Genomic DNA, 57,671 nt, shown 5'->3' on the forward strand with positions numbered 1-57,671 from the left:
TCCTTTTCCAGGGGGAAAAAGAGCCGTCTACAGCCCCAAAATCCCAGTTTATCAGACCTTTTTCATCAGCGATCGCTAATATACGTGCTTGTATGAAGATATTCCAGTAATTAATGACTGCAAGAATGCTGTCAGACATTTACATGGGAGATATGCCCTCATTGGCTGGCAACCAAGAAATTGTGTGACAGCAGCTCACAACCTAAAAATATCTCAAGCAACTAAGGTTTACAATGAACTTCTCTGGGATGAAGATTGGGTAGATGAAGAAGACTGTTCAGGAGATTGACAGCTTTGATGATATCGTTGAAGTGATTTGGCTTTTGCTAGACAATGATTGCGTCTCGTAGAGAGGAAAAAAGAGCGATGCCTCCGGCGGGCGGGTACGCCATCGCACATCAAAAACAGTCTGCTTTCAAGCGATGCCTGCGGCGGACTATTCGCTGTCGCCCCCATCTGTTTAGTTTTGTAGTTAGGCGATCGCACCTACAAATGATTAACTGTGATGCATAAGTTGTTAGATTATTTCAGTTAAATATATATTCAATAACCAACACAGAATCACCTATGAAACTCCCTAACCCGCTCAATTGTGTAGTATTCTCATAATCCCGTAGCAAAATATAATTAATTACCAAGCAAAAATAATTATTTTATTGCTATACCTCCAAATACTCTAGCACTGATGATGAGGCGACTGCCGATTTTTGATACAGCAGTATTTACCAAGGAGCAATTGCAGTGGTCAAGCGCATTACTTAAGACTATGCACTCAACGATTTAAGAAGCCAGCAAACCCGACATCTCCAATACTCGCTGTGACCAAGTAGACGCAACAGATGCAATATCTGTAATTTCCATTGATTTGTCCCAAACATTGATCCAGTTTTGTAATAAGTCTTGGAGTTGATTTAATTCAACATTATTAATTTCACTTTTTTGTTGTATTAAAGACACGTACAACAAACTTTCTGACAACAATATTGGAACTAATTCACGAATTGCACTCTTTTGTGACCAAGAGTTAAGGCGTGCCAAACTTGCTGCCAATTCTCCTAATTGTTGCGCGTGGGATTGACGTAAAAAACTTGCTTCAATTGCACTCCAGTTAGGCATTACAATCCTCCTAGCAACTGCTTGGTAATTTGGCTAACTTGTTCTCGAATTTGGTTAGACTGTATTATCATACTACGGTTATTCTGGCTTGGGCGAATGTTGATGATTGACTCAAACACGATTTCCTGAGTGAAAACAGACCAATCCACACCCCAAATATCTCGTTGTCTGCTACCGTCTTTGAGTAACTCTTGTTCACATTCGTAATGGCGAACGCCACCACCTGCAAGAATTTTGCGTTCGATGTCTACTGCTATTTTAATGAATACATCCCAAGTTTTCACCATTTCGTCTATTTCTTCACGACTAGCAGGCTCACGGATTATTAAAATCAATTGAATTTAGTCCCAAGTAGCAATCAACAAGATCATTCCATATATTAGTGAATCACGCCAAACAATTGAACACTGATGAATAAATTCAGGAAAGTTCGCTTATATCCCCCGAATTTAGCAAAGCGCATTCGGGGGCTTTACGCATCACCCATCGTAAAGCTATTTGCTTCGATCAAGGATAAAAATGATAGAGGCTGACTCATATTAGCAGCAAAGCCCAGAATTCCTGGATCTCGATGAGAGTAAAGTAACTGGCCTTTGCTATCAAACAAAAAAGTTCCACCACGCTGAGTTAAGTAGGCTCCATTCGGTACATAAGTGTGCCAATTGCTCAGAACTTCCACCATGTTACGTAGCCGGAGAGTTGCTAATTCAAAGGGACGTTGAAAACCATTTGGGCCAGCTAATCGGAAAAACGAGCCTTTAAAAGTAGGTAGAGGAGTACCTTGAATAATTTCATCATCAAGAATTAGTTGAGGGGCTTGACGATCTCCCCTGTATCCCCGAAAAACTTCTCTTAGCGTTCCTGGACTTCCAAACCCTGCACACATTAACATTAGATTTAGCCAAGCTTGATGAGACACAGAAAGTCCAGGTAGAGTCAGATTCAGACCTGAATAAAGTTTAAGTTGGTGATGTAGTTCTGCATTGGGTTCAACAAATAAATTTTCGGGTGGAAATCCTGTATATTGACAGAATCTTGTTCCAGAGGTGCGTGAGCCAATTCCCACTGCACGAATAGCGAGTTTTTCAGTCGGCAATTTTTTAGCTTTGCGCTGTAACCACCATGCATATTCAATACTATCAAAATCCCCAAGTTGTGGCCAGACTAAAATCAGGATATGTGAGGCAGTCTCGCAATTTTCTAGTAGGGGTCGGGTTATGCCATCACTAACACACTGAAGTTCAGTCTGATTAAGGATATTGTAGGGATTCATTAAAAATGATTAACTGCTATTGAGCTATCCAATTTTAATTTACAAGAAGTAAGTTGATCAATATAAATTTGTGTATGAGAGCCAAATGTTAAAAGAACTTCACCTCCAACAAGTTGGTCCTGCTGCCCATTTTGATGTCGCATTTGCTGATAGGCTCAATATATTTACTGGTGATAATGGTTTAGGTAAAAGTTTTTTACTCGATATTGCTTGGTGGGTGATGACTACAAATTGGGCGGAGCAACCAGCGTACCCACAGCGAGTTAGAGGTGAAAATCCACAAATTACAGCCGTAGTTAGCAATAAAAAAAATATAAGAGAGTATCAGAGCCAGTTTGATTTTTCTGAACAGCAATGGCGTAATTTACAAATGCCTCCTTTATTAAAAGAGGTAGTTATTTATGTACGGGTTGATGGTAGTTTTTCTGTTTTTGACCCAGCTCGCCAACGCGATATTCCTTTTGACTTTAATCCAAATACACTTTGGAATGGATTAAAGTCAAAAGGTAAAGTTATTTGTAATGGTCTAATTCAAGATTGGGTTACATGGCAGAATCAACCCAATAAATATCCATTTGAACTCTTTTCTAATGTTATTAAAAAACTTGCACCTCACCCTTCCGAATGGATACAAGTGGGAGAACCAACGCGAGTTTCTATTGAAGACGTGCGCGATATTCCTACAGTTAATCTGCCTTATGGGAATGTTCCTGTTACTCAAATATCAGCCGGAATGAAGCGTATTTTGGGACTAGCTTATTTACTAGTGTGGACTTGGTACGAACATAAAAAAGCTTCATAACTGCGACAACAAAAGCCAGTAAATCAGATAGTTTTACTAATTGATGAAATTGAATCTCATTTGTATCCTCGTTGGCAGAGGGTGATTTTACCAGCTATTTTATCTGTGGTTACAGAATTACAACCCAGGATGAAGATACAAGCTTTAGTAACTACTCATTCTCCACTTATTCTTGCTTCCTTAGAGCCAAATTTTAATGAGCAAGAAGATAAACTATTTTTATTTAAATTACAAAATAGAGAGGTTAGCCTTGACGAAGTACCTTGGTCAAAACAAGGGGATATAGTTGGATGGTTAACCTCAGACATTTTTGGACTTAAACAAGCCCGTTCCAAAGAAGCAGAAATCGCAATTGAAGCAGCAGAGGCTTGGATGCGTGATGATGATATGAATGCGTTTCCAGAAAATCTGAGAATACCAACACAAATTCATCAGGAACTTCAAAGAGTTTTACCAGGACATGACCCATTTTGGCCCCGTTGGATAGTTACAACGGAGAAAATAAATTCTGGGTTATCAGGGGTATAACACAGATGATGCCATTTAATCCTCCTCCAGAACCACCTGATTTTGATAAAAAAGTGCGACAACCGGGAAATGCTTGGTTGGCAAAAAATCCAACCCCTAAAAAAGGAACCAGAGATTATTGGTCGCCTTTCAAAAGTTATTTAGCTGATGGATTTAATAATCTTTGTGGCTATAGCGTTATGTATGAACCAGTTGGTACAGTAGAACATTATCTCAGCCGGGAAAATTATCGCAATTTAGCTTACGAATGGAGCAATTTACGCTTTGCTTCTGCTTGGATTAATAGTAGTAAAGGTACGCTTGATGACCAGGTACTTGACCCTTTTGATTTGGGAGAAGATTGGTTTGAAATTTTGCTTCCTTCTCTACAATTAGTACTAACAGATAAAGTTCCTCCGCAACAACGTCAAAAGGCAGGTTCATTATTATCATCGCAGTAGTGGTGATGATGGTGTGCTGTTGAGACTTTCACAATCACCTGATTTTCTGTTGGTTATAATAAACTGCTGGTGATAGATAATTTTGATAGATTACACTTTGTTAGCGATAGTTTTATCGACGACTTATTTCGATTACAACAGTTAGCTCAACTAGAAAATTTTTCTTTACTATTAATATCTCGGATGCCGTTAGAATATTTTCACTTTCCAGGTTTTGCTAACTATTTTGAAAAATTGGAATTAAACGAAACTAATACTTGGACTCTTGGACAGTAGATATATGCCTTTTAGATATCGTTTTTTGGTGATATCCACTCTGGGTGGATGATTGTTTTAAGCAATCAAGCAAGTTCAACTCTTGCTATCACCATTGGGAATGAAACTACTGCCGATACTGAAAATTAACCAGGACGAATCTATTAAATAGTTTTGGAATTGTTAATAGAGTAAGCGGTAGGTTAGTGGTGTAGTTCTCAGCAAATCCCAATTCGTGCCGGGGCAAGAGTAATTAAAAACCTTGTAACCTGCATTTTGGAGGGATGAATTATGTTGAAGAAGTTTGCGTTTAATTGCTTGAGAAACATTAATGCTGCTTTTGGAATGGTGTCTTTGACTGCTATTGGTTTGGGCGCTATAGCAACTTTTTCTGGTTTGGGTTTATTGTACTTAGCTAGGGGCGGATTCCCAATTGTTGAGAAAGAACGCTCCGAACAAATTGCCTCTACCGGCATTGGTGCTATTGTATTGGGCTTTACCGGAATTATTTTTGCTTCCTTGGGTGGTGCTTTCTTAAGTATTGTTGAAGAATCGGAGGAAACTAATTCGAGTAGAGAAACTGCAAAAATAGCTGACACAAAACCGCTTGTATTAACAAAACCTGAGAGCTTTGAAAAATCTAATGGTGTACCTTTTATTTACACTTACACGGTGATTAATTTTGAGGGACATCCTGATTCAAAGGGCTTGGTTGTTTGTAGATTTGAGGAAGAACCGTATAGGAAATTGCTACTTTACGAGGAATTACGTTCTCACCACATTGACGACTTGGCAGTAATCTGTGATGAAATTGATCCAGATAAATTAATTGGACAAACTTTTTCCTCATATAAGCCTTTACCTTGTGAAGCTTTAGAGGAACATTTAGATATACACCGACGCTATGTTAATGCAGTTAATAGCGAAGAATTTAGTTCTTGCTATTTGCAAGTGTGTGCTGGGTGTAAGTTACTGCATGGTGCCAATAATATTGTTTGTAGCATTCATGCATACGGATGGTTTGAAGATGGTTGCTGTCCAGATAAGCAATGGGATGAACGTAAGGCGTTGTTTCCATTTGACGATGATGCTGTTATCGAAAACTTAAATAGAGAAATATCGTCCAATCAGGCGAATATTTACAAGTTTTACGGTAACCTTATTTTGTGGGATGAATACGCTAATCGTAGGTTTTCTTTTTCTTATTCCGGTATCTTGCTGAAACATTCTGATAGACTGCTTGAGCTTGGTACGGAAGCGAGACTTCTTTCCTACATCCAGTATTTCCGCACTCGAAATGTAGTGGTCTTTGACTACGTAGCATCAGGGCGAGTTTCGGACTTTACGAAGGAACTTAAGGGCATAGCCAAAATCGAGGTTGATGGTGATGAGATATCTATCTTTTTTGATATATATGCGCCTTGTCACCGCTTTCGCCGTGATGGTGTAGCGCTGCATCCTTACTCAACTTTTGTTCCTCAAGAACTCAAATATAACTACAACTTGGTTAGTTACGTCAACTACCTTAAGAGTAAAAAATCTGGAGTGCTGGGATGAATAAGGAAGTTTCTAAAAGCTGCGGGTGCAAGTCGGAAAAATCGCATTTTTGTAATTTCTGTATCTTGGATTGGTAATTTCTAAAATTCAACAACTGCAAATTTTGGAAAACTTGGTTCGTCTAATTGCTTAAAGGCAATTTACCCTCCTTCCTCCTACTGGTGGATGGGATACGTGTAAAAGCTTTCACTCAGTAGGGGGGTTTCCCCCCGCTACTGGGTGGCAAGCCGCTACAACGCCGCCCATCAGTAATTCATGGAGGAATCACATTATGTCTGCTTTTGCAATATCACCTTTTGTGCAATCTGTTAACGATGTTTTGTTTCCAATCGAGTTGTTTTTGATTATCTTCCCAATCTTGTATGTGATTTTTGTCCCTGGTCAATCAGCATCACTTCAAGTTAGTAATAGCGCTGGGGTGATTTCTGAAGAGTCGTCAGTTTTGGAAACTCAGGGGGATTTGACTGTGGTTGGTGCTGTTTCTGATGAGAAAGAATTTTCTGAACCAGAATCTTCGATTATTGAAACTGCGCCGCCAGTTGTTGAAGCTAGGTTTGCGGATGAAGCCAAACAACTTGTGTTAATAGACGTTACGGAAGAGAAGAAGAAGCTTTTGGATTTAGGTACGCGGAAGCTGCGACAGTTCTGCAAGGAACGCCAGATTCAAGGCTATTCTACCGTCTACAACCGTAAAAAACTCGATGGACTCGTTGACTTTCTGATCGCAGAACAAGTAACTTCTGCTCAAGTGGTCGAGTTTGTGGAAATGCTTGCTTAGAGTTTGATGAAAAGCCTCGGTAAAAACTGGGATTTCAAAACTACTTCCTTGAGATAGGATGGTGCTTGCTTGATAATTCTTTCTATTGAGATTGAGCTTCCAAGATGCGTCCTATACTTCTTGGCGATAATGTCGGTAATCCCCTCCGAGTAGCTTCCTCAGCTACCTGCGTATGGTAATGGTGCTTTGAACGACTGGGTTTTCGGTTCTTGCTCCATTCGCTGATTTCGACGATTTTGCTCGCCTCTGTACTTTTGCACTTCTTAGGTCTGCCTACGTTTACACCTAATACCTCGTTAGCTTTTGCGATCGCCGACTCCTGGGTTTCTGACAAGATGGTACAAGATGTCCATCTTTTTTTCCACTTTGCTATTGAGTTTTCGGTTACGCCAATCTCTTGGGCTAAGGCTACATATTTTTTGCCTTCGTTTAGTCCTAGCAGAATTTTCGCTCTTTTGCTAACTTCATCGCTGCTGGTCGCTGCTATGTGCTCTAGTGCTTGTTTTTCAATAGAATTTAATATCTGAAGACGAGGCATCTAAAAATTTACCCCTCTTTACTGTACAATTTTGCCAAATGGAATGAAGCCTGATATACTTTTTTTGTAGAGTCCATTTTTCCTAAAGATTCACTCAAGACCCTGGTGCAAACAGGGCTTTGAGGAAAAAACAAGCCCACCTGTTACTAGAACAGGACGGAACTTTGTTTTGTCAATTTAATTATCTAGGTCCATCATATCATGAGTTTACACAGTTTTACAAATCTTTCTTTAGATAGATGCTTTTTTTCTCAATACCAGTCCGTTAAATATCTCTTCAGTTGTATTAGTTGTCAATGGGTTGGGAATAATAGTTACTGCGCGAGAAAATTCTCTTTGAGAGGTTTTCTGGTAGGTAATCCTTTGCTATTTACAAGAATTAATTATTTTTTCAACTTGTCACTTTTTCCAAGGGATGAAAGTGCTATGAGTTTTGCTGATTAAGCTTTGTCTGCTTTCTACTTAGACTTTTCAAAATTGAACTTATCTTTTGAATGACAATTTGTGATCCGGAGTATCAATAATGTTTGAGGTGCAGAATCCGGCAATTGTATATATTTCTCCTGCGGAGTTGATTGTTCATCCGAAGCTGATAGAAATATATGGTGAGAATGAAGATCGTCCAGCTTTAGAAAAAAGTATCTCTGAAAGAGGGATTATTGAATCTTTGAAGGTATCTGCACGTACTGGTGTCAATGTAGTCTTGGCAGGTAAGTGTCGCTTGCAGATAGCTCGCCAGTTGGGAATTGACTCTGTGAAAGTGGAATTTGTTGAGTCTGGTTCGCCTGAAGAAGATTTGAAACTAGTGCTTGACTTTAATCTCCACCGGGAAGGCGGGAAGACTCATTACCAGAAATTTCACGAGGGGCAGTACTGGGAGAGCGTACTTCGTCCCCAAGCGAAAGAAAGACAAAGAGAGAGCGCTCGTCGTTTGAATGAATCGAAGTGTTCAAATTTGAATCATTCGATAAATGAGAGTAAGTCTCAATTAAAGAAGGGTAAACCCGTGATTCGGGAGGTTTCTGAGAATCTAAATATAAGCGTTGGCAGTTATCACAAAGGTAAGAAAGTTTTTGAGTTGATTTATCAATTACGAGAACTGGAAAAATTTAAGGCAGTTGTTGCACTGGAGATGGAATTTAACCGAAGTATTGATGCAGCATACAAGTTTGTTTGCAATCAAGATATTTGTAACCAGGTAATAGACCTTCTGGAGGCTACGGAGATAGGTAGTATAGGCGATGGTATTGCTTGGATGCTGAATGGCGAGCGCAATCCGTTTCGGCGTTTCCAGCTTGACCAAGTATATCAATTCAAGAAGAGACTGCGGCCCGAGTTGGAAATTGTGGGACGGGTTATTGGTATAACTAATGAGTTTGTTGTGTTTGGATTGAGGAATTTAGTGAATATGAGCCTAGAAATTGTGAATCTCCGTCCGCGACAAATTGATGCAGAATTGCAGGATGAACCATCTGCGTCACAGAGGAAGAGAATATTTCACTTAATGCAAAAGTTTAGTGATGTTTTCCCAGTTCAGGTGTCTTTAACGGAGTTGTTGAAACTTTCAAATTTAACTGATAAAGAAGAGGTTTTATTGCGGATGTATGAGTCTGACGTATTTGAAAAAACGTGGGAGGATTATAAGAACCAAATGAAAGCAATGGAAGTTTCTACAAATAGAAAAAAGGATAATATTCGTGCTGCATAGGTAGCTGTGAGCAGTTAATCTAGCAGAGAATTTATCCCGCAATTTAACGTTATCTCATAGATTAGCATCTCAATGCTGATTACAGTACGAGTTAACTTTTGTGGGTGCTGAACTCGTATCAAGATATTTGACTGTTTTTTGTTTTTAAACTCAATGGTGGAGTATGAGTAATTTCATCTTCACCAGTTGTACTAACAAAAGCCAATGTGACGTGACACTTGTGGGTGTTACTAGCTTTGCGGTGTTATCCCAAAACTCTTTTGTCGATTTAGTGACAACTTCGCTAGAACTGCCTCATTTAAATAATAACCAAAAAAAAAGTTGGGTAGTCGCATTGTTGTTGGTGAAGCGTGTTGGACTAAATCTTAGCCTAAGCCTACGTATGTCTAAGCCTAAACAAGTATAAACCTTTGTTTGCTTTCAACCACGAGGCGATTACCAGTCGCCTCCAACAAGCGGATAACCAACCGCTTAAACATAAAAAATTCAAATTTAGGCTAACACATTTTGACCAACAGCGAGACTACCTGATGCACAAAAATCATCAGGACAGTCACTCATGTTCCAAGAAAATTTCTCTTCAGATTTTGATAACAAGCCCCAATTAAGCCTTTCACAGCCTTCAAAAAAGAAAATCAAACCCCACCTGCCCGCAGAATCTGTGGGTAAACGCTACGTAGAGCGTTTTTGGCATCCATTTGGGGCAATTATCGCCCCAAATCAAGCAGAAGGTGATGAAAAACCAGCATGGCGTACCATCGATTATTACCTGCAACCCTCCCAACTGTGGAACCTACACCAAGACAAGTCGAAACTAGTAGGTCTGCGCTTTAACGACACAACACGTTACGCCACAATCGATTTAGACTTAGAAGGCGACTACCATAACATTGAATCCATAAATCGGATCAAAGCAGCGCTAGAGGACATTGGCATAGTCGATATCATTATCCTCCAGTCCAGCTTTAGTGGCGGCTATCACCTAATCCTAACCTTTGCATCTCCCCTGCCCACTTTTGCCCTAGCCTGCGCCTTAGAGATTACCTTGAGGAATGCAGGTTTTATCCTGCGCCAAGGACACCTAGAAATCTTCCCCAACACCAAACCATATAGTGCCAAACAAATAACCAACTACAAAGCCATCCGTTGCCCCATGCAACCGGGTAGTGGGTCATTTTTACTTAATGATGACCTACAACCAATTAGCGACTCAGTTTCTATCTTCCTCGATTATTGCGATCGCGCGGCAAGTCGGCAAGATTTAACTAAACTAAAACGGGTAGCGAACAAAGCCAAAAAACAAATTTCACGGGAGAGATATCGCAAGCAAGAATCTGCTGACGTTGTACAGTGGCGTGCCAACTGGGAAGAAATCATCACCACAGGCTGGACAGGAAAAGGACAAACAAACACCCTCCTACAAATCTTCGTAGGCTACGGAATCGTCTTTTTAGACTTAGAGAGTGATAAATTAGTTGAATTTTGCCTTACTACCGCAATTAACGCCCCTGGCTACAGCCAATATTGCCGACACCAGCACGAAATCGAAGCTAGAGTGCGGCATTGGGTAGAATCCACAATTCGCAACAAATGGTACAGCGCCTATATTAGTTATCCCGAACGGCTATTGGGTACATTCGCCAACACATTTGCAGAAGCCATAGCAGGCATTAGCAGCATCCATAAACCCAAAGATAACGTAATCCCATTTGACCGTCGTAAGCAACAGAACTGGGAACGCAGCCAACAAGCCCAAAAACGCATCCAGATAGTAGTAAGGGCAATAGAGTGGGATAGAGGGTTGCCAGTAGGGGCTACTGAACGGGGGAAAGCAATACGTGCTGAATACAAACGCCGTTTTCACAAAACTATCTCACAAGAGACATTACAAAAGCACTTGCATTTGTGGCATCCTACGCGCTACATCTTAGACCCTTGGACAGAAAATAGCTCAAACCCTTATAAATCAACAAATTACGGGCAATTTAATAGCTTTCAAAACTCATTTGCAAAACAGAGTGCTGAAAACCCTTACCAAAAGGAAAATGACGGTCATTCTTTCTATATGAAGGTTTTTTGTAAATGCTTACCTCCTGCTGCCGATGCCCCTACAGGGCAGCAGGCAGTAGCAAGTTTTGAAGAAGTTGCTGTGTCTGAAGGGGAATTGTTTGTACCACAGGTACAAGATGAATCTGAGGAAATTAATATTAATTCTGAAGAATTGAATTTATTACAGTCAGAAGATTTGTCTTTAACTTCAAGTGTCAATAATTCTGATAATTCATTAGTTTATTTAAACGTTATACGATTAGCTGAAAATCTTAATGAAAGTACTTCAGATAAGAATTTTAAATACTTTTCTAACCCCAGCGCGGCTCAAAATTACAATAACAAAAACTTATTAATCAATTCTGTCAGTATTCCACCTACTGCGCCTACATCTGCAATTGTGCCGCCTGAAATGTCACAAAAAGCCGAAGTTAGTGAGCAAAATACACCTTCAAGCGATCCAGCAGCAACTCTCGCTTTGTCAGAACTGAAGAAACTGACTAAGTTGCGACTCCAAGCAGCATCCCACGCCAAGCGTGTAGCTAGAGAGTACTGCCTGATTGCGCGACGCTTGATTGGAGGCAGAGAACGTGAACGTTTGGAGCAGAGTGCCAAAATGCAATTTTATCTCGATTCGGGTAACAAAACTCTAATTGCAGAAGCCAACGAGTGGGCAGCTGTCAATCCTGGGTGTCTACCGTTTTCGTTGGAGTTGGCGTTTCAAGAAAGTGAGAGGTGATGCCTGAATGGCATACATTCTATTCCTGTTCCAATGCTACTCACGGGCGTAGCTGTGCTAATCGCTTCTCTATCTCCTGCTCATACCGTGTAATACTCGGTAGTGGTTCTGAGAAATCCCATGTATTACGAGGTAAAGTGAAGCCAATCATCTACGTAATACATGGTGTATTATATCTGATAATTATTTTGCAATCCAGCAGTCAGCGATTACAGATACTTACGCCATAGCTGTAGCCATTTGGCGACAAGACTCGGCGCAGCGACGGCAAGACACAGCACAGCGTTTACAGTGGTCGCTATCGTGTTTTTCACATTCACTGGCACAGCGATCGCAAGCTTCAGCACAGACTCCACATAATTGAGCATGGAGAGCCGAATTGCGAGACATAAAACGGGCACACAGAGCGCAAGTATCAGCACAGTCTCGGCACAACTTAATGCATTGAGCCATCATTTGTACCATGTTGCCACTTAAACAGGCATCAGCACAGTTTTCACACTTGCGCAGGCAATCAAAGCAAGCCTCTATGCAACTTTCAAGCAAGGATTGGTGAGATTGGGTTGTCGTCATAATTATACCTCCGATTTCAAGTCGTCAATTTCACATGAGGCAGTATTTATGCCTCTGCGCCCTCAGATTAAAAAATAACTAATCTGCTTGCGTCTACCTAATGGCACAAGAAATATTTATTACTAATGACATCAGGAAATTTCATGCTGATTTCATTTGAATATGCATAACTATTTTTTCCTTAAATTGCAAGGATTTCATATTAATTTCATCACTGTGTGGAAAGCTAAAAATATAGGGAAATATAGTGTTGTTAAAAACTGAGTTAATAATTTATGAGCTTTGATTATGACCTCTTTGTAATTGGCGCAGGACCTGGAGGTGTTGCTGCCGCTAGACAATCTGCTGGTTATGGTGCTCGTGTGTTAATTTCTGAACGCGACCAGGTAGGTGGCACATGTGTAATTCATGGCTGTATTCCAGAAAAACTTATGGCATATGCTGCTAGTTTTTCCCATGTTTTTGAAGATGCTGACGAATATGGCTGGGATAAAGTGAGTGACCGCATTGACTGGCATAAATTTATGACAGCTAAAGACCGAGCGATTCAACATTTGAACAAATTGCATATTCAGCATCTTCAAGAAGCAGGGGTAAACCTAGTTTATGGAGAGACAAAATTTTTAGATTCTCATACTTTGGATATTGAGGGACACCAGTTTACTGCTAATAAAATCTTGATTGCTGTAGGTGGAGAAGCTGTAAAACCCGAAATTCCTGGAATTGAATATGCTATCACTACACGTCAGATGTTTGAAATCAAGCAGCAACCAGAGCATATTGCGATTATTGGTAGTGACCAGATAGCAGTAAAGTTTGCTGGAAGCCTGAATGGGTTGATTTCAAAGGTTACTTTAATAGTACCTGAAGACCGTATTTTACCAGGTCGAGATCAAGATATTAGGACTACAGTTCAACAAAGTATGATGAAGAATGGCATTCAAATTTTTTGCAATACTGTTGTTGAAAAAATTGAAAAAGTTCAAGATAGTCTACGTTTGAGTTTATTAGGAAATGAACAAGACAGTATAACTGTAAACACCGTTCTTAGCGCCATAGGTCGAGTTGCTAATTTAAGTGGTCTTAATTTAGAAAAAGCGGGTGTTCAAGTCAAACAAGGAGCGATCGCAGTAGATGAATACAGCCGTACTACTCAGGCGAATATTTTTGCTGTTGGAGATTGCACCAATCGTCCCCATTGGACTCCTGTCGCCATTGCCACAGGTCGTGCCTTTGCCGATACTGTGTTTGGTAATCAGCCCCGAACTGTGAATTTAGAGTGTATTCCCTCAGCACTTTCTTCTCGACCGGAAGCGGCTACGGTTGGCTTGACCGAAGCTAAAGCACGCGAAAAATTTGGAGAATCAATACGCTGCTATTCCCAAAGGTTTCAACCTCTTTTCGACACGATTGCTGAACCGGAACAGAAAACTCTTATTAAATTAGTAGTTGATAGCAAATCAGACAGGGTACTCGGTGCTCATATGGTCGGTGAGTATGCTGGTGAGATTATTCAATGTCTTGGACTTGCTATTCGCACAGGTATCACTAAAAAAGATTTTGATGTAACAATTGGTATTCATCCTTCAGCGGCGGAAGAGTTTTTTACCTTGCGCTAATTTTTGCTACTGACAAGAGTATATAGGATTCCTATTTGATTTATGAAAATCCAGATTAGTCCAAAGCTTGGTTAACAAAGCTTAGAGGCTTAGTATAGCTATCAAGATTCAAACCTGATTTCTATATCCAGTTAATACTCCTTAATGAAACACGCTTTTTAAGAACTGGCTTGCTGTAAATTCAAAGGTAAATATGCGCTCCAAATCAATTTTATGGATAGTTTTATTTTTCAGTGCGAGACTTTATACTTTTCTATAAACCAAACTCTTGCTTGAGTTGAGCAACCCAAGTTTTAATTCGTTCATTAGTTAAATCAGATTGATTATCTTCATCAAGCGCTAGACCTACAAATTTACCATCGCGGACGGCTTTAGATTCACTAAATTTATAACCATCTATTGACCAATAGCCAACTATTTCACCACCCTTTTCTGAAATTTTTTCTGATAAAATTCCTATTGCATCTTGGAAACTGTCAGGATAACCAACCTGGTCGCCTGCTCCAAAATAAGCAACTTTTTTGCCACTAAAGTCAATGCTATCTAGCTCGTCGGAGAAATTTTCCCAATCACTTTGCAATTCACCAATATTCCAGGTGGGGCAACCGATGATGATATAACTGTAATTCTTAAAATCATTAGGCTCCGCTTGTGAAATGTCATTTAACGTTACTACATCTTCTCCACCAAATTCCTTTTGAATTATTTCTGCTTCCGTCTGAGTATTACCTGTTTGAGTGCCGAAGAATAAACCAATAATAGCCATTTGTCCTCCTTTATTTTCCTTTTAGTGATTGTTTTGCGTTGTGTTTCTGCGGTTGCTAATCTACCTGAAAGCCGCTGTTGTGTCTATGTGTCATCAGTTTCTCCCAAGCACAAGAGTCAATAATTTATGCTATCGCCATACACATCTGATGACAAAACTTTCTCGCCTAAACTTAAGAGGTTTCAAGTGTAAAGTTCATCTGGCTAATGGCATGATTATAATTTATTTCCAATGGCTGATAATGATTTCATCTTAATTTCATCTTGATATGTATAAATGTTTGAGTATTCTTTCAAGAAAATTTAACCTAATTTTAGACGTAAATAAAAATAGATATAATTATTAATGAAAAACTTTTGCTTTACTCACTTATAATAAATTCGGTAGTGATAAATATATAGTGAAAATAGGGATTTAGTATTTATACTCGGATAATCCAGTAACTATTTCCAGATTTTTGTATTGCTTTTTATACTACAAAATGACGTGCTGAATGTAGGTTAAATACTGAGCCTCGGCGAGGGGATGGGAAATTGTTCTGGGGTGGATCGGGGTGGGTGCGATTGGCTCTGCCACTACCCCTTGGGCAATCGCTGTTCTAGCGATCTCCTGATGGTAGAATCAATCTAAAATTAAGAACATTCATAATGTTACATGAATTTCTCTTAGCAGAACGTGACGAAATTCTCGCCTTGTGTTCAAAAAAGATCGCGCGTCTTGCTGATTCCAGAAGTTCGAGCGACGAAATGGAAAAAGGATTACCTGTGTTCTATGATGAACTCATTGAGGTATTACGTGCTGATATAGATGAATCTGGGGAAGCACATAACAATTCTATAGAAAGTGTTCACAGAGCCTCCGCAGAGCGCCGGGGGAAAGAGTCATTAAAACTTGGCTACAGCATTTCTCAGGTTGTTCATGGCTACGGCGCTCTTTGTCAAGCTATCACTCAGTATATTCAGGAGAATAGTAGTGAAACAGCATCCCCTCGTGAATTCAATCGATTAAATTTCTGCCTCGATATCGCTATCGCTGAAGCGGTTACAGAGTTTAATCGAGGTCAGCGCGAGAATGCAGAGCGGGATGAGGTTCAGCGTCTTGGATTTCTAGCACATGAGTTGCGAAATGCGTTGACCTCCGCTACTTTAGCTTCCCAACTTATAATCACAGGGAAAGTCGGAACCAATGGAAGTACATCTCGTATTCTTGAAAATGCCCATAGGCGTATGAGAGACATTATTGATCGTTCACTTGTTGAGGTGCGACTGTGGAACGAACCAACTGTCCAATATCAGAGATGTCGAGTTATTCACCTAGTCAGTGAAGTTGAGGCTACTGCATGGTTTGAAGCAAGTGCGAAATCAATTGAGGTGCGTGTTGAGGTAGCGCCCGAATTGGAGGTTTTAATAGATCGTCACCTAATAATATCTGCCCTATCGAATCTGGTTCAAAATGCCATTAAGTTCACCAAGCAGGGTGGGATTGTATGGATACGCAGTAAGGCTGTAGGTGGGCGTGTTTTGCTTGAAATAGAGGATCAATGTGGAGGACTCCCGCCTGGTGAGGCGGAAGAACTCTTTAAGCCTTTTTCTCAGATGGGAACAGATAAATCAGGATTGGGGATTGGGCTTACAATTTCACGACGCGCCGTGTTGCTAAACAAGGGTATACTCTCAGTTCGCGATGTCCCCCATCAAGGATGTGTGTTCTCAATTGATTTACCCTTAGCCTTCTCCCCTCTCCCCACTACATAATCCTCTGGATATGGGACAGAAAATAATCAAGTCACGCCTCTGCTATCACAGGTTTATCAGCGAGTGTTAGCAGAGGAATTGACAGTAACAAAAACCAGATAATTTATATAAAAAAGAACATGAGTAGGTTGCATCAGGTAAAGTAATGAGTTAATAATTTATGTACCTTTATTCCCTTTATGAAATTGTGCTGTTGTTACCAACGGTGTTTTTTGTACCTGTATTTCTAACAATTCTGGTATGGTCACAAACCGATAACCACGCTGTTTGAGTGAAGCGATAATTTGTGGTAAAGCCTTAACAGTGCGTGAGCGATCGCCACCACCATCATGCATCAGTACTATGCCACCAGGCTTTGCGTCCTTCAGCACATTATTGACGAGTCTGGATACTGGAGGACGACGATAGTCGATCGAGTCATCTGACCACATGAGAACAGCGTAATTATTCTTTTGAGCGTAATCAGCTACACCATTGTTGAGAATGCCATAAGGCGGACGAAACAGAAAAGTTTTTACTCCCATAGTTTGGTAAATAGCTGTTGCGGTGGACTCAATCTCACGCGCAGCAACAGACAGGTTCATATGCCGATACCAGTGATGCCACGTATGATTACCAATCGCGTGGCCATCGGCTACCTCTAGCTTGGCAATTTGGGGGAAATAATGCACCATCTCCCCCACACAGAAGAACGTTGCCTTAATATTTTGTTGCTTCAGGATTTGCAATACTTGTTGCGTGTATTTAGGTGCGGGGCCATCATCAAAAGTCAGTGCAATAACTTTGTCTGGTTTACTCAGCTGTGCCTGCTGAACGATTTTTCCCTGAAACTGATTAGGGACTGTAAAGATGTAACTGTTCACTTGCGTAACACTAGCTTTATTGGATGCCGAACCATGCTGATTGCTTACCGCGCTGGCATTGAGTTGTTCTGGTTTTTTGACTAATGTTTGATAGTCTGAGCGTTCTGAAAACCAAAATCTTCCGAAACCAAAGTCACATAAGACTGCGACTAGCGGGATGAATACTATTCCTCCAATCAATAATTTCAGCTTTACCATATTAGATTTTCTTATATTTACCACAAACGCAAATTATTTTAAATACGTTACTTCCATAACATAATTATTTGCCATATCTAAACTCTGGAGCTAACGCCGGCAAACTAAAGCGAGGTGTCACAAAAGAATTATCACCCTGTAGTACATTACTACAGGGTGATAATTCCTTGTAGCTAGGGCAGCAACCTTTAATTTCATCCTGATTTCATCTTCATCTGTCAAACTATGTAGTAAGTACGATAGTTGCATTGTAAGCAACCAGTTACTTGGGTGATTTTATACCTGAGTAAAGAATAAATAATCTAAAGGGTTAACTCTCCAGTTAACTGGAGATTGCAAAATGAAATCAGGAAACATTTAGATAATCACTATGCAACTTTCTACTCTAAAAAACAGCTTTTTGTCATTGACCTTAGTAGCGATCGCCTCTGTTCCCAGCGGACTGTTAACAGCCTGTTCTACAACCACTTCCCAAAACCAAGTATCAGACCCTACTACCACCGCTATTGATACTAGCGACAAGCAACTGATGAATCACGACGCGGAGATGATGAATCATGGTGCGGAGATGATGAACCATAAAATGGCAATGGATTTAGGTTCAGCCGATGCTAATTATGATTTGCGGTTTATTGATGCAATGATTCCGCACCATCAAGGAGCAGTGGACATGGCGAATGTTGCACAGGAAAAATCAAAACGTCCTGAAATCAAAAAGCTGGCTGAGGAAATTATCTCTTCTCAAGATCAAGAAATCGCTCAGTTGAAACAGTGGCGCACAGCTTGGTATCCAGGAGCAAGCAGTACCCCGGTGGCTTATGATCCGAAAACAGGTAAAACAGTCCCAATGCCTCACCAGCAGATGCAAGGCATGATGATGAATATGGACTTAGGAGCCGCCGATGCTGACTTTGACTTGCGGTTCATAAATGCAATGATTCCCCATCATGAAAGTGCAATTACAATGGCTCAAGATGCATTGAGCAAATCTAAGCGTCCTGAAATCAAGAAATTGGCTCAAAGTATTATTGATTCACAGCAAGCAGAAATTAACCAAATGAAACAGTGGCGAAAAACTTGGTATAACCAGTGAGTCTAGTCCTTGTACTGCTTCCCTACGGAACGCTCCGCGTAGCTTGCTTCTTTGCAGGAGTACGCAGAAACCGCAGGGTAGGCGGGAAACTCGCCGTAGGGAACTGGTGTTAGCGAGTAGTCCAGCGTCAGTAAGAGCGTTACCTGAAGGTAAGCAAAAGTATTTATGTGAAGCATGATGCAAGTATCCAATGCCCAATAGATAGGGAACACTTGCTTTCTTGAATTCCAGTTGTGTTTAGAGTGATGTGATTCTGAGAGCGGTCAAAACTTGATTTCATCCTAATTTCATTTCTGAATGAAAGACTAGTAAAAGAGTGTATTTATAAAACTTAAAAGTACTTTTGACCGTTCGCAATTTCTTCCCTCCCATACTCAAGGATTTTTAGTAGCGATGTCTAACTCTCTGCGTTCCCAAACACCTACAGCTATTCGTTGTGTTTCTGGCACATTCCTGAGCCTGTTGTTATTAGCAAGTCCCACAATTGTTCTGGCTCATGGCGGACATGGAGACGAATTTCAAGGAGGAAGTGAAGCCACCTCAACTAATAATTCTATTCAGGTTGATGCCGACACAACAAAACGTCTAGGGATTAAGGTCGAGCCAGTCCAACGTCAGCTGCTAGCCATTGGCATTAAAACTACTGGACAAATTGAAACTCTTCCCAGCCAAAAAGTAGAAGTGACTACCCCAATTCAAGGGGCGAAAGTAGTTGAGTTGTTGGTGGAACCTGGCGCATCAGTAAATCTTGGTCAACCTGTTGCTGTTGTAACCAGCCCAGATTTAGTCACATTGCGCGTGGAATCTCAGGACAAATTAGCACAAGGTCAAGCTGATTTACACTACAGCGAAGCAGACTTAAGACTAGCTCAACAAAATTACCAAAGATATCAACAAATAGCCGACTCTGAAATTGCCCAAGCACAGAGTCAAGTTGATTTTGCTCAAGAAAAGTACAACAAAGACAAACAGTTAGCCGCTGAAGGTGCTTTACCCCGACGCAATGCCTTAGAATCCCAGACCCAGCTAGCACAGGCAAAAGCCGAACTTACCAAAGCTAACAGCCGTCGGGACGTTATCGCGGCAGAAAATCAACTCAAACGCGCCCAAGCATCAGTTCAACTAGCAAAGTCAAATATTAATCGCAGTAATACTAGTTATCAAACTCGACTTGCTCAACTGGGAAATCTCCCCAATTCCAAGGGACTAGTGACAGTAACTGCTCCTATATCTGGTAAGGTTGCTGATAGAGAAGTTACTATTGGTCAAACTTTTAATGATGCAGGCGGCAAATTGATGACTATTGTCAACGATAGTCGGCTTTTCGCCACAGCTAACATTTATGAAAAAGATTTAAGTAGAGTTAAAACTGGTCAAAGGGTGACTCTAAAAGTAGCCAGTATGCCCGATCGCATCTTTTCTGGACGAATTTCCCGAATTGGTACGGCGGTAGAAGGAGAAACAAGAATTGTACCAGTACAAGCAGAGATAGAGAATTCAAGCGGACAACTCAAACCCGGAATGTTCGCAGAGCTAGAAGTTTTAACAGACCAAACTTCCTCTGCTATTTCAGCTATTCCTACCTCAGCAGTGGTTGACGCGAATGGTAAGAAAGTTGTTTATGTGCAAAATGGTAATGCTTACCAAACAGTTGAAGTGACTTTAGGGCAAACCTCTGGAGATATGGTTGAGGTTAAGAGTGGCTTATTTGAAGGAGATATGATTGTCACTCAACGCGCACCACAACTTTATGCACAATCATTGCGGGGTGGTACTAAGCCAACAGGTGAGACAAAAGAAGCTCCTGCACAAGCGACTGAAATTAAAACGCCCAGCTTCCCAGTACCGTTGTGGTTGCTAGGAGCAGGTGGAGGAGCTGCAATAGCTGCTGTAGGTTTCATAGCAGGTCGTCGCAGCAAGCGTCAACTAGTTCCAGTAGGGGCAGAACTTGCCTATGATGTACCAGAAGATTCTATTAATGGTTCTACAAACTCAGATGATAACCACCGTGCGCCTCATGAAGAATCAAAAGTCATAATCATTAGTAAAAATACTCAACAATAAAGATGCTCAGTGCCATTATCAAATGGGCGATCGCTCGTCATCCTGGGTGTGATAAATACCACAATTTGGATATTCTGCACAATTATTCAAATGCCCTTGGATGTCTTCCCAAGCTTTGCACCACCCCAAGTCGAAATTCAAACGGAAGCGCCGGGACTTGCACCACAAGAAATCGAATCTCTGGTGACTTTACCAATAGACATATCTGAAAAAGAATCTCAAACCATTATCCTGTCTAGGTGAAAACCTAATTTCTGGAGATGTCTAATTGAAAGTGCAATTAACGGTACTCCGGGAGTTACAGCAGTACGTTCTTCCAGCGCTTCAGGAATCTCTGCTGTCAAAATCATTTTTAACTGGGAAACCGAGATTTATCAGGCTCGCCAGTAACAGAGCGATGCCGAAGGCAAGCTGCGCTAACGCAACAAGCGCAAAGTAAGCTTCCTGAAGGAGGATGAAAATAGTCTTAGTCAGGCAATTTTCTAAGTTTTGTAAATATGCCCCCTCCCCCCATTTTTGTTAAAATATTGATATAAAAGACTTGTGTAACTATGCCCCCCTGATAAATGAATACCTTGACATTTTTCCGCAGCTTGAGAAATCCGGTATTTGCAAGGCTGTACACTGCTCAAACCACTAGTTTATTGGGCGATGCACTTACTTGGGTGGGTTTAGCCCTTCTGGCCTTTGAGTTAGCTGGAAAGAATGCAGCAGTTGTGCTTTCAGTTGCTTTGACTCTGCGTGTGACTGCTTTTGTGTTGCTGTCTCCCCTTGCAGGCGCGATCGCAGACCGACTTGACCGCAAGAAAATCATGGTCGTTACCCATATTTTCAGAATGCTAATTGTGGGTATGTTGCCTTTTGTAACGCAGATTTGGCAAGTTTACGTATTGATATTTGCGCTTAACGTCTTTAATGCTTTTTTTACCCCAACTTACCAAGCCACAATTCCATTAGTCACGGGTGAGAATGACTATGCAGGCGCGATCGCACTTTCGGCCGCTACTTTTCAATTACTTGGTGTACTTGGCCCTGGTATAGCTGGAAGTGTTGCCGCCTTCATTGGTGTAAGACAAGTTTTCTATTTGGATGCTCTCAGCTTTGCGATCGCGGCAGTCTTAATCTTCACTTTACCAGGTCAGCTTGTCGTTGCACAAAATCAACAGCCTTCCAGGACAACACGCCGAACATGGGGAGACATTAAAGACGGTACAACTCGCCTGCTTACAGATGCACCTATTCGTTACGCGCTAGCGATGCAGTTAGTCGCATCAATTGCCGGAGCGCAAATCTTAGTAAATACTGTTGGCTATGTCGAAGGTACGCTCAAATTGGGAGAAGTGCAGTACGGCTGGGTGATGGCAGCTTTTGGGATTGGTGCAACCCTGTGTGCAGTTGCAGTTGGTACGTTCAATAGAAGTTTGCCACGTACAACATTTGTTTTGATTGGTGCAACTTTGATAACATTGGCTTTGTTGCCTGCTAACTACGCAAATTTAGCACCACTAATGCTTTTATGGTTGGTGGCGGGTGCAGGGCAAAGTTTAGTAAACTTACCCACCCAGACATTAATTGCAGACCGCATCCCATCTGGTGTGCAAGGGCGAGTTTATGGCGCACACTTTGCCTGGAGTCATCTTTGGTGGGCAATCTCCTACCCTCTTGCCGGTTGGTTGGGAAGTAACTTTGCTGAACGTGAGTTTCTTTACGGTAGTTTGATTGGCTTCATGCTACTAGTGGTAGTGCAAATTACCCTCTCACCTCAAGATCATGAACACGAACATATCCACTATCTCAGTGAACATGAACACAAACACATCCACGATGAACACCATCAGCACGACCATACTCAAGGGCTACCTATAGGCGAACCTCACAACCATCTTCACGAACATACGGTGATTATCAATCATAGCCACCCTCATACAAGGGATATTCACCATCGCCATAGTCATTAAACTGCTGTTGATAATGTCTGTTAAATGGTGCTGTTGAACATACTTGTTAAATTTCATCCTGATTTCATTTTGATTTGAGACATTAAATACAGTGCCTAACTCGAAATATTGCTATTACCAAGCAGATATTCCAGCTAAGATTTAACAGAAAATGCTTAACTCTATTGTCAAATGGTCGATCGCCCAAAGGTGGCTAATCGTTATTGCCTCTATATTAATTAGTTTGTGGGGATTGCGTGTCATAACGCAAATGCCCCTTGATGTATTTCCTAGCTTCGCTCCGCCGCAAGTGGAAATTCAGGTCGAAGCTTCCGGTTTAGCACCAGAAGAAATTGAGTCTTTGGTGACTCGCCCAATTGAGAGCGCGATTAATGGCACACCTGGACTAGAATCTCTGCGGTCTTCATCTGCTATTGGGATTTCTGCTATTAAAACTGTCTTTAGCTGGGACACTGATATATACCGCGCCCGTCAACTAGTAACAGAGCGATTACAAGGAGTAAAACTACCACAAGGGGTAGAGCAACCGGAAATTCTGCCTGTTAACTCGCCCTTGGGATGGGCTGTCAAATACGCTTTTTCCTCCCAAAGCACCGACATGATGGAGGTATGGCGCATTGCTAACTGGGACGTAAAAAATCGCTTGCTGGCTGTACCAGGGGTAAGCAATGTATTTCTTTATGGTGGCGATGAGCGGCAATATCAAGTTTTAGTTGACCCAACGAAACTAAGAGCCTATAATGTCTCCCTGCCAGAAGTTACTCAAGCAGTGCAGAATGCCAACGTCAACGTGCCGGGAGGATTTTTGATTACTCCCGATCAAGAAACACTAATTCGGGGAATTGGGCGAATAGAGTCGATTGATCAACTCAAGCGTTCGGTGATCAAGGCGATTCAAGGAACACCCGTATTACTGGAACAAGTGGCAGAGGTCAAAATTGGCCCAGGACTAAGACGAGGAGATGGGCTATTTCAAGGGAAACGAGCAGTAATTTTAACTGTCTCTAAGCAACCTGCGGCAGATACTCCCACTGTAGTCAAAGCTATAGAAGCAGCAATGGAGGAGATTAAACCAGGGCTACCGCAGGATGTTAAGTTTACTAAAACCTTTGATCAAGATTTATTCATTGAAGCTTCGGTGAAAAACGTTGAGGAAGCTCTGCGGGATGGCATCATTATTGTTTCAGTCATCCTAATTATCTTTTTGATGAACTGGCGCACGGTAATTATTAGTCTGAGTGCGCTGCCTCTGTCGTTACTGTTAGGCATGATTATTCTTAGCTGGACTGGACAGGGCATTAATACAATGACCTTGGGTGGACTGGTAGTTGCTATTGGTTCAGTGGTGGATGATGCGATCGTTGATATGGAAAATGTCTACCGCCGATTGAGGGAGAATCAAATAGCGGGCAACCCGAAAAATCCTTTGCAAGTCGTGTTTGACGGTTCAGTAGAGGTACGTGTTAGTGTTCTATTTTCTACAGTCATTATCGCAGTAGTCTTTGCACCAATTTTCGTCCTGTCTGGGGTAGAAGGTCGCATTTTTACGCCGATGGGAATGGCGTATTTGCTATCAATTCTCGCTTCTACCTTAGTTGCATTAACACTAACTCCAGCGCTATGTGCTTTATTATTAGCAAATCGTCGTTTACCAAGTGCGGAAACTTGGCTAGAGCGCAAAACACATCAATTTTATCGTCCAGCGTTGAAGTTCTCGATTCGTTACCCGAAGGTGATTTTGGGAGTGGCACTTGCGGGTTTTGTAGCTTCCATAATTATTTTGCCTGGGTTAGGCAAAGTCTTCCTGCCAGAGTTTCAAGACCGCTCTTTGGTCAATTCAATAGTTCTTCTACCTGGGGAATCCCTGAATGCAACTAACCAAGCAGCTTTGGCAGTGATGGATGCCCTGAAAAACGATCGCCGCTTCGATTTTATTGCGTTGCGAGCTGGGTTTGCTCAAGGAGATCCAGAAGTTGCTGGAGTAAACTTTGGTGAGTTGGATGTGCAGATTAGCAAAGAAGGAGCGAAAAACCGGGAGAAGACTATTGAAGTACTCCGCAAAGAGTTTGAAAAACTTCCTGGTGTGGCAACCAACATTGGTGGATTTATCTCCCACCGCATAGATGATATCCTTTCTGGGGTGAGAAGTGCGATCGCTGTCAAAATCTACGGTCCCGAACTTGAACAACTCCGTATCATTGGTAAACAGGTACAATCCGCCATGAGTAGTATTTCCGGGATTGTGGATTTGCAACTTGAACCCCAAGTTCCAGTTAAACAAATCCAAATTAAATTTGACCGCGATGCTGCGGCTCGTTATGGGTTAACTGTGGGGGAACTGGCAGAAACTATAGAGACTGGATTAAATGGTAAAGCAGTTTCTCAAGTGTTGGAGAAGCAACAAACGTTTAATCTCGTCGTGTGGTTGCAAGAGCGTTCCCGTAACAATTTGGATGTGATTGGTAACTTACTGGTTGATACACCCAACGGGCAGAAAATTCCTTTATCACAAGTTGCCAAAGTTGAATATGGCACAGGGCCAAGTACTATTAATCGTGAAAATGTTTCCCGGCTGATTGTGGTTTCTGCCAATGTTGCTGGAAAGGATTTGGGTTCTGTAATTAAAGATGTACGCGATCGCGTTAAACAAATTCAACTACCTGGAGGCTACTATGTGCAATTTGGCGGTCAGTTTCAGGCGCAGGAACAAGCAACGCAGACATTGATGATTGCAGGTGGAATTGCGATCGCAGTAATTTCAGTGCTGATTTACTTTGCCGTCAAGTCAATTCCTGCCACGGCAATGATTATGATTAACTTGCCACTAGCGTTAATTGGCGGTGTAATTTCTGTTGCTATAGGTGGTGGGATCATCTCCGTTGCCTCAATGGTTGGTTTTATCACTCTATTTGGTGTAGCTACTCGCAACGGATTGCTGTTAGTAGATAACTATAACAACCGCCTCGCTGAGGGAATACCACTCAAACAAGTAATTGTTGATGGTTCGATGGAACGATTAGTTGCAATTCTTCTGACAGCACTTGCGTCAGCACTAGGTATGGTTCCCTTAGTAATTGGTTCTGGCGCAGGTAAGGAAATTTTACAACCTTTGGCTGTGGTAGTGTTAGGTGGCTTGGTTACTTCCACTGCTTTAACACTATTAGTTTTACCGGCTTTATATTCGCTATTTGGGAGGTTTTTGGTTCCGAATAAGACTACTAAAATATCCGATATTCAAGTTACTCAGGAGTCAATTGTATGATACTTAATTTATTAATTGTTTCCAGATGTCCACCTGGAAATACAGAGATATTCATGCACTTAGCGTGTAATTTATCACAATTTTTCTAATAATCAATCAGGAGTAAATCAATGCAATCATTCAAACTAGGTTTTATTGTTTTTGCAAGTGCAGGATTACTTTTCTTGGGAGCATGTGGTAATCAAGCTTCTGAGTCCAGTAGTAATCCTTCTAGTCCTTCTACAGAAAATACTAACAAAACCGAACCAGCCGCCAAAACTGAAACATCTGCTCATGGCGACTCGCATGGTAAAAATGCTCAAGTCGTTGAAGTCGGAAAATATCATTTAGAGTTAGTGCCTGAGAAAGAAGGTAGCACGACTCATTTAGATTTATATTTGCAAACAGGTGACAAACACCAAGCAGTTCCAAATGCGAAAGTTACTGCTGATATTCAGTCACCAGATGGAAAGCAAAAAACAGTTCCCCTAACATATGATGCTGATGGTAAACACTACGCTACCAAGTTGGAGGGAGTTACGGCGGGTCAATATCAAGTGAAAGTTACTGCGGATGTTGGCGGTGAAAAAGTCAACGGTAGGTTTAGTTTTAATTAGTAATCCGAGTATTTAGGCATCGCTTGCAGGGCAGTTATGGCTCATATTGATAGTCATTCATTAAGTTAGCCTAAATTTCCGGGTAAGTCTTGCTTGCCCACCCTGAAAATAAGCTGATTAAAAATGATTTTTACCTAATTTCGAGCCTGAATATTGCTTACTGCTGAATCTGCTGAAGGAGAGTTTGTGTTTGCTGATACCTCTGGGTATTTCCTTCTTGCTGAAACAGACTTGCAGCTTGCTGTAAATCGGTAATAGCGCTTTTGCGATCGCCTAAAGCATATTCAGCAAGTCCTCGGTTGCCGTAGACATCAGCTAAGTTGGGATTGATTTGTAGTGCTTGGTTAAAGTCAGCGATCGCCAGCTTGTGATTTCCCTGTCTATAATTCAAAAAGCCTCTATTGTAGTAAGCATCTACAGACTTAGGATCAATTTTTATTACCTGGTTAAAGTCAGTAATCGCAGCTTGAATGCTTCCTAGTTCCGCATGAGCAGTCCCCCGACTGTTGTAAGCATCTGTATGGTTGGGATTTAATCGCAGTGCTTGATCAAAGTCAATAACGGCTGCTTTAAAATCTCCTAATTGAGACTTTGCCAAACCTCTTAGGCAAAAACCTTCGTAGTATTTGGGATTTAACTGTACTACCCGACTAAAATCTTCTATCGCGCCGTTGAAGTTGCCTTGCTCAAGCTTTTGCACACCCTGGTTATAGTATTCCTGATAATTCATCTGTTGAATGCGCGTTTGTGGTGACTGTGCAGCATGGGCAGCAACAGGTATTCCACTCAGTACGCTAGTTGTTATTCCCAGGATGGCAACAGAAGAGTGAATGTAGTTCATAGCTTGATTTTCTCCGTGTAAAACATATCAAGACAGACGCACGGGATTGTTCTCGACTAAATCCATCCTAAGCGGTTTAAAGCTTGGAACCCAGCTAACTCAAAATACTTTGTAATAGCAACCAAACATTTAGTCCAACAATGACAGTAGCAACTCCCCAAGCTAGAGATTTGAGCCATAGGGGATTTACGAACTCACCCATTAAGCGACGGTTACTTGTAAACATCACCAAGGGAATCACTGCAAACGGTAACTGTAAGCTAAGGATAACTTGACTTAAAACTATGAGGCGGCTTGTGCTATGTTCCCCAAAGATAATAATTGTAATCAACGCTGGAATGATGGCAAGCAGACGGGTAACTAAACGCCGTAACCAGGATGGGAGGCGAAATTGTAAAAAGCCTTCCATGACAATTTGCCCAGCCAGAGTTGCAGTGGGAGCAACGCGATTTGGTGAGATCGGGGAAAAAAGGTGCGATGCCTTCGGCGGGCGTAACCATCGCTAAAAATTTAATTTAGGTACAATGTAATTTTATTTACAAGCAAAATCCTGCATCACAGGATAATTGATCTTGATGAGATATCTCAAAAAGATTACTAGCAAGCTATTTAACAATTATTTCAAAAAATATCTGTAACAAGTCTTTAATACGTAGTATTAATTATGATAAAACTTTCTTCAGGTCGGAATTAAAGTATAAAATAATCAAGCATTTATAGGCTTGATGAACGAATTAAAGATAGAATCACAAAAATTATCCCAGCTTCCCGCTATCCATTGACAACGCAGATGTAACATAATTTCTGCATTGTCTTTTAACCAAAACTTACTGTTTCCTTTCATGCGTAAGTTAACGACTTGACGAATTAAACTCTCAACTGCACCACTACCAAGAGGGAGCTTTTTAGATACAACTTCATTATATTTTAACAGCCTCCGTCGGTAAGCTTTTAAAATATAATTTCGTTCTCGCACTAAGATTTTACAGCGTTCTCCAGTAGCTGATAATATAAATTCACCCATGTTTCTTATTAAATCCAGTGTCCGACCTTTTTTTAAAGTTTTGCGACCTTTTTTAAACCATTCTTGACGCTCATTATTTGTACTAAAAGCAGCATCAGCAAAGTCTTGTAAATGTGATGCGGCATGATAAAAATCTAACAATTGATAAGTTTCGGTTGGGCATTTTAACTTTTTTAATAAAGGGGGAATATGTATCCATATCCACTCTGCACCATCGGCAATTAATAAAACTTCTTTAGCTTGACTTATCCCCAAATTAACTAAATACATTTCTAATATTTTTAAAAATCCTTGATACCCTTCATAAGTCCCATCACTGGTAACAGGAATATCTCTTGTTCGGATTTTTTTACCTTGTTCATTTACCACATAAATTGTTAGTAATTTTGGCTCTATCCATTCACCTACAAAGCCATGACGATTTGTTTTCACTTTACGCCTTCCTTTTTTATTAATCCTTATCCGGGTACGACCGCCGTCCGCAGCGATTACAACACGTTGGTCTTTAAGAGTATTTAAGTTAGATAAAGTACCAGATTCTAAGTCATTTAACTTATTTTTACGTAAATCTATCCCGATTTTACCAAAATAATATGTCAGCCGTTCTATTCTTTTTAGACTAATATTTATTCCCCAATCAATTAGTGTTGTACGTGCAGCTTCAAACGAGCCTGCAATTGCACCATATTGAGCAACCGTTGATAAAACAACTGGGGTTAAACCCTCAGACATTCCTAAATATCTTAAGAATGGGCAAAATCCTTCATGCAAAGATTGTTTATTTTTATGTTTATTTGGTTGATTTTGGCGTTCAACTACATACGGTATTTTTAAAGTTACTTCGACATTGCCGACTGTTAATATTTGTCGCTTTTTACAACCATGTTTTTGTGTTTTATTATGCCACCATCCCTGTGTCTGGTGCATTGCTTTATCTAAAAATTCTTGAGATTTAGATAGATTATTAAGCAATAAAGCAATACATTCTCCTGCTAAAATTAATGCAGATTCCCTAATTTCTTTCTCACCTACTTTTAAAAGTATTCCATCAAATTCTGATATATTTGTTGATTCTAAAAGTTTGGTGACTTTTTCTTGAAAGTGTAACAATGATTTGCTTAAATCCAAGGTAGAATATATGTTATTTTTCATTCAGTGTAGGCATTCCCTGTTTTGATGTCAGATATCAAAACCTTTACTATTCGGGAATCCTACCTTTTTTTTGTCCCAAAAAAACAAATCATCTTCATATCCTAAAATTTTCAGCAAACTTAAATTAGTATTAATACGTATTTAACTGTAATAAATATCATATTTATACTGAAATAAGTTTTTAGCGATGGCTACGCCCGCCGCAGGCATCGCACGTTTTTTATCCGACCTCACCAAATCGCGTTGCTCCCGTTGCAGTCAGTGTTGAACTCTGACCGGAAGCAAGTAAGGCAATCCCAAAGATAGCACTAGCAGCACTAACACCTAACAATGGTGAAAGCAGTTTGTAAGCATCTTGAATTTCTGCCACATTCTCATTACCAGAAAAATGAAATGTTGCAGCAGATACAATTAAAATCGCTGAGTTAATAAACAGTGCCAACGATAGAGCAAAAGTTGAATCAATTGTGCCAAACTTAATTGCTTCCCATCTTTTTTCAGTAGTAGGTTGTCAATCACGGGTTTGCACAATAGAGGAGTGTAAATATAAGTTGTGAGGCATCACTGTTGCGCCTAAAATGCCAATAGCAATGTAGAGCATTTCTGGGTTACTTAAAATCTCTGGTTTGGGCAGATATCCAAACATTATCCCCCCCATATCAGGTCGAGAGAACAGAATTTCTGCTGTGAAACAAAAGCCTACAGTTGTTACCAACATTATTACCAGGGCTTCTGTATAGCGAAAGCCTTTACTTTGCAGGAATAGCAATACCAGGACATCCAGCGCAGTGATGCACACACCCCATACTAAAGGAATACCGAATAAAAGTTGCAGAGCGATCGCACTTCCCAATAGTTCCGCCAAGTCACAAGCTGCGATCGCAATCTCACATAGTATCCACAAACAAAAGCTTACCTTTGCATTGAAATAGTCCCGACAAACTTGTGCCAAATCTCGCCCCGTAGCAACACCCAAACGCACACATAGCGATTGCAGTAATATCGCCATCAGGTTCGACAGCAGAATGACTGTCAACAAGGTGTAGCCAAACTTAGCTCCCCCAGCGATGTCTGTTGCCCAGTTTCCAGGGTCTATGTATCCGACTGAAACTAGATATCCTGGCCCTGCATAAGCAAGCATTTTGCGCCAAAAACTTTTCGTGTTGGGAATTCTAATGCTGCGGTGAACCTCTGGTAAGCTGGGTTTCTTTTCTGGGATAGTCATCTATTCTGATATTGATATTTTCATATTTATCTCATAATGTCAAAAAAGCTGGCAGAAATATCAATATACTCAATTATGAGCAAACCTTGGATCTGAATGTTCGGGAGAATCCAGTCAAATTTAAATATTTTGCGATCGTCGCGGGCAAGCTAGTAGCTAGTATTTTATTCCCAATCTAGTATAGGAGGATCTCCGTACTCATCTTAAGGATGATGAAGGTTAAAGCAAGATTTGTTACTGTTAGCTCTGAATCTCTGTTGCTTAACCTTAATGAGTAGTCGAACAGCTCGCTCCTATGCTTTCTTGTCGATTGCAGCGGCGATCGTCACAATTGTCCTGAAGTTTGGGGCTTACCTGCTAACTGGGTCAGTAGGGCTGCTTTCAGATGCCATTGAATCCTGTGTGAATCTCGTAGCAGCATGTGGTGGCAGTGTGGGCATTGACCTATGCTGCCAAACCAGCGGATGCAGAACACGCCTTCGGGCATGACAAAGCTGAATACTTTTCCAGTGCAGCCGAAGGTACGTTGATTATAGTGGCAGCCATCATCATAGCCATTGAAGCTTGGGGACGCTTGTTGCATCCAGAACCACTAACTGGGCTGGGATTGGGATTAGTACTCTCACTTTTAGCAACGGCAGTCAACGGTGTTGTTGCCTTTGTCTTGCTGCGGGCGGGGCGGCGGTTACGTTCCATTACACTCAGGGCTGATGCTCACCACCTGTTTACCGATGTGTGGACTTCAGGTGGTGTGATACTCGGAATGCTTCTGGTCAAGGTAACAGGCGCTCTAGTGCTTGACCCGATTATCGCTCTGTTAGTAGCAGCAAATATTGTCTGGACAGGATTTCGTTTGCTGCGGGAAACTGGTTCAGCGCTACTGGATGCTGCCTTGCCCAAAGAAGAAATTGACGTAATTTCCACAATTCTAAACGAATACAAATGCCAAGGTATCCAATTCCATGCGCTGCGAACCCGCATCGCTGGAACACGGCGCTTTGTTTCATTCCATATTCTTGTACCTGGAGCTTGGACAGTCCGGCAAGGGCATGATTTATGCGAGGTGATTGAGCTTGCCATCATCCAGGCATTACCTCTAACCAGCGTGACAACACACTTAGAACCTTTGGAAGACCCTAGCTCTTGGGATGATCTGGAGTTGGAGCGGACGAACAAGCAGCAGGTGGAAAATAATAAATAACTATATCAAACCAAAGTTGCAATTCGCTGTTGGCGTTCATATAGCAGATTCATTAAATTTAATTTACAGCGATTTTCAGGTAAATGAACCACAAATAGACCTCTCTCCAAACCTCTCTCATAGTAGGAGAGAGGCTTTGATTTTCTCCCCTTCCCTACAAGGGAAGGGGCTGGGGGTTAGGTCTCATAATTGTGGTCTAAATACATGAAAACTGCTGTAGTAACTAAGGGACTTACAAAATAGCAACAACTGCAAATATCAAGAATAATAATCCATCGATTGCTGTGATCGTGCATTCAGATTGAAGTTATTTTTAGACTAACGCGAGCTTTAATAACAGACCAATCAGCAACTAAAGATTTGATTCATCTAAGTGTTCCTCTACAGAACGGTATAGGTTAATGATGTGACTATCAGCCAAACTGTAATAGACATTCTTACCTTCTCGACGATAGTTGACCAAACGCATCGCTTTAAATAATCGCAGTTGATGACAAACAGCTGATTGGGTCATTTTTGTTAATGCAGCTAAATCGCAAACACACAACTCTTGGAAAGCCAAAGCTGAAAGGAGGCGTAGGCGATTCGGATCTGCTAGGATTGCAAAAATTTCTGCTATTTGCTGTGCTTTAGAAGTTGCTAATATTTGCGCTTGAGTTGAACGCACATTATCTAAATGCACCAAATGAGTGTCACAGTTCGGCACATCCGAGTTTTGGAGGTTGTCGAAGTTTTGCTTTGCCTTGCCCTTGTTCATGGGTTTGTGCGTAGGTAATGGTTATCAATTCCAATCATATCCAAAAATGAGAATCATTGTACACTTGAAAAGTTATTCAATTGTTGTAGTAAGATATTGGCAGTTAACTTTGTAGTTTTTTATGTAAAGCTGCCATGACTCAAACCTCTTCCTTCAAAACCCAGTTTTTTCAAGTTGATGGCATGGACTGCGGAAGTTGTGCTAAGACGATTGAAGCCAGCTTGCAACAGCTACCCGGTGTGATGGAAGCTTCAGTGAGCTTTGCAACTGCAAAAGCCAAAGTTTTATATAACCCGGAGATCCTGAAAGAAGCTGAAATTATAAATCGTATAATTGCTTTGGGTTATACAGTTGAGCAGAGTGGTGAAGTAAAGTCTCATAATCACAGCGATTCTTGTGAAGGTGAACACGACCATAATCACGACCACGTTAAAGCGGATGTTAGTAAAAAGTTGCAGGCAAAAGTCGGTGGGATGGATTGTGGCAACTGTGCCAAAACTGTTGAGGTTGGCTTGCAGCAAATCGCCGGAGTTTTAGAGGCATCGGTTAGCTTTGCGACTGAAAGAATGCAGGTATCTTACGATCCGCAACAGGTTAGTGAAAAAACAATTTACAGCCGAGTAAAAGCTTTGGGTTATACGGTTGAACAAAGCCATGAGGTAAAGCCACATAATCACACCCCTGACTGTAATGGCAACCACGACCACCATCACACCCACTCCAGTGACAGCGACCATGAGCATTTGGAAGTAGCTTCTCCTCAAAAACTACAAGCAAAAGTCGGTGGGATGGACTGTGGTAGTTGTGCCAAAACTGTTGAAGTTGGCTTGCAGCAAATCGCTGGAGTTTTAGAGGCATCGGTTAGCTTTGCGACTGAAAGAATGCAGGTATCCTATGACCCCCAACAGGTAAATGAACAGACAATTTCAGATCGAGTTCGGACTCTGGGTTATACATTTGAACAGATTGGTGAGGTAAGCTCTCATCAACATACCCACAGTCGTGACCACGATAATTCAGTCTCGAAACCAACTCAAAAACGCGACCCAGCAAGCTGGAAATTCTGGATTAACAACCGCCGAGGACAGAGCGTAATTTTAGCGGGATTGGGGTTAGTCCTGGGTTTGCTGACTCAACATTTGGCATTACCGATCTGGATAGCAAGGGCTTTTTATGGAATTGGCATAGTAATTGCAGGCTATCCTATTGCACGGGCAGGTTTGTTTGAGTTGCGCTTGCGCCGCGCCGATATGAATCTGCTGATGACCATATCAGTTATTGGGGCAGTAATTTTGGGGGACTGGTTTGAGGCAACGCTAGTCCTGTTTTTGTTTTCTTTGGGTACAACACTGCAAGTTTTCACCTTTGGTCGCACGCGCAATGCTATCAGCGCTCTCATGGATTTAACTCCACCGACTGCTACTGTCAAGCGGGGGAATAAAGAAGTTACAGTTCCCGTTGAAAGTGTTCAAGTTGGTGAAATTTTGACGCTTCGACCCGGACAACGTGTAGCCTTGGATGGCATAGTTGTTTCTGGCAGCAGTGCCATTGATCAATCGCCAATTACAGGAGAGTCAATTCCAGAAGATAAAGCTCCAGGCGATACTGTCTTTGCTGGGACGTTGAACCAGTCAGGCTTTTTAGAAGTAAAAGTAACTCACACTGTTAGTGATACAACTGTTTCTAAAATTATTCATTTGGTAGAATCAGCTCAAGGAAGTCGCGCTCCTTCTCAGCAGTGGGTGGATCGGTTTGCAGAGGTCTACACCCCAATTGTAATTTTGATTGCGATCGCCATTGCCCTAATTCCGCCCTTGGCTTTTGCTCAACCTTTTAACGTCTGGCTCTATCGGGCGCTGGTAATGTTGGTAATAGCCTGTCCCTGTGCCTTAGTAATTTCCACCCCAGTTTCAATTGTCAGCGCCATTGGTGCAGCAACTCGTAACGGCGTTTTGTTCAAAGGGGGTAATGCGCTGGAAACTGCTGGACGCCTTACCACCCTTGCTTTTGATAAGACTGGTACAATTACGCAAGGGCTACCTGTTGTACAGAAGGTTTATGACCTTGGCAAGGTAAGTGCAAATATGGTATTACAGATTGCAGCTTCACTAGAGCAACAGTCAGAACATCCGCTCTCCAAGGCAATCGTAGCCAAGGCTCATGAACAAGGTTTGGAGTTAGAAACACCTATAAACTTCACGGCACTACCTGGGAAAGGAATTCAAGCAAACTTTGGTGATCTGTTGTACTTCGTAGGCAATCAACGGTTGTTTTCAGACCAAGGTATTCGCTTATCTAGTGAAGCTGAATCTTTGTTAGCTGAAATTGAACAACTCGGTCAAATTCCGGTGCTGATAGGGACAAATGAAGGGTTATTGGGAGCGATCGCACTTTCCGATGGCATCCGCCTTGAAGCTACAGAAGCCCTGCGACAGTTGAGGCGGGTTGGATTAAAGCGGTTGGTGATGTTGACAGGCGATCGCACTGCTGTTGCTAAACAAATTGCCCAGCAAGTTGGAATTACAGAGTACCGAGCAGAACTGCTACCAGAAGATAAACTTGAAGAAATTCAACTCCTGCGTCGAGCAGGAGTTGTAGGTATGGTTGGAGATGGTATTAACGATGCTCCTGCGCTTGCTGCTGCGGATATCAGTTTTGCGGTTGGTGGAATAGATATTGCTCTGGAGACAGCAGATGTAGTAATCGTGGGAAGTGACCTCAGACGACTTGCTTATGCAGTAGAATTAAGCCGTCGCACTGTATCTGTAATTAAACAGAATGTTGTCTTTTCTTTAGTAACAAAAGGTTTATTTCTGCTGTTGGGAACCTTTGGATTTGTTGGGTTAGCTGTAGCCGTTTTAGCAGATACAGGGACTTCCTTATTAGTTACTGCAAATGGAATGCGGTTATTTAAAACCAAGACTGTTAAGGATTAAGCAATGGTACACAACCACAAACATCAGGGACATGAACACGGAAATGGCAACTACAACCGTGCTTTCGCAATTGGTACTACCCTCAATATCGGATTTGTAATTGTTGAAGCAGTCTATGGCTACCGAGCAAACTCGCTTGCTTTGGTTGCCGATGCTGGTCACAATTTGAGTGATGTATTGGGACTACTATTAGCTTGGGGAGCAAGTGCCCTCACCCAGCGACCTCCAACCCGACGGCATACCTACGGATTGCGTCGTTCCTCAATTTTGGCGGCTCTGATCAACGCACTTGTTCTTCTCCTAGCAATGGGTGCGATCGCTTGGGAAGCAGTTCGCCGCTTTAGCGAACCTAGCTCAGTATCGGGAGGTACAGTCATCGGCGTTGCTGTAGTAGGAATTATCATCAACACAGTTACTGCCTTGATGTTTCTGTCCGGTCGCCAGCAAGACTTAAATATTCGAGGAGCATTTTTGCACATGGCGGCTGATGCCGGAGTTTCGTTGGGGGTTGTATTAGCTGGCATCGCCATTGTTTTCACTGGCTGGTTGTGGTTTGACCCAGTTGTGAGTTTAATTATCGTTGTCGTCGTTGTAGTTGGAACCTGGCAACTTTTGAAAGAGTCTGTGAATCTAGCATTAGATGCTGTGCCAGAGGGAATTGAGCCTTTGGCTGTCCAGACTTATCTGACCGAGCGTCCTGGGGTGGCTGGTGTCCATGATTTGCACATCTGGGCAATGAGTACTACCGAGACTGCACTCACTGCTCACTTAGTTATGCCTGCCGGACATCCAGGCGATGCTTTTTTAGTACAGGTTTTTCAAGAGCTTCAGGACCATTTTGGCGTTGAACACGCTACGCTTCAGATTGAGACTGGCGATCCGAGGTATCCGTGTACTCTTGCTCCAGATAATGTGGTTTAGAAAACAATGGTACTAAGATTGATCAGAGCAATGTTACTGAAAAAAAGATGGTTCTTCAGTACCTGTTATGCCAAATTAAGTAGTAAGACAAAATTAATTACACAAATTTTGACCTGAAACCCTTATCCAGTCTAAGAACTCATTTGTAAATATTTCTATCCTATTACTTATTAGTTAAACATCAAAACTAGGCTTAAAAATAAAGGTCAAAAGCCCAAATCATTACCAAACTCCTAAAATGCTAGGAAATAATGTTCATTTTTCTTGCATAGCAAGAGTTTAATGGGTTTTTCAAAGATTTAGCATAATATGTAATGAAGAACCAAAAAAATAAAAAATACTTTAAGTATTAAAATATTAAAGTGATAAAGTAGCTCTGTCACCTCGTTGTGAATCTCTCAGTTGATAGCCGGGTAGAGCGTCAATTTAAGATAGTTTGGAGTGTTTTGAGAAAAGACACGAACCCAGAAGATAGACCAGCAGTACAGCATCTAGAACCAGTTCAAATTGAGCAAATTCTCGTCCATGATAGCGCCAGTCCCAGTAGCTAATTGGGCTATGGAAACGAATACTCCACTCCAACGGAAAGAACAACAGTGGCCCATCATTGGCATGAGTGAATATGTCTAAAACAGTATGGAATAAACACGCTAATAGAAACCAGAATAACCAGCGTTCGCGTGATCCAATGTTTTGCCTACGTCGCCAGACCAGTCCCAAGCCAAGCAGAAGCAACACGGGACTATGTAGTAAATTATGGAATGCTATCCAAGCTAGGTTATAAAAGTACAGTTGGTCAAACAGTAAATGAAGGGTTTTTGCTAGACTCCAACCCAAAATGAAGTGATAGTAAACAATTCCACTGATAGACAGAATCCAAAGGGGTATATCAGGAGCCACAGAGCCAAGTAAAAAGGCACTTTTAACAATTGGTACTCGCGGTAAAGCTTGATCTAGAGCCGCTGTCATGAGAAAGTGAGAAGGGGTTTTCATTTGAGCAGTTTTCTGTAAAGCTTATTAGAACTGTACTATCAGAAGCTACAAATGTAACTTAGCAGAAACTTCGCCTTTCGTAGTCAAAAGTAGGATTTGATCACTTTCGCTATTATCCATACTAATCTTGCCAACCTTAGCTCCTTGCAATTCATTCGCTGGAAATCTCGTAACATTTGACTGAAGTAAGCTGGTTTCTACCAACTGACAATTACTCTGGATTGAAGGAATAATTCGGTTGCAAGTCAACGTTATGACTTGCCCAAAAAAAGCGATTAGAAAAAGCCCTTCCACGATAAACGTGATTGCTAGCGCCCAAGTCCAGGGTGAGCGGTATCTGTGTGCTGCTGGTGGGCTTTGCATGAGTATCAATCTCCATTTAATTAAGATAATCAAGTTATTAATGAAAACAAGAAGCGCAAAATTCCGTCTCTTCAGAGCAAAGGTCTAGTTAAATTCCCTTCAAGAGATTCATTCGCTATTTTAATTAGCTCTTTAGCGGCTTTTTCTTTACGTTCGCTATAGCGGTCTGTGAGATAGTCAACCTGTTCACGCAACAGCAATGTGAATTTATAAAGTTCTTCCATGACATCCACGACGCGATCGCGGTAGGGCGAATCCTTCATGGTATTGTCTTCATTAAACTCCTGATATGCTTTAGCGACTGAAGATTGATTGGGGATAGTGAACATCCGCATCCAGCGCCCAAGAATTCTTAATGTGTTGACGGCGTTGAAAGACTGCGAACCACCGCTGACTTGCATCACAGCCAAAGTTCTACCTTGAGTAGGGCGAACGGCTCCGATACTGAGCGGAATCCAGTCAATTTGGTTTTTCATAATGCCAGAAATCTGACCGTGCAGCTCCGGGCTAGACCATACCTGCCCTTCCGACCACACACTTAATTCGCGCAACTCCTGCACTTTCGGGTGGGTGTCAGGTACGCTGCCGTAGATCGGCAGTTCACGCGAGTCAAAAAACTTCACTTCTGCCCCCAATTCTTGAATAATGCGTGCCGCTTCCTCAGCCAAGAGGCGGCTATAGGAGCGCTCACGCAACGAGCCATACAAAAATAAAATTCTGGGGGGATGATCAAATGTAGTCATAGAGATGTCAGAATACAAATTAATAGCTGGGATAGATAAGTATAGAGCTACAGAGACTAAGAACAGGTGGATTAAGGGGTTATTTCTACCTCGCTTTGAGACTTAGCTTATGTACTTCACCAACTTGAAATCTGCTGTATTTTTCGTGAAAATTTGCTTTGGGTTTGTTGAGCCAGGGACGGCATATCAATAACAAAACAACGAGTAGAACATGGGAAATTAGTCCTGTCGCACCGATGATGAATACCCCTGGTAGCCTATCTTTTATCGTTTCAGACTTGAGCTTCTTCCACCAATCTTCATCCATTGCCTTATCCCAGTATCTAACAGTAATTAACAAAGCCATTTGCATAAGTTCCCAAGGGCTACTGAGAGGTGAACTTATTCTTCTGCTAACTCTCGCAAGAAGCTAGTTTGGGCTTCTCGCAGTTCAACTTCCAGGTTTGCGGTTTGGATTGTCTGTATCGCATCATCGTAAGATAAACCAGCAACCCCTAAGTAAGAAGCAAGCATCGTTCCCGTCCGCCGGCTATAGGAGCGCTCACGCAGAGAACAATACAAAAACAAAATTTTGGGCGGATGGTCAAATGTCGTTATGGAAATGTCAGGATACAAGTTAATAACTGGGATAGATAAGCGTAGAACTATAGACTAAGGACAGGCTCCTTATTGACAGCAAGCCCCCGTGCTGACTTCAACAGGTTTAATATCCCGCACCTGTGAGTCACCCAAAACTTTATAAATTTCCCAAGGTGCGCCATCTGGGTCATGCACCCACACTTTATCTTGAAGGGCATAGCAACAGGTCACTTGCTCTTCTGGTCGGGTTTCTAGTCCAAGTTGTTGTAGGCGATCGCCTGCGGTTACAACTTCATCTGCTGTCTCAACCTCTACACCCAAATGATTGAGAGTGCCAGCGCTCTCTGTATTCTCAATTAGTACTAACTTCAGAGGAGGTTGAGCGATCGCAAAGTTGGCGTAACCGGGGCGGCGTTTTGCAGGCTCAGTACCAAAAAGCTTGCTATAGAAATCAACCGCAGCATCGATATCACTAACATTAAGGGCAAGTTGAACACGGGACATGATATTTCTCCTTAAATCGATACTCATCAATATTTATGCATATCTATATATTGCCAAACTATATTGATGAGTGTCAATATATAAATATGAATTCTTTAACCTCAACTTCAACGTGTTGTCCTTTCCTGCTGCAAGAGGTGTTGCAGCCAGATGAAGCAGCTCAGATTGCTACGCTATTTCGAGTGCTGGGCGAATCGGCTCGGCTACAGTTGCTCAGTTTTATTGCAGTTCAACCTGCACAGGAAGCTTGCGTTTGTCAGTTGATAGAGCCACTGGGTTTATCGCAACCTACTGTCAGCCATCATCTGAAAGTATTGTATGAAGCAGGTTTACTCCAAAAAGAACGACGCGGTACTTGGATTTACTATCGGTTAGTACCAGGGCGGTTCGAGATATTGCAGAAGGTGCTAACGCTTCCAAAATTAAAATGAGATTGAAAGTAGTATTCCTTATCAATTAAAGGTGCGGTCTCTGCCTGCGTCGCTACGTCAATAATAAACAAGTAAGAACAATTATTTATCCTCCTCCAACTCTAGAGAACCTTGTTGAATAAGATTTTAGCTTTGCGATCAAAGATTATTGTGCAGTAAAAGCAAAGTTCCGGTTAGACATAACTGAGCATTGATATTTCACTTGCTTATTACAAGCTTCAAGTAGTTCTAAAATTGTTGGAATACTCACTTGTGCTAATCTGGGTTCAATAGTGAAATACTGGTTTAGGTAGTTGATATAATACTTGTTTTCTTCCTCATAAGTCAGATCAGGGGTCACTCTAACTACAAAGTCATAGTCCTCAATTGTCTTGTTTTTGCCATTGCAGTTTCCTTCAGTTAAATCAACTTTAAATGAGCCATATTCTAAGAAGCAATGGATTTGCGGAATGAAACTCAAACCATGACTTTGAATAATTGCATTAACGCCTATTACAATCTCGTCGTTCAGTCTATAAAAACCAAGGTTCTTGTAAATCTCTAGTTCAAGCTCATGAGCTAACCTAGCAATAACACCATGCTTTGTTGTGCAAGTTCCTCGGTTTTCTTGAAACAAGATGAGGGAGTTTTCACTGTTTGAGTTAAAACCATAGGGTAAGTCTTTTATCCAATGGCAGGCTGCACAGAATGTCTTAATTCCATGTTCAAGAAATTTTTCAGAGACTACCCCTTTTGCATGGATGTCTACGTTAGGAAGTACTTCAATTGAATTCATGTTTTATTCCCTTTGATCCTAATAAATATTCACCGATTTATTACAAACTCGTATCCAAGCACATTGAAGCTTTGCAAAATAAATATCTGAACGCTTCATAATCGAAAGAATCTATAAAACCCCTTGACCTTGCAATTGACTATGAGGTTTAAGTTGACCTTATAATCCGCTGCAAATTCCCTATCTAAATCTTTGTTCAACTACTTAGGCACAGCAAGGTTTTGCCCCTAAATTTTAGCAAGAGCCTTGACCCAAGCTTGTGTACTCATTTGCACAGCATCCCAAGGGCTACTCAAGGGCGGCGTGTAACTAAGGTCAAGATCGCTTAACTCGTCCACTTTCATACTGTGAAATAGGCTGGTAGCAAATATATCAATTCGTTTAGCGACTTCCCCCTGATAATGTCCTGCTATTTGAGCGCCCAAAAGATAACCTGTTTGAGCATCTCCGGTAACGCGAATTCGCAATTTATGCGCCCCAGGGTAGTAAACTTTATGATCCCAGGTTTCAAACTCCACAGTTACAGGGTTGAATCCTGCACTTTGGGCTTCTGAGTCACGCAAGCCAGTACGGGCTACTGCCAAATCAAAGATTTTCACTACCTGCGTGCCGAGTGACCCAGCAAATTCTTGACGACCGCCAACAGCATTTTCTCCAGCGACCCGACCTTGCTTATGAGCTGTAGTACCCAAAGGTAGATAGATATACCCATTAAGCAAGCGATGCCAAGTTTCTACACAGTCCCCTGCTGCGTATATGTCAAAGACGTTGGTTTCCATCTTTCTGTTAACTTGAATAGCGCCACTCAAACCCGTTTTTAAAGATGCTGACTCTGCTAAGTCGGTTAATGGCTTTACTCCAACTGCAACTATTACCATATCAGTAGTTTTGTAAAAGCCATCAGACCCTGACACTAATAGCTGAGTTTCTTTTTGTGCGATACTGTCAATTTGTACACTATTGACAACCTCAACTCCGTGGCGTTGCAGTTCTTCGCTAATGAGTTGCCCTAAGCTAGAGTCAACAGTCTTCATCACGGTTGGTGAATGTTCTACTACCGTGACAGCAATACCCCGGAGAGTTAATGCATCTGCCATTTCCAGACCGATGTATCCACCGCCTACAATTACTACTGATTTTGGTTGACGATTAGTCATGTGTTGCTGGACAGCAAAAGTATCCTTCATCGAATGTAGAAGAAACACTCCTGGAAGGTCTACCCCTTGGATAGTGGGTTTAATGGGTACAGCACCAGTACCAATTACCAGCTTGTCGTAGGTTAACCACTGCACCTGCCCAAGTCTATCCACAACTTGGACGTTTTTTTTGACAGGATTAATAATTTTAGCGGTGTGGTTGAGTAATAAATTGATACCAGTCTGGGTGATTTCCTCTGCTGTGCGATGGGCAAGATTGTGCCAATCTGGTACTTCTCCACTGAGGTAAAATGGGATACCGCAGATGCTGTAGTTAGGGAAACTATCAGCTACAACTACGGTGACATCAACTTTAGAATTTAACTCTTTTGCCCGTAAAGCAGCGCTAATGCCTGCATCGCTACCACCGATAATTAGTAAATGGGTCATTTGAACTTACTCAATAACTATAAAAAGAATTACAGCAGATTGCAGGTAAATGAGGTACAGATACTTATAATAAAACTCTTGTGTTGATGGCATCTTGCCCGTTACGGTTGTACCTCACTCAGATGAAATGCGCTGTATCTTGTTTTTCCCATTGCAGTTCCCCTCACTTTTATCTTTGCTACTTAAGTAAATATAAAGTGCCAAATAATTTGTTCGCTTACAAAATTATTTGGCACTTTACAAATGTTTTAGTCTCCATCACCTGCTTTCCAGGCGATCGCTTTGCTAGGTTGAGGATCGGGTAGCTTCAGAGTAATCAATGCTGCTGCTAGTACAAAGAACATGGATGTCCACAAACAGCCCACTAACCCGAAAAACTGATATATCAAACCTGATAAAACAGTTCCAGCTAATCGACCACCTGAATTGGCCATGTAATAAAAACCAACGTTCAGCGCTACCTTGTCATCATCAGTAAATGCCAACACTAAATACGAGTGAACTGCTGAGTTGAAGGCAAACACTACGCCAAAGATGAGGAGTCCGCCAACGATCGCAATATTTGCAGGTACACCTAGTTGAAGAGCAAGAGCGATCGCTGCTGGAACGGCTGTTAGAGTAAATGTCCAGAATTGTATAGTCTTTGATTGTGGCGGACCACCAGAACCAAATCGCTGAATCAGCGTTGGTGCTAAGAACTGAATAACGCCATAACCAATCACCCAACAAGCCAAGAATCCGCCGACCTGATAGAACGACCAACCCAAAATCTCACGCAAAAATACTGGCAATCCCACAACAAACCACACATCCCTAGAGCCAAAGAGAAAAAATCGAGCAGCAGAAAGAATATTAATCTCTTCGCTCTTAGAGAACAGTTGACTAAATTTGACTTTCTTCTTGATTTTGCCCATTCCTTTGGGCAGCATTAGCCCAGAAAACATAATCAAGAACAGTCCTCCTGCCATAATCCACAGGGAATTGATGAAGCCAACCGCAGCCAGGAGAGCGCTACCGATAAAAAAGCCAACTCCTTTAAGAGCATTCTTAGAACCCGTCAGCACTGCCACCCATTTAAACAAAGATGATTGGGCATCCTGGGGTACTACCAAACGAATGGCACTTTTAGAACTCATCTTGGTCAAGTCTTTGGCAATCCCAGAAAATGCCTGTGCCACCATCACATAAACGACTGCAATCCACTGTGCCCAATTTGGATTAAGGAAGGACAGCATGACTAGAGAAAAAATCTGTAATCCGATGCCGCTATAAAGTGTTAACTTCAATCCAAACTGGGAACCAATCCACCCGCCTAAAAAGTTTGTGACAACTCCGAAGACTTCGTAAAACAGGAATAGAAAGGCAATTTGTATCGGTGTATAGCCAATTTGGTTGAAATATAGCAACACCAGCATTCGCAAGGCACCATCGGTGAGGGTGAAACCCCAGTAGGCGAGGGTGACTAAGATATAGTTCTTGAAATTGGCACTATGAGCTGTAGTAGAAGCCATGAGGGAAGAGAGATTTAAATGCAAGGGAACGCAGAGTCAGTGCAAAGGCACGCAGAGTATTTCTAAATGAGAATATTTCACGCCTTCAGATTCAAAGCTACCTTACGGGCGAGTTCAACCATCCGGTTGGCATAGCCCCATTCGTTGTCATACCAAGCAAGTATTTTCACTTGCGTCTCGTCTACCACCATTGTGGAAAGGGCATCAATGATGGAAGACCGAGGATCGTCTTTGTAGTCGATAGAGACTAAAGGACGCTCTTCATATCCCAGAATTCCTTTGAGCGGTGCTTGCTCGGAAGCTGTTTTTAGCAAACTGTTAATCTCTTCTACGGTTGTGGGTCGCACAACTTCAAACACACAGTCTGTCAAAGAAGCGTTGAGCAATGGTACTCGTACTGCCAACCCATTGAGCTTACCGTTGAGTTCGGGATAAATCAACCCGATCGCAGTTGCCGATCCAGTACTGGTAGGAATTAGAGATAGACTCGTAGCTCGTGCGCGACGCAGATCCTTGTGAGGGGCATCTACGATAGTCTGAGTATTGGTGTTGTCATGAATTGTAGTAATAATTCCATGTTTAATCCCCAAACCTTCATGGATCACCTTCACTACTGGGGCTAAACAGTTAGTTGTACAAGAAGCAGCAGTTAACAGATGATGCTTTTCCGGCTCATAAAGTTGGTCATTAACTCCCATAACAATATTCAAGGCTTCTTCCTTCACCGGAGCAGCCACAATTACCTTCTGTACTCCCCGCTTAAAATATGGGTCTAAGGTAGCAGGAGTCCTAAACTTGCCGGAGCATTCCAGCACGAGATCAACACCTAACTCTTCCCAAGGGACTTCACCAGGTTGGGAATATTCGCTAAAGCTGAGGGGTGTACCATCAATTAAGATATGTTCGCCCTGAGCTTCTACTTCTGGTGTCCAACGCCCGTGGACAGAATCAAATTTGAGTAAGTGAGCCGCTGCTGCTGTCCCACCTTTGATTTCGTTAATATGAACAAATTCTAATTCTGGCCAACCCCATGCAGCCCGCAGAGCAAGCCGTCCAATTCTACCGAATCCATTAATCCCAATCCGAATTCTCATCAATTTTCCTACCGCTAATTAACAAAATGTGATTGTTTAGTTCAATACTCTAGAAATTGCATTAAAACTACTTTTGTTTACGTAATAATTTTCTTCAACAGCTTTGCTCTCTACCTGTGTCGTTACCACCAAGGATTGGCAGGTGAGTTATGTTAGTTTTTTACCCTGCTCTAATTCTTGTAGAAAGTTGTGCTGGGCTTCTCGCAGTTCGATTTCGGGGTTTGCACGCCCAATTGTTTGGATTGCATCGTTATAAGATAAGCCATTACAAATCAAGTAAGAAGCTAGCATTGTCCCCGTTCGCCGTCTGCCATTGGTGCAATGAATTGCAACACCGTTGCCAAAGTTATTTTGACTCTCAACGAAATTTTGTAAATCCTGAAGCTGCTCCTGGTTAGGTGTCGTGCCACCTTTAATTGGCAACCACAGATAAGGAATGTTTGCTTGTTGATACAAATCTAAGTTAGAGGGGTCATCCATAACAGAGACAATTGCCTGTACACCTGCCGTCTGTAATTCTGTCAACTCCTCTGCTATGGGCTTACGAACACCTGCTAGTTTCTCTGGAATCACCCACCACAGGTTTTCTGAAATCGGTTGAATTGGTTCATGTTCCATTAGTTTGAGCATTAGTCTGATCCCCACACTATGATTTAACGTTGCCGTGTTGATGTCACGAAATTTATCAGGTTCTCGATTCAGATGGCAAAAAATAACGTTTTTCAAACCAGAAAGCAACATTAACAAGACCAATCAATACAGGCACTTCCACCAGGGGGCCCACAACAGCTGCAAAAGCAACACCCGAATTAATGCCAAACACTGCGATCGCAACTGCGATCGCTAGTTCAAAATTATTTCCTGCCGATGTAAACGCTACACTTGCGGCTCTAGAATAGTCTGTTTTAACGCGCCAAGCCATGTAAAAGCTGACCAGAAACATGATGATGAAGTAGACGATCAACGGAATTGCAATCTTCACCACATCTAAGGGGATCTGAACAATTAAATTACCTTTCAAACTGAACATAACCACGATTGTAAATAATAAAGCAATCAGCGTGATCGGGCTGATTTTAGGCACAAATTCCTCATGATACCACTGCTTACTTTTCACTTTTACTAAGAAGTAACGAGTTAAAAATCCAGCTAAAAAGGGAATACCAAGATAGATAAATACACTTTTGGCAATCTCGGCACTGCTGACATTAACAACACTGCCTTGTAACCCAAACAGTGGCGGCAGTACAGTGATGAAAAACCAGGCATAGGGACTGTAGAAAATAACCTGAAAGATGCTGTTAAAAGCAACTAATCCAGCTGTGTACTCCGTATTGCCTCGTGCCAAGTCACTCCACACAACTACCATTGCAATACATCGGGCTAATCCAATCAGAATCAATCCCGTCATGTATTCTGGATAACCGTGTAAGAAGATAGTCGCTAGAGCAAACATCAAAATTGGCCCAATGATCCAATTCTGAATTAGTGACACACCAAGAATTTTTCCGTTGCGAAATACATCCCCTAATTCTTCGTATCGCACCTTGGCTAGGGGTGGATACATCATCAGAATTAACCCGATGGCAATTGGTATATTGGTTGTTCCCACCTGGAACTGGTTGATAAATGCTTCTACTCCCGGAAAGAAATAGCCCAGACCAACACCGATAGCCATTGCTAAAAAAATCCACAAGGTCAGGAAGCGGTCAATAAAAGAGAGGCGTTTTGAAGTCTTTTTGTTCATTACGGAGTCCATACAGCTGACATTATTCAAAGTTTCATCATGAACAAGTTGCTTGGTTTGGATGATTGTCCATACCTAAAACTGTCCTTCCTTGCGTAATAATTCCCCAATTGTCAGCTTCATCTCTGCTTTTCCTCCAAATACCGTTCCCAGTTTGCCTTGATACAAGTGAACATAATTGAGGCGTTTGCTATCATTTGGTAAAGGTATATAGCCCACAGCGCTTGCTATTGTTGGTGCTTTATCAATGTAAAATTCGACAAATTTGTTTACCAATCCTTTGTTTTGGTTATCCCGAAAATTAACATAAATAAATAAAGGTCGAGCAAGAGGCTGATACTGAACTTTCTCTACAGTTTGACGTGATGGCAGTACTGCACCTTTGCCGCTGTCAATTGCCAGCGCTTTTAATTTATTTTGGGATTTTTCGTAATAGGCATAGCCAAAGTAACCTAAAGCATTTGGATCTTTGCTGATGCCATCCACCAATACATCATCATTTTCACTCGCTGTGTAGTCATTACGGCTGGCTCTAGTTTTACCTACAGTCGCTTCTGTAAAGTAGTCAAAAGTACCAGACTTTTTCCCAGCACCATACAAATTAAGTGGGCGATCTGGCCAAGATGCACGTACTTGGTTCCAGCGAGTGATTTTCCCTTGGGCTTCGGGTTCCCAAATCTTTTTCAATTCTGCTACTGTGATGTCTTTTGCCCAATCGTTTTGCGGATTAACAGCGACGGTAAGCGCATCAAAAGCAATAGGAAACTCCATATACGCCACACCATTTTTCTTGCAAGTTTCCATCTCCGCCTTCAAAATCGGTCGGGAAGCGTTGCTAATATCGGTTTTTCCGGCACAGAATTTTTCAAACCCGCCAGTAGTACCAGAAATATTAACTGCAACCTGCACCTGATTCTTTGGATCAGCTTGATAGTCTTTGGCGATCGCCTGTGAAATTGGATAGACCGTGCTAGAACCATCAATTTCAATTATTGTTGTTGCAGCCTTACCAGAATCTTTTACCTCAGTCCCATTCTGTGACTGCTGAGTTTGAGCAGATGGGTTGGATGTTGCTGTGCAACTGGTCATCAAAGCCAAGATTCCCAGTGCATAGGCGTAGCCCGCCGCAGGGATCGCTAATTCCTTTGCTGTTGTTTTCATAGACACCACCCCTGTAAGTTATATCAAGAGTATACCTCTATCATTTCAAAAAAAATTGATTTGTCAATATCTACAGAGCTAGAAGTAAACAAAACATTAGAAAAAAAATGATGGATTTTTAAGTCTCGCAGGGGGGACGAATCGGTAATATTGGGCTAAAGCGGCGGAATTCTGCTAGATACTGCTCTAGGGCAACAAACTGCGGCAGATTGAGGCTGTAGTAAATCCAGCGCCCTTCTTGACGAGCGCGAACTAAACCAGCTTCTTTCAGGGTTTTGAGGTGAAAAGACAGTTTAGATTGAGTGGTTCCCAGGTGGTCGCACAGGTCACATACACATAGTTCTTGAGAGCGTAGCAGTTCTAATACCCTGACTCGTAGTGGCTCGGAAAGGGCATGAAAACCAGCAATAATCACTTCGGAAGAGGGGGTATAGGAAGAAACCATCAAGATTTTTTTAATTATAAGTTTATACTGACCATAATAAATTAAACTTAGACTTTGTGGTTATTGAGTAGCAGCAAAGAGAGTTTCTTCGTATAAAGTTTTTAAAGATGTGAACAAAAAAGACAGATTTAACCAAATTTTAACCTAATATATAAATTTTTATTGATATATTAGGTTAGGTGTTTCATTTAAGAAATAATACTTAGCCAACTCTGAATAAGGACATAAACATTCAGATTAAAGAAGTACCTAGTACTCGGTCTACCCAAAATTGTGCTTGTGTGGTCTGGGGAAAGGTTAAAGAGAAAAAGGAAAATAATAAACACCTTTCCCTTTACCCCGCTAAGTTCACGCAAGCGAACTACTAGATAAGGTATGGAATTTTGAGCATCTTGTAAAGAACTCTTGCATAAATATTTTGTGGTATGATTAGGGGTTATTCTAATTTCAATTTTTGGTGAAAGGTTATAAATTTTTTCCAGCAAGTATTATCAGGCGATCGCTAACTAAAAAAATGTCAGCAAACGTTGTTTCAGTTATTGATTAATTACTGAAATTATTCGATAAATTTAATTTTTCAATCTATTTATATGGCTAATTCGTGATTATAAATTCCCGCAATTAAATTCGACCTTAAGCCAAAACGTCGGTGAAGATTTCGATATCTATCAGACAAAATTTTAAAGATTTTTAGACGACGATTTACGTGTTCAACAGCAATTCTTAATCGATTGAGTTCTCGATTATATTTCTTTTGTTCTTTCGTCAACCTTCCACCTTTTGGTTTTTTAATCGGTGTTTCACTCAATTGATGAATTTTATTAATCCCTTTATAGCCTTTATCCGCTATGACTTTAAGTAATTATCCAAATTTTATCCCACTACTTTTAAATAGTCTAAAATCATGGATTCTCCCCAAACCATGCGCTAAACAGATGATTTCCAAATCTTCTTCAGATGAGATTTTCCATAATTCTTTCTTCCCAGGTAGACTAAACTTTCTTGAACTAATTAAAATCTTTTCAATTTTATAAACTGTTCGGCAGACTGCTGATTCTGACAACCCCCAGTCTAATCCAATATGATAATAAGTGCGGTATTCTCCGGAGGCGGAGCGTCTCCGGCTCCGCTCCAATATTGAATAACCATTAAAACTTTGTCTTCAATAATTAATTTAGGACGACGGCCAGATTTTTTTTTCTCATCAGCTTTTACTAACCCAACCATTTCCTGAAAGGTTCGACGACTTACTCCGGTAAGTCGTTTAAATTTCCTTGAAGTAAGCTGCTTGGCTCTCCAAAATTTCACTGCTAATTAAAGTCCCAATCACAAAGAAAGCAAAGTCTTTATCATATCATAAAAAACTTTTGCAAGAGTTCTAGTGTCTTAACGCCTGTATTAAGGTTCATTTTGACTCTCCATTACTTTGTCGAGCTAGTAGATTTTCTTGAAACTAAAGTCATTCTAAACCCTTTAGTTGAGTAGAGAGTCAAGTAATAAATTCAAAAATTTACTTAATGTTTCCTTATGTACTGCTTCTTGAAAATACGGGAAAATAACTGAGTTCCATCATCTACTATCGAATGCATAACAGGAATGACAATGAGAGTGAGCAGAGTAGAGATGCTTAATCCTCCCAGAATCACTGTAGCGATTGGTGAGTATGCATCCATTCCAGTATCCGGGAAAAATGCAAGTCGAATAATCACTACTAGAGTGATAATTACTGTCATCAAAATCGGCTTGAGTCTAATGGGGCCGGCTTCCAGAATAGCGACATCTCTAGGAATTTTCTGCCTGCGCTTTGTCAAAATTAAATCAATCAGCAAGATTGCTCCAGCCACATCAATTCCTGACAAAATGATAATTCCTAAAATAGAAACTGTGGAAAATGTTTGTCCAGCTAGCAATAAAGCTCCAAATACTCCCGCTAGTTCTAAGGGAATTGACAGCATCATGTTAAGCGGCTGGATGAATGAGCCAAACTGAACTACTAAGATGAGATAAATCAGTACGAGTGAAAGCACAAGCCCTCTAAGCAACCGAGCAAACTCAATCATCATGTCAGTCATATCACCCATAGAGTCCAAACCATATCCCGGAGCAAAATCAAGTTCAGCACCAGCTTGCATTGCCACTGCCATTGATAGATCCATAGAGGCGGGGCCGTGCTGACGATAAAATCCATTGACGTAGACTACCCGACGACCATTAACGTGTTCAATCAGGCTTGCTCCGTTACGATGCTCAAGAGTAACAACTGTATCGAGAGGCACTTGCTTGCCATTTTTTGTTGTGAGGTAAGTTGCAGCTAAGTCTTGAGCGTTCCCTCGGTCTTTCTGGTCGTAGCGCACTAGGATCGAATTCAGCCTGCGATTAGGCAAATTGTAGTACTCTTGAGTATATCCTCCCTGCAAGGCGTAGCGAGCTTGTTCAGCTATTTCTGCAACACTAAGTCCCAGTTCCATCGCGCGACGGCGATCAACTTTTAGTTGATATTCAGGTTGGGTCATTGTCGAGCTAGTGTGAGCCATTTTCAACCCAGGAGTTTTCTCGGCAATATGTAAAACCTGGTCAGCAAGACGGTGTAAAATATCTAAGTCCTCTCCATAAACTGCCAACTGCACAGGCGCGGCAGAAGTAGCCATGACATCTACCCCCATTGGTTGCATAGCAATACGTCGGATACCAGGAATAGTACGACGAGCAAGAGCTTCCACAGCATCAATCACTTGCCATATATCGCGGGTTCTTTCGCCTCGGTCTTTGAGAGTAACAATCATCGAGGCGCTGTTCACCCCACCCATGCTATAACCACTAAAATAAGTGCTGTTATTGGTTAGTTCAAACCCTACTTCTGAAGAGACTTTCTCGACTTCCGGCTGCTTTTGGAGAATCTGTTCAAACTTTTGGGCGATCGCATCAGTCTTGGCGAAAGATGTCCCTGCTTCAGCTTCCACACTTACCATAAATTGACCAGAGTCCGCTAAAGGCATCATCTCTTGACCCACAAAAGGGTACAAACTGTAGCCCAAGTAGATGAAAGCGATCGCCACAGCTAAAACTATGCCTCGATTTTTTAATGCCAAATCCAGCAGAGATGCATAGCTTCTTTCCAACCACCCAAAACCCTTACGAAATGGAGTAAGGAGTCTTGAGAGCAAGGTTTGCTTGTGTTCATCATGCTCGGAGTGAGGTTTTAAGAAGTAGGCTGCCATCAGAGGTGTCAAAGTTAGTGACACAATTAGGGAAGCTAACAAGGCATAAATAATTGGCCAAACAATACCGACAAACATTATTCCTGTCAATCCGCCAGCAAAAGTCATCGGAGCCAATGCTGCAACCATCACCGCAGTAGCTGCGGCGATCGCCAAAAATACTTCCTGTGTCCCTTCAATCGCTGCGTGAAAAGGCTTTCTACCCTGTTTCAGCTTGCGCTCGACTGATTCAATCACTACAATCGAGTCATCTACTAGCCGCCCAATCGCTAACAGCACGCCAATCAGAGTCGAAGAATTCAAGGACATTCCCATCGGCACAAACGGCAGAATCGACATTGCCAACGAGGTGGGAATGGAGATGAGTACCATTGCCGTTGCCCGAAAATCCTCCAAAAAAATCAAAATCACTAACCCAGCCAGGACTACGCTAATCAGCAACTCTGCAATTGTGCCTTCTTTGATAATCTCTACCAAATGGGAGTTGTCGTAGGCTTCTTTAAATTCAACGCCAGGATACTGAGTTTGGATACGCTTGAGTTCGGTACGGATGCGCTCAATCACTTGGGGAGAACTGGCATCCGGCTTTTGAATAATATTCACTCCCAGCGCTGCTTCACCATTGTAGCGATAACTACTACGCCGTTCTTCATAGGTATCTTTGACACTAGCTATATCTCGGACATAAACAATGCGATCGCCCTGATTGAAAATCGGATAATCTAAGACAGTCTGACTACCCAAAGCGCGTTCATCGCTACGCACCAAGATTTCGCGATCGCCTTTGGTTAGTACTCCAGCACCCTTGGAAACATTGTTTTGGTCGATTGCATCCCGCACCTGCAAAATTGAAAGACCGTAGGCTGCTAATTTTTCTCGGTCTACGATTATTTGCAGTTGCCGTCGGTATCCGCCAAAAATAGATACAGCCTGAACATCAGGTACTTGTTTAAACCGATCAACTAAAATATTGTCCGCAAAATCGCGTAGACGTACCGAGTCCCATCCTTCCCCCCGCAAAGCTAAGGTTAGAACTGGACGGTTGAGAGGGTCAATGGGTAAAACCCAGTAAGAACGTGTGCTGAACCCGTCGATAGTGATATCGCCTTCTGCTGATTTCATCACACTTTGCACGGCCCCAAGCGATCGCTGCATATCTTGACCCCAAGCAAACTGCACTGTCACTAGGGACATATCTTGCTGGGAACTAGAGCGGACAAAGCGCACACCGTCTAGCACCGTCATTCGCTGTTCGATTGGCTTGCTGATGTAAGTCTCTACTTCTTGGGGGGATGAACCAGAAGCCATTGTTACAATAGCGACTAGAGGACTTTGGAGGTAGGGCATCATCCGCACTGGTAGCTGAAATAGCGCCAGGACAGCTAGGGCAAGAATACCGACATATAAGGCTAACAAAATCACTGGGTTCTGGATCGACCAGCGCGGAATTGAACCGATTTTCATCTGGAAAGCTCCTGAACCTAGCGATTATCTAACGTAAAAGAACTGTTGCCAATTCGTGATTTGTCTTTGACTTTGGCAGTTACTTCCCACTTTCCACTCATACCCAAATAGGTATTGACTTTGAAACGACCTGATTGAGTATCAGCTTTTACTTCCACATCAGTAGACATGGGAGAGGAATTCTTCATTGGCATGGCGACGCTAACTTCTAAACCTTCAACTTTTACAGGCTTCTTGGTTTTAGAATCTTGGACTTCTAGAACCAGTTGATTATCACCAGATACTGCTTTACCTTGCGGGCTGACTAACTTTATTTGGGTGTTACCTTGTACAGCAGCGCTACTTAAGGAAGCGACTGGTTGACCAGAATCATCAACAGCTGCCACCGATGCATTTTCAATCAGTCTTTCCTGTCCCGAAGTGATGACCAAATCACCGGGTTGCAAACCGCTAGTTACCTCTGTGCGATCGCCACTGGTTAAACCTGTAGTGATAAATTTACGTTTAGCTGATTTACCTGCTATAACCCATACAGCTTGCTTACCTTCAGATTCAATCACTGCTGCTTGGGAAACCGACAAAGAGTTTGGTTTATGATCTGTAATAATTTGCATCTCCACAGCCTGCCCTGCCAAAATCTTCCCACCACGGTTATCTACAACTGCCTCGACTGTAACTGTGCGAGTTTCTTCCCCAGCTTTGGGAAAAATGCTTGTCACCCTACCTTTGATGGTTTTAGTGGAGTTGCCAATCACACGAGCCACAATTGGTGAACCAATTTCTACACCTGTTAAATTTTGCTGGGCAACATTTGCTTGGAGACGAACTTTGCTATAATCACCGATTTTGAGAATTCCCATCCCTGGCTGGACAAACACGCCAGGATCTGCCATCCGCTCTTGGACAATGCCTGTAATCGGGGATGTAATTATTTTGTAACTTTCTATAACTTTGAGACGGTGAATTTTTACTTGAGCCTGAGCCACCTGAGCTTGAGCTTTAGCTATCTGGGCTTGCATCCGTTCTAATTTAACTTTTGCAGCACCCAGAGCCGCCTTAGCTGATATTGCCTCGCTTTTTTGCCTGTCAAAGTCATTGCGGGCGATCGCTCCAGAATCTAATAAAACCTGCTCGGTTCGCTGTACTCTTGTCTCTAAATAAGTGGATTCGGCTGCCATCCGTTTTATTTCTTGACGTTGCTCATCCAGTTCTTTTCTACTAACTTGCTCATCAGCTTTGGCAGCCTGCATTTCCGTTGTTGCTTCCTTTACCTCATCAGAAAGTTCCGTTGCAGTTAGCCGAGCCAGCACTTGTCCTGCTTTTACCTTACTTCCTGGGTAGGCAGAGTATTCAGTCAACTGCCCGCCCACTCGTGGATATACAGTCACTTCCAGGTAAGGACGCACTGTCCCCGTATAACGCACACTTGCCTCCATTAAACCAGGCTGGATAGACTCGACCTTAACTGGGGTGGCATTAGAAGAGCCGTCCACGCGCATCATGTCTTCCATTGACATCCCTTTCATATCTTCCATCCCAGCCATAGAAGAAGAGGGTTTGAACTGCTTAGTTAGTATTGAGATGCCACCGATTAGCGCTGCAAGAACTGCAAACGTTATGACCATTTTGACTGATAAAATGGACTTTTTGATCGGCTTAATTTCAACTAAAGTTGTATCATTATTATTACTGAACTGTTTTGATGTTTCTTTTTCAAGGGAGGAGAGGAGAGCAAGCTTCTGTTCCTCATTCTCTGCTTTTCTGTGAGAGTTTTGATGCTCGTCAGTAGTTTCAGACATTTACTCTTCTCGCAGGTTATGAACAGGTATATCCCGACAAGCAACTTCCTCAATCATGCTACAAAGCTCTTTGCTGAATGGGTCGTCCAAGGGTCGGCTTGACCAGCGTTCTTGATATGCTTCTAGCTCCTCCTTCAGCGCCTTCATGCGATAAATCTGCTCCTCAAGATCAGCTATTTTCTTTTTCAGTAAGCCCCTGACTAGTGGGCAAGCAGGATCGCCGTGGGAGCGGACACCAACCACTTGTTGAATTTCCGAGAGGGAAAACTGTAAAGATTGGGCTTTTTTGATGAATTGCAGTCGCTTGATTGCTTCGCTATCGTAATAACGGTAGCCATTTTCACTTCTTTCAACTGGTGTTAGCAATCCTAAGCTTTCGTAATACCGAATTGTTCCCACTGCCACATCGGTTTGGTTTGCTAATTCACCAATTTTCAGCAGTTTTTTCGGGGATGATGCTTCACAACAAATTTGTTCCACTACAGCAACCATAGTTCTTTATTTCTACTACTATGTATTGCTCTAACCTTAAAGTCTATAGTCGGCTATAGAGTCAACCCCCAGAGTCAGAATTTATGTAAATTTTTCTCACAAAATTTTGTACTACTGACGAATTGTTATGTGTGTTATGGCGGTGTGCAGTTGAGTAAGATACAAAAACTTTGCTGAAATGATTTGACAGCAAGGACTTTGGTGTTCTCATCTAATTGATAACCGCTATAACTACGATAGTAAGCTTGAAACCAGATTTTACTTATAAATGTGCCTTGAATCTATGGAGACGGAATTTTAGTAGGGCGATGGAAGAGTCAAAAACTTATACCTAATAGTTTCTACAAATATGGACTTTTAGAAACTTTAGCTCAACTACTTAACGGCTACATTAAAGACAGCGCTGGCAGCAGGCTGGATATCTTTAAGGTTTACCTTCAGTTGCCAGTTGCCACCATAAGGTAGACTGCTTTGAATTTCAAACATACCAGGTGAAGGTGCTGACTTGACTTGTGTTTTTGCAGTTCCTACTCCTTCCATCCCCATTGCCTTCATTTCTTGCTCAGACATAACCATTTCAACCGCTACATTTTTGACAGCTAAAGGCTTACCACTCTTGGCATCTGTAACGTTCAGCATCAGAGTACTTTTTCCAGTTTTGAGGGGTGTAGCTTCCGGATTTAGGGTCATGCGAGCTTCTCCCGTTTGGGTAGCAGGTTCAATCACCTGGCCGCCTATCGTGGTTTTTGAGGAAGAGACAGTCGGATTATTACCTGAATTATCTACCTGTTGTCCATTACTACAGGCCCCTAAAGAAATTACTCCCATGCTTGCTAGAACGATTAAGAGCCACTTGAAAGATTTCATGCTATTTATTTCCTCACAGACGGTAACGCTCAATTTGAGAATACTTAAATAAGTAAATTAGAGCAATGTTAAACCCTCAAGTCAGCTGTAGAGTCAAGTAGATATAGGCAAGAATTTCTCTTAATATTTCATTGCAATATCTCTGGATAGGACTGTCACCTTAAGCATCGTTAAGTGGAAGTCAAAGAATAAATTTAGAAAGTAGAAAAGGGTTGACTCTCTAGTCCACTAGAGACTTCAGAATGAATGAGTAAGGCAAATTCCTGGTGGAGGGGGTAAATGAGCAATCGTAAAGATAGTTACGCTAAGGCTGTAACCCTTGCTGGGTAAGCATTCTGCCAATCGATATTTTGAGCAATTCTCAATGTACCAAATAACCTATAGGTTATTTGGTACAGTTTTTTTGTACGGCACAGTAAGGATTTGAGGCTTTTAAATTTCAGACAGATCAATTGGTACAGGTGATCGGGATATTGAAAACAGCTCATCAATTCCTTAGCGTAACTTTCTGCACGGTTGCTCATTTCACCCCCTCCTCCTGGTGGGATTGATTGTCGTAACACTCAACTTTGTCACGAGTTAGAACACACAAATTGTCCAGATAATGATGGGTAGCATAATAAAATAGCGGTGAGATGAGAAAGTTACTAGCTAATTGGGTAGTATGGATTCTGGCTGCACCAGAGACGAATTTGTTTTTGTTTTCTTTCCTGCTTCATTTTGTTTATGAAGTCTGGCAGTCACCTTATTTTGACTTTTATAAAATGCCTTCGTTAGCAGATAAAGTCAACTACATTACTCATTGCACAGTAGGAGATGGAATTATTACAGTCATCTGTTACTGGCTCATTAGCTGGTGGTGCAGACGCCACTGGATTCTCAGACCAACATGGAAGCTGACTATACTCTTTACTGGCTTAGGATGGCTCTATACATTCGCTTCAGAAATCTATCGAGTACATATCGCCAAACTTTACGGTGTTTCAGCCTTAGCTGTACCAGGTGTCGGGATTAGCTGGTACCCTTAGTACAATGGGTAATTTTACCGCCTTTAGTACTATCTTTTGCTCGACGGCATATGCTGGGTTATCGAAATAGCTCATAATGTTGGTTTTTGTCAAAATATATATAAAAAATTCAGGATAAACAACAATTAAATCAAATTTGGGAGTGTAGTATGTTAACCCACGATACAAAGCTGCTTTTAATTGGTCAGGTAACAGCTTTAAGCGGAGTTCCTATCAGGACAATTCGCTATTATGAAAGTCTAGGTCTACTCAATTCTTCTGGCAGAACTGAGGGTGGCTTCCGAC

General features: G+C 41.8%; 52 protein-coding genes and 5 pseudogenes (1 of these 57 running past the window's edge). 24 read left to right on the top strand and 33 right to left on the bottom strand.

The window, feature by feature from the left end:
- Positions 1 to 366: 366 nt before the first annotated feature.
- Entirely contained in the window at positions 367 to 513 is a 147-nt protein-coding gene (locus tag V7K73_RS11935) for a hypothetical protein (RefSeq protein WP_334880144.1), read from the top strand.
- Positions 514 to 780: 267 nt separating this feature from the next.
- Here the strand turns inward: V7K73_RS11935 and V7K73_RS11940 are convergent, their stop codons facing one another.
- From V7K73_RS11940 to V7K73_RS11950, 3 genes are all read right to left on the bottom strand, one after another.
- Entirely contained in the window at positions 781 to 1,116 is a 336-nt protein-coding gene (locus tag V7K73_RS11940; RefSeq protein WP_104906680.1) for a hypothetical protein, read from the bottom strand.
- Complete coding sequence (locus tag V7K73_RS11945) at positions 1,116 to 1,451, bottom strand: DUF5674 family protein (protein WP_015328451.1); 336 nt, start codon at positions 1,449 to 1,451, stop codon at positions 1,116 to 1,118. The genes V7K73_RS11940 and V7K73_RS11945 overlap by 1 nt, the downstream gene beginning before the upstream one ends.
- 137 nt (positions 1,452 to 1,588) lie before the next feature.
- A complete protein-coding gene (locus tag V7K73_RS11950; protein ID WP_334880148.1) occupies positions 1,589 to 2,389 on the bottom strand; it encodes a peroxiredoxin-like family protein in 801 nt (266 codons plus the stop codon).
- A gap of 85 nt (positions 2,390 to 2,474) precedes the next feature.
- Between V7K73_RS11950 and V7K73_RS29855 the strand changes: the two are divergent.
- From V7K73_RS29855 to V7K73_RS11980, 5 genes and pseudogenes are all read left to right on the top strand, one after another.
- Positions 2,475 to 3,719: pseudogene (locus V7K73_RS29855) on the top strand (AAA family ATPase).
- 5 nt (positions 3,720 to 3,724) lie between these two features.
- The gene (locus tag V7K73_RS11965; RefSeq protein ID WP_334880152.1) at positions 3,725 to 4,159 is read left to right on the top strand and encodes a hypothetical protein; all 435 of its coding nucleotides are present in this window, start codon (positions 3,725 to 3,727) and stop codon (positions 4,157 to 4,159) included.
- Positions 4,160 to 4,228: 69 nt separating this feature from the next.
- Entirely contained in the window at positions 4,229 to 4,435 is a 207-nt protein-coding gene (locus V7K73_RS11970) for a hypothetical protein (protein ID WP_334880154.1), read from the top strand.
- Positions 4,436 to 4,705: 270 nt separating this feature from the next.
- Positions 4,706 to 5,971 (top strand): hypothetical protein, encoded by a 1,266-nt coding sequence (locus V7K73_RS11975; RefSeq protein ID WP_334880156.1) that lies wholly within the window; start codon positions 4,706 to 4,708, stop codon positions 5,969 to 5,971.
- A 271-nt stretch (positions 5,972 to 6,242) separates the two neighbouring features.
- On the top strand, positions 6,243 to 6,749 hold the full coding sequence (locus V7K73_RS11980) for a hypothetical protein (protein WP_334880158.1): 507 nt from the start codon (positions 6,243 to 6,245) through the stop codon (positions 6,747 to 6,749).
- A gap of 82 nt (positions 6,750 to 6,831) precedes the next feature.
- Here the strand turns inward: V7K73_RS11980 and V7K73_RS11985 are convergent, their stop codons facing one another.
- Positions 6,832 to 7,287, bottom strand: a complete 456-nt coding sequence (locus V7K73_RS11985; protein WP_334880160.1) for a helix-turn-helix domain-containing protein — start codon at positions 7,285 to 7,287, stop codon at positions 6,832 to 6,834.
- Between the two features lie 523 nt (positions 7,288 to 7,810).
- On the opposite strand from V7K73_RS11985, the gene V7K73_RS11990 reads away from it, so the two are divergent.
- From V7K73_RS11990 to V7K73_RS12000, 3 genes are all read left to right on the top strand, one after another.
- Positions 7,811 to 8,995, top strand: a complete 1,185-nt coding sequence (locus tag V7K73_RS11990) for a hypothetical protein (protein ID WP_334880162.1) — start codon at positions 7,811 to 7,813, stop codon at positions 8,993 to 8,995.
- Between the two features lie 163 nt (positions 8,996 to 9,158).
- Positions 9,159 to 9,401, top strand: a complete 243-nt coding sequence (locus tag V7K73_RS11995) for a hypothetical protein (protein ID WP_334880163.1) — start codon at positions 9,159 to 9,161, stop codon at positions 9,399 to 9,401.
- 153 nt (positions 9,402 to 9,554) lie between these two features.
- The gene (locus tag V7K73_RS12000; protein ID WP_334880165.1) at positions 9,555 to 11,783 is read left to right on the top strand and encodes a hypothetical protein; all 2,229 of its coding nucleotides are present in this window, start codon (positions 9,555 to 9,557) and stop codon (positions 11,781 to 11,783) included.
- Positions 11,784 to 12,002: 219 nt separating this feature from the next.
- On the opposite strand, the gene V7K73_RS12005 is transcribed toward V7K73_RS12000, so the two are convergent.
- Positions 12,003 to 12,356, bottom strand: a complete 354-nt coding sequence (locus V7K73_RS12005) for a four-helix bundle copper-binding protein (RefSeq protein WP_334880167.1) — start codon at positions 12,354 to 12,356, stop codon at positions 12,003 to 12,005.
- 275 nt (positions 12,357 to 12,631) lie between these two features.
- Here V7K73_RS12005 and gorA point away from each other — a divergent pair, with 275 nt between their 5' ends.
- Entirely contained in the window at positions 12,632 to 13,975 is a 1,344-nt protein-coding gene (gene gorA, locus V7K73_RS12010; RefSeq protein WP_334880169.1) for a glutathione-disulfide reductase, read from the top strand.
- A 253-nt stretch (positions 13,976 to 14,228) separates the two neighbouring features.
- On the opposite strand, the gene fldA is transcribed toward gorA, so the two are convergent.
- Positions 14,229 to 14,741 carry a flavodoxin FldA gene (gene fldA / locus V7K73_RS12015; RefSeq protein ID WP_334880171.1) on the bottom strand — a complete coding sequence of 171 codons (513 nt, stop codon included), beginning with the start codon at positions 14,739 to 14,741 and terminating at the stop codon, positions 14,229 to 14,231.
- A 692-nt stretch (positions 14,742 to 15,433) separates the two neighbouring features.
- Here fldA and V7K73_RS12020 point away from each other — a divergent pair.
- Positions 15,434 to 16,495, top strand: coding sequence for a sensor histidine kinase (locus tag V7K73_RS12020; RefSeq protein WP_334880173.1), 1,062 nt, complete (start codon positions 15,434 to 15,436; stop codon positions 16,493 to 16,495).
- Between the two features lie 158 nt (positions 16,496 to 16,653).
- Here V7K73_RS12020 and V7K73_RS12025 read toward each other — a convergent pair whose 3' ends face one another.
- The gene (locus V7K73_RS12025) at positions 16,654 to 17,556 is read right to left on the bottom strand and encodes a polysaccharide deacetylase family protein (protein ID WP_334880175.1); all 903 of its coding nucleotides are present in this window, start codon (positions 17,554 to 17,556) and stop codon (positions 16,654 to 16,656) included.
- A gap of 370 nt (positions 17,557 to 17,926) precedes the next feature.
- Here V7K73_RS12025 and V7K73_RS12030 point away from each other — a divergent pair, with 370 nt between their 5' ends.
- From V7K73_RS12030 to V7K73_RS12055, 6 genes and pseudogenes are all read left to right on the top strand, one after another.
- The gene (locus V7K73_RS12030) at positions 17,927 to 18,649 is read left to right on the top strand and encodes a DUF305 domain-containing protein (protein ID WP_334880177.1); all 723 of its coding nucleotides are present in this window, start codon (positions 17,927 to 17,929) and stop codon (positions 18,647 to 18,649) included.
- Positions 18,650 to 19,042: 393 nt separating this feature from the next.
- A complete protein-coding gene (locus V7K73_RS12035) occupies positions 19,043 to 20,713 on the top strand; it encodes an efflux RND transporter periplasmic adaptor subunit (protein ID WP_334880179.1) in 1,671 nt (556 codons plus the stop codon).
- Between the two features lie 2 nt (positions 20,714 to 20,715).
- Positions 20,716 to 21,165, top strand: a pseudogene (locus V7K73_RS12040) (efflux RND transporter permease subunit); the annotation flags it as partial.
- Positions 21,166 to 21,279: 114 nt separating this feature from the next.
- Entirely contained in the window at positions 21,280 to 22,671 is a 1,392-nt protein-coding gene (locus V7K73_RS12045; RefSeq protein ID WP_334880181.1) for an MFS transporter, read from the top strand.
- Between the two features lie 151 nt (positions 22,672 to 22,822).
- Positions 22,823 to 25,933 (top strand): efflux RND transporter permease subunit, encoded by a 3,111-nt coding sequence (locus tag V7K73_RS12050; RefSeq protein WP_334880183.1) that lies wholly within the window; start codon positions 22,823 to 22,825, stop codon positions 25,931 to 25,933.
- Positions 25,934 to 26,043: 110 nt separating this feature from the next.
- Complete coding sequence (locus V7K73_RS12055) at positions 26,044 to 26,529, top strand: hypothetical protein (protein WP_334880185.1); 486 nt, start codon at positions 26,044 to 26,046, stop codon at positions 26,527 to 26,529.
- Between the two features lie 157 nt (positions 26,530 to 26,686).
- On the opposite strand, the gene V7K73_RS12060 is transcribed toward V7K73_RS12055, so the two are convergent.
- From V7K73_RS12060 to V7K73_RS12075, 4 genes and pseudogenes are all read right to left on the bottom strand, one after another.
- Entirely contained in the window at positions 26,687 to 27,370 is a 684-nt protein-coding gene (locus V7K73_RS12060) for a tetratricopeptide repeat protein (protein WP_334880186.1), read from the bottom strand.
- A gap of 94 nt (positions 27,371 to 27,464) precedes the next feature.
- Positions 27,465 to 27,779, bottom strand: coding sequence for a divalent metal cation transporter (locus tag V7K73_RS12065; protein ID WP_334880187.1), 315 nt, complete (start codon positions 27,777 to 27,779; stop codon positions 27,465 to 27,467).
- A gap of 297 nt (positions 27,780 to 28,076) precedes the next feature.
- The gene (locus V7K73_RS12070; protein WP_334880189.1) at positions 28,077 to 29,546 is read right to left on the bottom strand and encodes an ISLre2 family transposase; all 1,470 of its coding nucleotides are present in this window, start codon (positions 29,544 to 29,546) and stop codon (positions 28,077 to 28,079) included.
- A gap of 220 nt (positions 29,547 to 29,766) precedes the next feature.
- Positions 29,767 to 30,771 (bottom strand): annotated as a pseudogene (locus V7K73_RS12075) (Nramp family divalent metal transporter).
- Positions 30,772 to 31,041: 270 nt separating this feature from the next.
- Between V7K73_RS12075 and V7K73_RS12080 the strand changes: the two are divergent.
- A complete protein-coding gene (locus V7K73_RS12080) occupies positions 31,042 to 31,260 on the top strand; it encodes a hypothetical protein (protein ID WP_334880191.1) in 219 nt (72 codons plus the stop codon).
- Positions 31,202 to 31,972, top strand: a complete 771-nt coding sequence (locus V7K73_RS12085; RefSeq protein ID WP_334880193.1) for a cation diffusion facilitator family transporter — start codon at positions 31,202 to 31,204, stop codon at positions 31,970 to 31,972. The genes V7K73_RS12080 and V7K73_RS12085 overlap by 59 nt, the downstream gene beginning before the upstream one ends.
- Before the next feature lie 352 nt (positions 31,973 to 32,324).
- On the opposite strand, the gene V7K73_RS12090 is transcribed toward V7K73_RS12085, so the two are convergent.
- Positions 32,325 to 32,729: an ArsR/SmtB family transcription factor gene (locus V7K73_RS12090; RefSeq protein WP_334880195.1), complete on the bottom strand. Its 405-nt coding sequence runs from the start codon at positions 32,727 to 32,729 to the stop codon at positions 32,325 to 32,327.
- Positions 32,730 to 32,863: 134 nt separating this feature from the next.
- On the opposite strand from V7K73_RS12090, the gene V7K73_RS12095 reads away from it, so the two are divergent.
- Together V7K73_RS12095 and V7K73_RS12100 are read left to right on the top strand one after the other, a co-directional pair.
- Positions 32,864 to 35,665 (top strand): heavy metal translocating P-type ATPase, encoded by a 2,802-nt coding sequence (locus tag V7K73_RS12095; protein ID WP_334880197.1) that lies wholly within the window; start codon positions 32,864 to 32,866, stop codon positions 35,663 to 35,665.
- 3 nt (positions 35,666 to 35,668) lie between these two features.
- A complete protein-coding gene (locus V7K73_RS12100; RefSeq protein WP_334880199.1) occupies positions 35,669 to 36,586 on the top strand; it encodes a cation diffusion facilitator family transporter in 918 nt (305 codons plus the stop codon).
- A 426-nt stretch (positions 36,587 to 37,012) separates the two neighbouring features.
- Here the strand turns inward: V7K73_RS12100 and V7K73_RS12105 are convergent, their stop codons facing one another.
- The 7 genes and pseudogenes from V7K73_RS12105 to V7K73_RS12135 form a co-directional block, all read right to left on the bottom strand.
- Positions 37,013 to 37,579, bottom strand: a complete 567-nt coding sequence (locus V7K73_RS12105; RefSeq protein WP_179070629.1) for a metal-dependent hydrolase — start codon at positions 37,577 to 37,579, stop codon at positions 37,013 to 37,015.
- A 45-nt stretch (positions 37,580 to 37,624) separates the two neighbouring features.
- Positions 37,625 to 37,942, bottom strand: a complete 318-nt coding sequence (locus V7K73_RS12110; protein WP_334880202.1) for a hypothetical protein — start codon at positions 37,940 to 37,942, stop codon at positions 37,625 to 37,627.
- A gap of 71 nt (positions 37,943 to 38,013) precedes the next feature.
- Positions 38,014 to 38,685, bottom strand: a complete 672-nt coding sequence (gene arsH / locus V7K73_RS12115; RefSeq protein WP_334880203.1) for an arsenical resistance protein ArsH — start codon at positions 38,683 to 38,685, stop codon at positions 38,014 to 38,016.
- Positions 38,686 to 38,770: 85 nt separating this feature from the next.
- Positions 38,771 to 39,031 carry a hypothetical protein gene (locus V7K73_RS12120; RefSeq protein ID WP_334880205.1) on the bottom strand — a complete coding sequence of 87 codons (261 nt, stop codon included), beginning with the start codon at positions 39,029 to 39,031 and terminating at the stop codon, positions 38,771 to 38,773.
- Between the two features lie 35 nt (positions 39,032 to 39,066).
- A complete protein-coding gene (locus tag V7K73_RS12125; RefSeq protein ID WP_334880302.1) occupies positions 39,067 to 39,198 on the bottom strand; it encodes a hypothetical protein in 132 nt (43 codons plus the stop codon).
- A 12-nt stretch (positions 39,199 to 39,210) separates the two neighbouring features.
- Positions 39,211 to 39,282: pseudogene (locus V7K73_RS12130) on the bottom strand (arsenical resistance protein ArsH); the annotation flags it as partial.
- 69 nt (positions 39,283 to 39,351) lie between these two features.
- Positions 39,352 to 39,768, bottom strand: coding sequence for an ArsI/CadI family heavy metal resistance metalloenzyme (locus tag V7K73_RS12135; protein ID WP_334880207.1), 417 nt, complete (start codon positions 39,766 to 39,768; stop codon positions 39,352 to 39,354).
- Between the two features lie 86 nt (positions 39,769 to 39,854).
- Between V7K73_RS12135 and V7K73_RS12140 the strand changes: the two genes are divergently transcribed.
- Positions 39,855 to 40,199 carry an ArsR/SmtB family transcription factor gene (locus V7K73_RS12140; RefSeq protein WP_334880209.1) on the top strand — a complete coding sequence of 115 codons (345 nt, stop codon included), beginning with the start codon at positions 39,855 to 39,857 and terminating at the stop codon, positions 40,197 to 40,199.
- 145 nt (positions 40,200 to 40,344) lie between these two features.
- Here the strand turns inward: V7K73_RS12140 and V7K73_RS12145 are convergent, their stop codons facing one another.
- From V7K73_RS12145 to V7K73_RS12210, 14 genes and pseudogenes are all read right to left on the bottom strand, one after another.
- Positions 40,345 to 40,974, bottom strand: coding sequence for a hypothetical protein (locus V7K73_RS12145; protein ID WP_334880210.1), 630 nt, complete (start codon positions 40,972 to 40,974; stop codon positions 40,345 to 40,347).
- 227 nt (positions 40,975 to 41,201) lie between these two features.
- Complete coding sequence (locus V7K73_RS12150; protein WP_334880212.1) at positions 41,202 to 42,560, bottom strand: FAD-dependent oxidoreductase; 1,359 nt, start codon at positions 42,558 to 42,560, stop codon at positions 41,202 to 41,204.
- 248 nt (positions 42,561 to 42,808) lie between these two features.
- Positions 42,809 to 44,071, bottom strand: a complete 1,263-nt coding sequence (arsJ, locus tag V7K73_RS12155; RefSeq protein WP_334880214.1) for an organoarsenical effux MFS transporter ArsJ — start codon at positions 44,069 to 44,071, stop codon at positions 42,809 to 42,811.
- 77 nt (positions 44,072 to 44,148) lie between these two features.
- Positions 44,149 to 45,165, bottom strand: coding sequence for an ArsJ-associated glyceraldehyde-3-phosphate dehydrogenase (locus V7K73_RS12160; protein ID WP_334880218.1), 1,017 nt, complete (start codon positions 45,163 to 45,165; stop codon positions 44,149 to 44,151).
- Between the two features lie 147 nt (positions 45,166 to 45,312).
- Positions 45,313 to 45,795: a phosphatase domain-containing putative toxin gene (locus tag V7K73_RS12165; protein WP_334880220.1), complete on the bottom strand. Its 483-nt coding sequence runs from the start codon at positions 45,793 to 45,795 to the stop codon at positions 45,313 to 45,315.
- 55 nt (positions 45,796 to 45,850) lie between these two features.
- Complete coding sequence (gene arsB / locus V7K73_RS12170; protein ID WP_334880222.1) at positions 45,851 to 46,912, bottom strand: ACR3 family arsenite efflux transporter; 1,062 nt, start codon at positions 46,910 to 46,912, stop codon at positions 45,851 to 45,853.
- Between the two features lie 75 nt (positions 46,913 to 46,987).
- Positions 46,988 to 48,073: a PstS family phosphate ABC transporter substrate-binding protein gene (locus tag V7K73_RS12175; protein WP_334880224.1), complete on the bottom strand. Its 1,086-nt coding sequence runs from the start codon at positions 48,071 to 48,073 to the stop codon at positions 46,988 to 46,990.
- Between the two features lie 118 nt (positions 48,074 to 48,191).
- Complete coding sequence (locus V7K73_RS12180) at positions 48,192 to 48,518, bottom strand: ArsR/SmtB family transcription factor (protein ID WP_179070622.1); 327 nt, start codon at positions 48,516 to 48,518, stop codon at positions 48,192 to 48,194.
- A 586-nt stretch (positions 48,519 to 49,104) separates the two neighbouring features.
- A pseudogene (locus V7K73_RS12185) lies at positions 49,105 to 49,826 on the bottom strand (transposase family protein).
- A gap of 206 nt (positions 49,827 to 50,032) precedes the next feature.
- The gene (locus V7K73_RS12190; RefSeq protein WP_334880227.1) at positions 50,033 to 53,200 is read right to left on the bottom strand and encodes an efflux RND transporter permease subunit; all 3,168 of its coding nucleotides are present in this window, start codon (positions 53,198 to 53,200) and stop codon (positions 50,033 to 50,035) included.
- A 17-nt stretch (positions 53,201 to 53,217) separates the two neighbouring features.
- On the bottom strand, positions 53,218 to 54,999 hold the full coding sequence (locus V7K73_RS12195; protein ID WP_334880229.1) for an efflux RND transporter periplasmic adaptor subunit: 1,782 nt from the start codon (positions 54,997 to 54,999) through the stop codon (positions 53,218 to 53,220).
- Complete coding sequence (locus V7K73_RS12200) at positions 55,000 to 55,491, bottom strand: heavy metal-responsive transcriptional regulator (protein ID WP_334880231.1); 492 nt, start codon at positions 55,489 to 55,491, stop codon at positions 55,000 to 55,002.
- 375 nt (positions 55,492 to 55,866) lie between these two features.
- Positions 55,867 to 56,358 (bottom strand): FixH family protein, encoded by a 492-nt coding sequence (locus V7K73_RS12205; protein ID WP_334880233.1) that lies wholly within the window; start codon positions 56,356 to 56,358, stop codon positions 55,867 to 55,869.
- Positions 56,359 to 56,657: 299 nt separating this feature from the next.
- Complete coding sequence (locus V7K73_RS12210) at positions 56,658 to 56,882, bottom strand: hypothetical protein (RefSeq protein WP_334880235.1); 225 nt, start codon at positions 56,880 to 56,882, stop codon at positions 56,658 to 56,660.
- Between the two features lie 111 nt (positions 56,883 to 56,993).
- Here V7K73_RS12210 and V7K73_RS12215 point away from each other — a divergent pair, with 111 nt between their 5' ends.
- A complete protein-coding gene (locus V7K73_RS12215; protein WP_334880237.1) occupies positions 56,994 to 57,386 on the top strand; it encodes a hypothetical protein in 393 nt (130 codons plus the stop codon).
- Between the two features lie 149 nt (positions 57,387 to 57,535).
- A protein-coding gene (locus tag V7K73_RS12220) for a heavy metal-responsive transcriptional regulator (protein ID WP_334880239.1) crosses the window boundary here: on the top strand, positions 57,536 to 57,671 show its 5' end (the start). It continues 275 nt past the right edge of the window; only the first 136 of its 411 coding nucleotides appear in the window; its start codon is at positions 57,536 to 57,538; its stop codon lies off the right edge, out of view.

Origin of the sequence: Nostoc sp. (assembly GCF_036916975.1) — a bacterium.
GTDB lineage: Bacteria > Cyanobacteriota > Cyanobacteriia > Cyanobacteriales > Nostocaceae > Nostoc.

Excerpts from the sequence above, each read along its gene's own strand:
- V7K73_RS12100 (WP_334880199.1), top strand. The coding sequence starts at position 35,669 with ATGGTACACAACCACAAACATCAGGGACATGAACACGGAAATGGCAAC.
- V7K73_RS11995 (WP_334880163.1), top strand. The coding sequence starts at position 9,159 with ATGAGTAATTTCATCTTCACCAGTTGTACTAACAAAAGCCAATGTGAC.
- V7K73_RS12025 (WP_334880175.1), bottom strand. The coding sequence starts at position 17,556 with ATGGTAAAGCTGAAATTATTGATTGGAGGAATAGTATTCATCCCGCTA.
- V7K73_RS12080 (WP_334880191.1), top strand. The coding sequence starts at position 31,042 with ATGAGTAGTCGAACAGCTCGCTCCTATGCTTTCTTGTCGATTGCAGCG.
- V7K73_RS12045 (WP_334880181.1), top strand. The coding sequence starts at position 21,280 with ATGAATACCTTGACATTTTTCCGCAGCTTGAGAAATCCGGTATTTGCA.
- arsB (WP_334880222.1), bottom strand. The coding sequence starts at position 46,912 with ATGAACAAAAAGACTTCAAAACGCCTCTCTTTTATTGACCGCTTCCTG.
- V7K73_RS12070 (WP_334880189.1), bottom strand. The coding sequence starts at position 29,546 with ATGAAAAATAACATATATTCTACCTTGGATTTAAGCAAATCATTGTTA.
- V7K73_RS12145 (WP_334880210.1), bottom strand. The coding sequence starts at position 40,974 with ATGAATTCAATTGAAGTACTTCCTAACGTAGACATCCATGCAAAAGGG.
- V7K73_RS12030 (WP_334880177.1), top strand. The coding sequence starts at position 17,927 with ATGCAACTTTCTACTCTAAAAAACAGCTTTTTGTCATTGACCTTAGTA.
- fldA (WP_334880171.1), bottom strand. The coding sequence starts at position 14,741 with ATGGCTATTATTGGTTTATTCTTCGGCACTCAAACAGGTAATACTCAG.
- V7K73_RS12165 (WP_334880220.1), bottom strand. The coding sequence starts at position 45,795 with ATGCTCAAACTAATGGAACATGAACCAATTCAACCGATTTCAGAAAAC.
- V7K73_RS12050 (WP_334880183.1), top strand. The coding sequence starts at position 22,823 with ATGCTTAACTCTATTGTCAAATGGTCGATCGCCCAAAGGTGGCTAATC.
- V7K73_RS12055 (WP_334880185.1), top strand. The coding sequence starts at position 26,044 with ATGCAATCATTCAAACTAGGTTTTATTGTTTTTGCAAGTGCAGGATTA.
- V7K73_RS12210 (WP_334880235.1), bottom strand. The coding sequence starts at position 56,882 with ATGAGCAACCGTGCAGAAAGTTACGCTAAGGAATTGATGAGCTGTTTT.
- V7K73_RS12200 (WP_334880231.1), bottom strand. The coding sequence starts at position 55,491 with ATGGTTGCTGTAGTGGAACAAATTTGTTGTGAAGCATCATCCCCGAAA.
- gorA (WP_334880169.1), top strand. The coding sequence starts at position 12,632 with ATGAGCTTTGATTATGACCTCTTTGTAATTGGCGCAGGACCTGGAGGT.
- V7K73_RS12135 (WP_334880207.1), bottom strand. The coding sequence starts at position 39,768 with ATGTCCCGTGTTCAACTTGCCCTTAATGTTAGTGATATCGATGCTGCG.
- V7K73_RS12180 (WP_179070622.1), bottom strand. The coding sequence starts at position 48,518 with ATGGTTTCTTCCTATACCCCCTCTTCCGAAGTGATTATTGCTGGTTTT.
- V7K73_RS12150 (WP_334880212.1), bottom strand. The coding sequence starts at position 42,560 with ATGACCCATTTACTAATTATCGGTGGTAGCGATGCAGGCATTAGCGCT.
- V7K73_RS12060 (WP_334880186.1), bottom strand. The coding sequence starts at position 27,370 with ATGAACTACATTCACTCTTCTGTTGCCATCCTGGGAATAACAACTAGC.
- V7K73_RS12175 (WP_334880224.1), bottom strand. The coding sequence starts at position 48,073 with ATGAAAACAACAGCAAAGGAATTAGCGATCCCTGCGGCGGGCTACGCC.
- V7K73_RS11985 (WP_334880160.1), bottom strand. The coding sequence starts at position 7,287 with ATGCCTCGTCTTCAGATATTAAATTCTATTGAAAAACAAGCACTAGAG.
- V7K73_RS12090 (WP_334880195.1), bottom strand. The coding sequence starts at position 32,729 with ATGAACAAGGGCAAGGCAAAGCAAAACTTCGACAACCTCCAAAACTCG.
- V7K73_RS12000 (WP_334880165.1), top strand. The coding sequence starts at position 9,555 with ATGTTCCAAGAAAATTTCTCTTCAGATTTTGATAACAAGCCCCAATTA.
- V7K73_RS12110 (WP_334880202.1), bottom strand. The coding sequence starts at position 37,942 with ATGCAAAGCCCACCAGCAGCACACAGATACCGCTCACCCTGGACTTGG.
- V7K73_RS12140 (WP_334880209.1), top strand. The coding sequence starts at position 39,855 with ATGAATTCTTTAACCTCAACTTCAACGTGTTGTCCTTTCCTGCTGCAA.
- V7K73_RS11940 (WP_104906680.1), bottom strand. The coding sequence starts at position 1,116 with ATGCCTAACTGGAGTGCAATTGAAGCAAGTTTTTTACGTCAATCCCAC.
- V7K73_RS11980 (WP_334880158.1), top strand. The coding sequence starts at position 6,243 with ATGTCTGCTTTTGCAATATCACCTTTTGTGCAATCTGTTAACGATGTT.
- V7K73_RS12120 (WP_334880205.1), bottom strand. The coding sequence starts at position 39,031 with ATGGCTTTGTTAATTACTGTTAGATACTGGGATAAGGCAATGGATGAA.
- V7K73_RS11965 (WP_334880152.1), top strand. The coding sequence starts at position 3,725 with ATGATGCCATTTAATCCTCCTCCAGAACCACCTGATTTTGATAAAAAA.
- V7K73_RS11975 (WP_334880156.1), top strand. The coding sequence starts at position 4,706 with ATGTTGAAGAAGTTTGCGTTTAATTGCTTGAGAAACATTAATGCTGCT.
- V7K73_RS12190 (WP_334880227.1), bottom strand. The coding sequence starts at position 53,200 with ATGAAAATCGGTTCAATTCCGCGCTGGTCGATCCAGAACCCAGTGATT.
- V7K73_RS12205 (WP_334880233.1), bottom strand. The coding sequence starts at position 56,358 with ATGAAATCTTTCAAGTGGCTCTTAATCGTTCTAGCAAGCATGGGAGTA.
- arsH (WP_334880203.1), bottom strand. The coding sequence starts at position 38,685 with ATGACTACATTTGATCATCCCCCCAGAATTTTATTTTTGTATGGCTCG.
- V7K73_RS11990 (WP_334880162.1), top strand. The coding sequence starts at position 7,811 with ATGTTTGAGGTGCAGAATCCGGCAATTGTATATATTTCTCCTGCGGAG.
- V7K73_RS12195 (WP_334880229.1), bottom strand. The coding sequence starts at position 54,999 with ATGTCTGAAACTACTGACGAGCATCAAAACTCTCACAGAAAAGCAGAG.
- V7K73_RS12125 (WP_334880302.1), bottom strand. The coding sequence starts at position 39,198 with ATGCTTGCTTCTTACTTAGGGGTTGCTGGTTTATCTTACGATGATGCG.
- V7K73_RS12215 (WP_334880237.1), top strand. The coding sequence starts at position 56,994 with ATGAGAAAGTTACTAGCTAATTGGGTAGTATGGATTCTGGCTGCACCA.
- V7K73_RS12160 (WP_334880218.1), bottom strand. The coding sequence starts at position 45,165 with ATGAGAATTCGGATTGGGATTAATGGATTCGGTAGAATTGGACGGCTT.
- V7K73_RS11950 (WP_334880148.1), bottom strand. The coding sequence starts at position 2,389 with ATGAATCCCTACAATATCCTTAATCAGACTGAACTTCAGTGTGTTAGT.
- arsJ (WP_334880214.1), bottom strand. The coding sequence starts at position 44,071 with ATGGCTTCTACTACAGCTCATAGTGCCAATTTCAAGAACTATATCTTA.
- V7K73_RS12035 (WP_334880179.1), top strand. The coding sequence starts at position 19,043 with ATGTCTAACTCTCTGCGTTCCCAAACACCTACAGCTATTCGTTGTGTT.
- V7K73_RS12095 (WP_334880197.1), top strand. The coding sequence starts at position 32,864 with ATGACTCAAACCTCTTCCTTCAAAACCCAGTTTTTTCAAGTTGATGGC.
- V7K73_RS12105 (WP_179070629.1), bottom strand. The coding sequence starts at position 37,579 with ATGAAAACCCCTTCTCACTTTCTCATGACAGCGGCTCTAGATCAAGCT.
- V7K73_RS12005 (WP_334880167.1), bottom strand. The coding sequence starts at position 12,356 with ATGACGACAACCCAATCTCACCAATCCTTGCTTGAAAGTTGCATAGAG.
- V7K73_RS11935 (WP_334880144.1), top strand. The coding sequence starts at position 367 with ATGCCTCCGGCGGGCGGGTACGCCATCGCACATCAAAAACAGTCTGCT.
- V7K73_RS12065 (WP_334880187.1), bottom strand. The coding sequence starts at position 27,779 with ATGGAAGGCTTTTTACAATTTCGCCTCCCATCCTGGTTACGGCGTTTA.